Source organism: Devosia sp. Soil_C_22 (genome assembly GCF_057657195.1).
Genome location: NZ_JBDGIY010000001.1, coordinates 1,179,939 through 1,235,771, shown reverse-complemented (window position 1 = coordinate 1,235,771; position 55,833 = coordinate 1,179,939). Strand labels below are relative to the sequence as shown.

At 65.8% G+C, this 55,833-nt stretch carries 53 protein-coding genes (2 of these 53 running past the window's edge); 24 read left to right on the top strand and 29 right to left on the bottom strand.

Going from position 1 to position 55,833, the window contains the following annotated elements:
• Positions 1 to 141: the 5' end (the start) of a cysteine--tRNA ligase gene (gene cysS / locus AC3A6I_RS05785; RefSeq protein WP_487542480.1), read on the bottom strand. Its footprint begins 1,278 nt before the window's first position; only the first 141 of its 1,419 coding nucleotides appear in the window; the start codon lies at positions 139 to 141; its stop codon lies beyond the left edge, outside the window.
• A 313-nt stretch (positions 142 to 454) separates the two neighbouring features.
• Complete coding sequence (locus AC3A6I_RS05780) at positions 455 to 907, bottom strand: hypothetical protein (RefSeq protein WP_487542478.1); 453 nt, start codon at positions 905 to 907, stop codon at positions 455 to 457.
• Between the two features lie 260 nt (positions 908 to 1,167).
• Between AC3A6I_RS05780 and AC3A6I_RS05775 the strand changes: the two genes are divergently transcribed.
• Positions 1,168 to 2,334 (top strand): DUF2865 domain-containing protein, encoded by a 1,167-nt coding sequence (locus tag AC3A6I_RS05775; protein WP_487542476.1) that lies wholly within the window; start codon positions 1,168 to 1,170, stop codon positions 2,332 to 2,334.
• Here the strand turns inward: AC3A6I_RS05775 and gltX are convergent.
• From gltX to AC3A6I_RS05760, 3 genes are all read right to left on the bottom strand, one after another.
• A complete protein-coding gene (gene gltX, locus AC3A6I_RS05770; protein WP_487542474.1) occupies positions 2,279 to 3,604 on the bottom strand; it encodes a glutamate--tRNA ligase in 1,326 nt (441 codons plus the stop codon). The two genes, AC3A6I_RS05775 and gltX, sit on opposite strands and share 56 nt — an antisense overlap.
• 154 nt (positions 3,605 to 3,758) lie before the next feature.
• Positions 3,759 to 5,474, bottom strand: a complete 1,716-nt coding sequence (locus AC3A6I_RS05765; RefSeq protein WP_487542473.1) for an NAD+ synthase — start codon at positions 5,472 to 5,474, stop codon at positions 3,759 to 3,761.
• A gap of 160 nt (positions 5,475 to 5,634) precedes the next feature.
• Positions 5,635 to 6,744 carry a hypothetical protein gene (locus tag AC3A6I_RS05760; protein ID WP_487542471.1) on the bottom strand — a complete coding sequence of 370 codons (1,110 nt, stop codon included), beginning with the start codon at positions 6,742 to 6,744 and terminating at the stop codon, positions 5,635 to 5,637.
• A 234-nt stretch (positions 6,745 to 6,978) separates the two neighbouring features.
• On the opposite strand from AC3A6I_RS05760, the gene AC3A6I_RS05755 reads away from it, so the two are divergent.
• The gene (locus AC3A6I_RS05755; RefSeq protein ID WP_487542470.1) at positions 6,979 to 7,404 is read left to right on the top strand and encodes a response regulator; all 426 of its coding nucleotides are present in this window, start codon (positions 6,979 to 6,981) and stop codon (positions 7,402 to 7,404) included.
• Here the strand turns inward: AC3A6I_RS05755 and AC3A6I_RS05750 are convergent.
• The 6 genes from AC3A6I_RS05750 to rpiA all read right to left on the bottom strand — a co-directional run bounded on the left by AC3A6I_RS05750 (position 7,370) and on the right by rpiA (position 14,161).
• Positions 7,370 to 9,289, bottom strand: a complete 1,920-nt coding sequence (locus tag AC3A6I_RS05750; protein ID WP_487542468.1) for a PAS domain-containing sensor histidine kinase — start codon at positions 9,287 to 9,289, stop codon at positions 7,370 to 7,372. The genes AC3A6I_RS05755 and AC3A6I_RS05750 overlap by 35 nt on opposite strands.
• An 81-nt stretch (positions 9,290 to 9,370) precedes the next feature.
• Positions 9,371 to 10,759 (bottom strand): class II 3-deoxy-7-phosphoheptulonate synthase, encoded by a 1,389-nt coding sequence (locus tag AC3A6I_RS05745; protein ID WP_487542466.1) that lies wholly within the window; start codon positions 10,757 to 10,759, stop codon positions 9,371 to 9,373.
• Between the two features lie 153 nt (positions 10,760 to 10,912).
• The gene (locus tag AC3A6I_RS05740) at positions 10,913 to 11,356 is read right to left on the bottom strand and encodes a pseudoazurin (RefSeq protein WP_487542464.1); all 444 of its coding nucleotides are present in this window, start codon (positions 11,354 to 11,356) and stop codon (positions 10,913 to 10,915) included.
• An 80-nt stretch (positions 11,357 to 11,436) separates the two neighbouring features.
• Entirely contained in the window at positions 11,437 to 12,813 is a 1,377-nt protein-coding gene (gene gorA / locus AC3A6I_RS05735) for a glutathione-disulfide reductase (protein ID WP_487542462.1), read from the bottom strand.
• 66 nt (positions 12,814 to 12,879) lie between these two features.
• Positions 12,880 to 13,401, bottom strand: coding sequence for a DUF2059 domain-containing protein (locus AC3A6I_RS05730; protein ID WP_487542461.1), 522 nt, complete (start codon positions 13,399 to 13,401; stop codon positions 12,880 to 12,882).
• Positions 13,402 to 13,468: 67 nt separating this feature from the next.
• A complete protein-coding gene (gene rpiA, locus AC3A6I_RS05725; protein WP_487542459.1) occupies positions 13,469 to 14,161 on the bottom strand; it encodes a ribose-5-phosphate isomerase RpiA in 693 nt (230 codons plus the stop codon).
• Between the two features lie 237 nt (positions 14,162 to 14,398).
• Between rpiA and AC3A6I_RS05720 the strand changes: the two genes are divergently transcribed.
• Both AC3A6I_RS05720 and moaA read left to right on the top strand, forming a co-directional pair.
• A complete protein-coding gene (locus AC3A6I_RS05720) occupies positions 14,399 to 14,986 on the top strand; it encodes a L,D-transpeptidase (protein ID WP_487542457.1) in 588 nt (195 codons plus the stop codon).
• Positions 14,987 to 15,072: 86 nt separating this feature from the next.
• Positions 15,073 to 16,113 (top strand): GTP 3',8-cyclase MoaA, encoded by a 1,041-nt coding sequence (moaA, locus tag AC3A6I_RS05715; protein WP_487542455.1) that lies wholly within the window; start codon positions 15,073 to 15,075, stop codon positions 16,111 to 16,113.
• 4 nt (positions 16,114 to 16,117) lie between these two features.
• Here moaA and AC3A6I_RS05710 read toward each other — a convergent pair whose 3' ends face one another.
• The 3 genes from AC3A6I_RS05710 to AC3A6I_RS05700 form a co-directional block, all read right to left on the bottom strand.
• Entirely contained in the window at positions 16,118 to 17,002 is an 885-nt protein-coding gene (locus tag AC3A6I_RS05710; protein ID WP_487542453.1) for an alpha/beta hydrolase family protein, read from the bottom strand.
• A 1-nt stretch (position 17,003) separates the two neighbouring features.
• On the bottom strand, positions 17,004 to 17,483 hold the full coding sequence (locus tag AC3A6I_RS05705) for an Lrp/AsnC family transcriptional regulator (RefSeq protein ID WP_487542451.1): 480 nt from the start codon (positions 17,481 to 17,483) through the stop codon (positions 17,004 to 17,006).
• Between the two features lie 110 nt (positions 17,484 to 17,593).
• A complete protein-coding gene (locus AC3A6I_RS05700; protein ID WP_487542450.1) occupies positions 17,594 to 18,220 on the bottom strand; it encodes a thermonuclease family protein in 627 nt (208 codons plus the stop codon).
• Between the two features lie 162 nt (positions 18,221 to 18,382).
• Here AC3A6I_RS05700 and AC3A6I_RS05695 point away from each other — a divergent pair, with 162 nt between their 5' ends.
• Complete coding sequence (locus tag AC3A6I_RS05695; RefSeq protein ID WP_487542448.1) at positions 18,383 to 19,915, top strand: sensor histidine kinase; 1,533 nt, start codon at positions 18,383 to 18,385, stop codon at positions 19,913 to 19,915.
• A 252-nt stretch (positions 19,916 to 20,167) separates the two neighbouring features.
• Here AC3A6I_RS05695 and AC3A6I_RS05690 read toward each other — a convergent pair whose 3' ends face one another.
• Both AC3A6I_RS05690 and cobT read right to left on the bottom strand, forming a co-directional pair.
• Positions 20,168 to 20,641 (bottom strand): VOC family protein, encoded by a 474-nt coding sequence (locus AC3A6I_RS05690; RefSeq protein ID WP_487542446.1) that lies wholly within the window; start codon positions 20,639 to 20,641, stop codon positions 20,168 to 20,170.
• Positions 20,642 to 20,843: 202 nt separating this feature from the next.
• On the bottom strand, positions 20,844 to 21,854 hold the full coding sequence (cobT, locus tag AC3A6I_RS05685; protein ID WP_487542444.1) for a nicotinate-nucleotide--dimethylbenzimidazole phosphoribosyltransferase: 1,011 nt from the start codon (positions 21,852 to 21,854) through the stop codon (positions 20,844 to 20,846).
• Between the two features lie 85 nt (positions 21,855 to 21,939).
• On the opposite strand from cobT, the gene AC3A6I_RS05680 reads away from it, so the two are divergent.
• Together AC3A6I_RS05680 and AC3A6I_RS05675 are read left to right on the top strand one after the other, a co-directional pair.
• On the top strand, positions 21,940 to 22,767 hold the full coding sequence (locus AC3A6I_RS05680) for an adenosylcobinamide-GDP ribazoletransferase (RefSeq protein WP_487542442.1): 828 nt from the start codon (positions 21,940 to 21,942) through the stop codon (positions 22,765 to 22,767).
• A 60-nt stretch (positions 22,768 to 22,827) separates the two neighbouring features.
• A complete protein-coding gene (locus tag AC3A6I_RS05675) occupies positions 22,828 to 23,514 on the top strand; it encodes a retropepsin-like aspartic protease family protein (RefSeq protein WP_487542441.1) in 687 nt (228 codons plus the stop codon).
• Here AC3A6I_RS05675 and dusA read toward each other — a convergent pair.
• On the bottom strand, positions 23,511 to 24,509 hold the full coding sequence (dusA, locus tag AC3A6I_RS05670) for a tRNA dihydrouridine(20/20a) synthase DusA (RefSeq protein ID WP_487542439.1): 999 nt from the start codon (positions 24,507 to 24,509) through the stop codon (positions 23,511 to 23,513). The two genes, AC3A6I_RS05675 and dusA, sit on opposite strands and share 4 nt — an antisense overlap.
• Before the next feature lie 110 nt (positions 24,510 to 24,619).
• On the opposite strand from dusA, the gene AC3A6I_RS05665 reads away from it, so the two are divergent.
• From AC3A6I_RS05665 to AC3A6I_RS05645, 5 genes are all read left to right on the top strand, one after another.
• Positions 24,620 to 25,084, top strand: a complete 465-nt coding sequence (locus AC3A6I_RS05665) for a MarR family winged helix-turn-helix transcriptional regulator (RefSeq protein ID WP_487542437.1) — start codon at positions 24,620 to 24,622, stop codon at positions 25,082 to 25,084.
• Position 25,085: 1 nt separating this feature from the next.
• Positions 25,086 to 26,246, top strand: a complete 1,161-nt coding sequence (locus AC3A6I_RS05660; RefSeq protein WP_487542436.1) for an HlyD family secretion protein — start codon at positions 25,086 to 25,088, stop codon at positions 26,244 to 26,246.
• Position 26,247: 1 nt separating this feature from the next.
• Positions 26,248 to 27,801 (top strand): MDR family MFS transporter, encoded by a 1,554-nt coding sequence (locus AC3A6I_RS05655; RefSeq protein ID WP_487542434.1) that lies wholly within the window; start codon positions 26,248 to 26,250, stop codon positions 27,799 to 27,801.
• Positions 27,802 to 27,803: 2 nt separating this feature from the next.
• A complete protein-coding gene (locus AC3A6I_RS05650; protein WP_487542432.1) occupies positions 27,804 to 28,322 on the top strand; it encodes a TetR/AcrR family transcriptional regulator in 519 nt (172 codons plus the stop codon).
• Between the two features lie 104 nt (positions 28,323 to 28,426).
• Positions 28,427 to 29,704, top strand: coding sequence for an NAD(P)/FAD-dependent oxidoreductase (locus AC3A6I_RS05645; RefSeq protein WP_487542430.1), 1,278 nt, complete (start codon positions 28,427 to 28,429; stop codon positions 29,702 to 29,704).
• 55 nt (positions 29,705 to 29,759) lie between these two features.
• Here the strand turns inward: AC3A6I_RS05645 and AC3A6I_RS05640 are convergent, their stop codons facing one another.
• Both AC3A6I_RS05640 and AC3A6I_RS05635 read right to left on the bottom strand, forming a co-directional pair.
• Positions 29,760 to 29,969 (bottom strand): cold-shock protein, encoded by a 210-nt coding sequence (locus AC3A6I_RS05640; RefSeq protein ID WP_487542428.1) that lies wholly within the window; start codon positions 29,967 to 29,969, stop codon positions 29,760 to 29,762.
• A gap of 193 nt (positions 29,970 to 30,162) precedes the next feature.
• Positions 30,163 to 31,551: a M24 family metallopeptidase gene (locus AC3A6I_RS05635; RefSeq protein ID WP_487542426.1), complete on the bottom strand. Its 1,389-nt coding sequence runs from the start codon at positions 31,549 to 31,551 to the stop codon at positions 30,163 to 30,165.
• 141 nt (positions 31,552 to 31,692) lie between these two features.
• Here AC3A6I_RS05635 and AC3A6I_RS05630 point away from each other — a divergent pair, with 141 nt between their 5' ends.
• Genes AC3A6I_RS05630 through AC3A6I_RS05605 form a run of 6 tightly spaced genes read left to right on the top strand, consistent with a single transcriptional unit; the run spans position 31,693 to position 35,780 of the window.
• On the top strand, positions 31,693 to 32,589 hold the full coding sequence (locus AC3A6I_RS05630; protein ID WP_487542424.1) for a metal ABC transporter substrate-binding protein: 897 nt from the start codon (positions 31,693 to 31,695) through the stop codon (positions 32,587 to 32,589).
• 44 nt (positions 32,590 to 32,633) lie between these two features.
• On the top strand, positions 32,634 to 33,506 hold the full coding sequence (locus AC3A6I_RS05625; protein ID WP_487544987.1) for a manganese/iron ABC transporter ATP-binding protein: 873 nt from the start codon (positions 32,634 to 32,636) through the stop codon (positions 33,504 to 33,506).
• Positions 33,506 to 34,360 carry a metal ABC transporter permease gene (locus AC3A6I_RS05620; protein WP_487542422.1) on the top strand — a complete coding sequence of 285 codons (855 nt, stop codon included), beginning with the start codon at positions 33,506 to 33,508 and terminating at the stop codon, positions 34,358 to 34,360. The genes AC3A6I_RS05625 and AC3A6I_RS05620 overlap by 1 nt, the downstream gene beginning before the upstream one ends.
• Complete coding sequence (locus AC3A6I_RS05615; protein ID WP_487542420.1) at positions 34,360 to 35,202, top strand: metal ABC transporter permease; 843 nt, start codon at positions 34,360 to 34,362, stop codon at positions 35,200 to 35,202. The genes AC3A6I_RS05620 and AC3A6I_RS05615 overlap by 1 nt, the downstream gene beginning before the upstream one ends.
• Before the next feature lie 24 nt (positions 35,203 to 35,226).
• The gene (locus AC3A6I_RS05610; RefSeq protein ID WP_487542418.1) at positions 35,227 to 35,484 is read left to right on the top strand and encodes a type II toxin-antitoxin system CcdA family antitoxin; all 258 of its coding nucleotides are present in this window, start codon (positions 35,227 to 35,229) and stop codon (positions 35,482 to 35,484) included.
• The gene (locus AC3A6I_RS05605) at positions 35,484 to 35,780 is read left to right on the top strand and encodes a CcdB family protein (RefSeq protein WP_487542416.1); all 297 of its coding nucleotides are present in this window, start codon (positions 35,484 to 35,486) and stop codon (positions 35,778 to 35,780) included. Before AC3A6I_RS05610 ends, AC3A6I_RS05605 begins: the two co-directional genes overlap by 1 nt.
• Here AC3A6I_RS05605 and AC3A6I_RS05600 read toward each other — a convergent pair.
• From AC3A6I_RS05600 to AC3A6I_RS05585, 4 genes are all read right to left on the bottom strand, one after another.
• On the bottom strand, positions 35,777 to 36,697 hold the full coding sequence (locus AC3A6I_RS05600; protein ID WP_487542414.1) for a DMT family transporter: 921 nt from the start codon (positions 36,695 to 36,697) through the stop codon (positions 35,777 to 35,779). The genes AC3A6I_RS05605 and AC3A6I_RS05600 overlap by 4 nt on opposite strands.
• A gap of 2 nt (positions 36,698 to 36,699) precedes the next feature.
• A complete protein-coding gene (locus tag AC3A6I_RS05595; RefSeq protein WP_487542412.1) occupies positions 36,700 to 37,608 on the bottom strand; it encodes a DMT family transporter in 909 nt (302 codons plus the stop codon).
• A gap of 114 nt (positions 37,609 to 37,722) precedes the next feature.
• Entirely contained in the window at positions 37,723 to 38,235 is a 513-nt protein-coding gene (locus tag AC3A6I_RS05590; protein ID WP_487542410.1) for a DUF6580 family putative transport protein, read from the bottom strand.
• A 116-nt stretch (positions 38,236 to 38,351) separates the two neighbouring features.
• Positions 38,352 to 40,844: a beta-mannosidase gene (locus AC3A6I_RS05585; protein ID WP_487542409.1), complete on the bottom strand. Its 2,493-nt coding sequence runs from the start codon at positions 40,842 to 40,844 to the stop codon at positions 38,352 to 38,354.
• Between the two features lie 272 nt (positions 40,845 to 41,116).
• Here AC3A6I_RS05585 and AC3A6I_RS05580 point away from each other — a divergent pair, with 272 nt between their 5' ends.
• From AC3A6I_RS05580 to AC3A6I_RS05565, 4 genes are all read left to right on the top strand, one after another.
• A complete protein-coding gene (locus AC3A6I_RS05580) occupies positions 41,117 to 41,863 on the top strand; it encodes an ArsR/SmtB family transcription factor (protein ID WP_487542407.1) in 747 nt (248 codons plus the stop codon).
• Positions 41,864 to 41,968: 105 nt separating this feature from the next.
• Complete coding sequence (locus tag AC3A6I_RS05575; RefSeq protein ID WP_487542405.1) at positions 41,969 to 42,382, top strand: DUF4260 family protein; 414 nt, start codon at positions 41,969 to 41,971, stop codon at positions 42,380 to 42,382.
• On the top strand, positions 42,366 to 42,923 hold the full coding sequence (locus AC3A6I_RS05570) for a TetR/AcrR family transcriptional regulator (protein WP_487542403.1): 558 nt from the start codon (positions 42,366 to 42,368) through the stop codon (positions 42,921 to 42,923). Before AC3A6I_RS05575 ends, AC3A6I_RS05570 begins: the two co-directional genes overlap by 17 nt.
• A 5-nt stretch (positions 42,924 to 42,928) precedes the next feature.
• Positions 42,929 to 43,108, top strand: coding sequence for a hypothetical protein (locus AC3A6I_RS05565; protein ID WP_487542401.1), 180 nt, complete (start codon positions 42,929 to 42,931; stop codon positions 43,106 to 43,108).
• Positions 43,109 to 43,132: 24 nt separating this feature from the next.
• On the opposite strand, the gene AC3A6I_RS05560 is transcribed toward AC3A6I_RS05565, so the two are convergent.
• The 3 genes from AC3A6I_RS05560 to AC3A6I_RS05550 form a co-directional block, all read right to left on the bottom strand.
• Complete coding sequence (locus tag AC3A6I_RS05560; RefSeq protein WP_487542399.1) at positions 43,133 to 45,001, bottom strand: ABC transporter ATP-binding protein; 1,869 nt, start codon at positions 44,999 to 45,001, stop codon at positions 43,133 to 43,135.
• Between the two features lie 379 nt (positions 45,002 to 45,380).
• Positions 45,381 to 47,246, bottom strand: coding sequence for an ABC transporter ATP-binding protein (locus tag AC3A6I_RS05555; protein ID WP_487542397.1), 1,866 nt, complete (start codon positions 47,244 to 47,246; stop codon positions 45,381 to 45,383).
• Positions 47,247 to 47,566: 320 nt separating this feature from the next.
• Entirely contained in the window at positions 47,567 to 49,414 is a 1,848-nt protein-coding gene (locus tag AC3A6I_RS05550) for an ABC transporter ATP-binding protein (protein ID WP_487544986.1), read from the bottom strand.
• A gap of 323 nt (positions 49,415 to 49,737) precedes the next feature.
• On the opposite strand from AC3A6I_RS05550, the gene pepN reads away from it, so the two are divergent.
• Both pepN and AC3A6I_RS05540 read left to right on the top strand, forming a co-directional pair.
• A complete protein-coding gene (pepN, locus tag AC3A6I_RS05545; RefSeq protein WP_487542395.1) occupies positions 49,738 to 52,377 on the top strand; it encodes an aminopeptidase N in 2,640 nt (879 codons plus the stop codon).
• Between the two features lie 404 nt (positions 52,378 to 52,781).
• The gene (locus AC3A6I_RS05540; RefSeq protein ID WP_487542393.1) at positions 52,782 to 54,026 is read left to right on the top strand and encodes a sensor histidine kinase; all 1,245 of its coding nucleotides are present in this window, start codon (positions 52,782 to 52,784) and stop codon (positions 54,024 to 54,026) included.
• Here the strand turns inward: AC3A6I_RS05540 and AC3A6I_RS05535 are convergent.
• The 3 genes from AC3A6I_RS05535 to AC3A6I_RS05525 form a co-directional block, all read right to left on the bottom strand.
• Positions 54,023 to 54,412, bottom strand: a complete 390-nt coding sequence (locus AC3A6I_RS05535) for a type II toxin-antitoxin system VapC family toxin (RefSeq protein ID WP_487542391.1) — start codon at positions 54,410 to 54,412, stop codon at positions 54,023 to 54,025. The two genes, AC3A6I_RS05540 and AC3A6I_RS05535, sit on opposite strands and share 4 nt — an antisense overlap.
• On the bottom strand, positions 54,409 to 54,651 hold the full coding sequence (locus AC3A6I_RS05530) for a type II toxin-antitoxin system Phd/YefM family antitoxin (RefSeq protein WP_487542390.1): 243 nt from the start codon (positions 54,649 to 54,651) through the stop codon (positions 54,409 to 54,411). Before AC3A6I_RS05530 ends, AC3A6I_RS05535 begins: the two co-directional genes overlap by 4 nt.
• 330 nt (positions 54,652 to 54,981) lie before the next feature.
• Positions 54,982 to 55,833, bottom strand: partial view of a bifunctional [glutamine synthetase] adenylyltransferase/[glutamine synthetase]-adenylyl-L-tyrosine phosphorylase gene (locus AC3A6I_RS05525; protein ID WP_487542388.1) — the end only. The gene runs 1,917 nt beyond the window's last position; only the last 852 of its 2,769 coding nucleotides appear in the window; its start codon lies off the right edge, out of view — the gene reads right to left on this strand; it ends in the stop codon at positions 54,982 to 54,984.

The window sequence follows — 55,833 nt, the reverse complement described above, 5'->3', positions numbered from 1 at the left end:
CCGCGCGTTGCCGATATGGGCATAGTCGTAGACCGTGGGTCCGCAGACATACATGCGCACATTGGCCGGATCGAGGGGGACGAAGTCCTCCTTCTGCCGCGTCAGCGTGTTGTAGAGCCGCAATGTCGCCGTTTCGCCCAAAGCTTCTTCCTCGCAAGTGGTCTCACTCGCGGAACGGGCTCTTCAGGGGCCTGGAATTTTGGGTGAAGAAGACCGCGCCGCCAGCAAATGCCTAGCGGATAATAATGCAACCCGAAATGCAGATCGCGGTGCCGGTCTTCATGGCGCGCAAAATGGCGGGACGGCGCGGAAAAAGCAAGAGGGGCGGGGAACTGTACCGGCAGGAACGCGGGAGCTGTGCCCGGGGCCGCCCCCTCCACCGCCTGCGGCGGTCCCCCTCCCCCGCTGCGCAGGGGAGGATCAGGGGGCGCCGAAGCGCCCCTTTTTCAATGGCCTATTGCGGTGCGGCCGGTGCTTCGGTCGCCGGAGGTTCGGTGGACGCCGGATCGGCCGGCGCGGCCTCGCCCTCGGGCACGGCGGCCTGGACGGCGGCGACGACTTCGGGCGCCTCGAAGCAGGTCTGCAGCCCGGTGCGCGCCGTTTCGGAGAGGGCGGCATAGTTGCCGTGGGCGGTGTGCGCCTCTTCGGTGCCCTCGCCGCGCAGGTCGGCGGCGAGCATGTCGACGTCGTTCTGCGGCAGCGTGCCGAAGGTGGTGTTGAGGCAGGCGCAGAGCGGGGTGAGGATCGGCTCGGCCTCGGTGCCCTCGGGCATCTGGCCGAGCAGGAACTCAGCGCCGCCGGTGCAGGCGGTCGAGAACTGGGTCATGTCGGTGCCCGACTGGGCGAAGGCCATGGGCGCGGAAAGCAGGCAGGCCACCGACGCGGCCACGGCAATGAGGGTTTTCAAGCGGGTCACTCCAACAGTTCGAGTCGCGCCGTAGATGGCATGGATATCAGGCGAAAATGCAACGGGCGGCGCGAAAGCTGCGTCAGCCCGTGGCGATGAGGCCGCGATTCCACGGTTATTGGCCGCCCCATGCCACCAAAGCGCAACATGCGGGTTACCCGGGCCGACGATCCTGTTAATGCTTGCCGAATCCGGCCGCGTGCGTCTCCGTTTGGGCGCAATGGCGGCCTAGGGACGGCTCAACGACCCGGTTGAGGTATATGACGACGACGACCCGCGGCGACGCCGCCACTTTGCTGATCCGCCTCGCGCTGCTGATGCTGGCAGCCTGGGCCGCCTTGCTGCTCAACATCTCGGATGCGCACGCGCAGGCGGCGAGCTGCACGCAGCTCGACAACATGCTGCGCACGCTCGACCGCAACCAGGATTTCCAGAATTCGCGCGGCGGCGGCCTGCGCCAGTTGCAGCGGCAGGTGCAGCGGGCCGAGAGCGCCTATATCCGGGGCGGCTGCAACGACGACGCCAAGGCCGGCCGGCAGCTCAACTCGCAGTGCCGGGCCCTGGCGCGCGACGTGCTCGACCTGCGCGAGCAGGTCAACAACATGGCGCAGAGCGTCGATACGGGCGAGGCCGTAGCACAGCAGCGCGAGGCCATCCTGCAGGAAATGGCGCGCTTCGACTGCGACGGTCGCTCGCGCGTCAATGTCGACCGCGGCAGCCGCGGCAACCTGTTCGAGCGGCTGTTCGGCGGCTTCACCGAGGACGGGTTCGGCGCCGGCGGGGTTCGAGGCGACGAGTTCAATCCCTATGGCAACTACCACACGGTGCGGACGCTGTGCGTACGCAAGACCGACGGATTCTATTGGCCGATCAGCTATTCGACGCTGGTGGATTATGTGGCCAACGATGCCGAGCAGTGCCGGGCCATGTGTCCGGGGCTCGATGTCGATCTCTACTACTATGACAATCCCGGGCAGGAACCGGCGCAGATGATCAACCAGTGGGGCGAGCCCTACGCCTCGCTACCTACCGCCTTCCGCTTCCGCACCGAGTTCGACACGGCGAGCAAGTGCACCTCGACGCAGGACCAGGGCGCCATCGAGGTGGCGCAGAATTTCGACGGCAGCTCGCGCGCCATGGTGACGTTCCGCGGCGAGATGTTCCCGCTGCCGTTGCGTGACCAGCGCCGCGCGGCGCCCGTCGCAGCGACCGTGGTGGCAACGCCCGTGCAGGTGGCTGAGGCGAACTACGTGGATGTCCCGCTGCCGCGCCGCCGGCCGCCGGCGCCGGGCGAACCGACTGCGCCGGTGCAGGTCGTGGCGCCGACGCCGACGCAGGAAGAGCGGATCGTGATGTTCGGCGACAAGCGCGTCAGGGTAGTCGGGCCAGAGACGCCTTACGCCCAATTAGCGGTAACAGCGCCCTGAGTTCGGGCCCCTGCTCGCGGCCGGTCAGCGCCAGCCGCAGCGGGTGAAACAGCGCCCGGCCCTTGCGGCCGGTGGCGGCCTTCAGCGCATCGGTCCACTGCGACCAGGTGGTTTCGTCCCACGGATCGGGCGGCAGCAGGTCTTTCGCACTGGCGAGATAGTCGCGATCCTCGTCGGCGACCAACGGCGTGACGGGGCCGGTCACCAGCGTCGCGAGATCGGCGATGTCGGAGAAGACGGCGAGGTTGCCGCGCAGGGCGAGCCAGAGCGGTTCCGAGGCGATGCCGAGCGCTGCGAGGCGGGGCTGCGCCACATCATAGGGCATGGCGTGCAGGATGCGGGCGTTGAGGCTCGCGAGTTCGGCCGGATCGAAGCGAGCCGGGCCGTGCGAAACCTTGTCGAGGGTAAAGACCGTCGCCACGTCGGCGAGATCCGGGTGCGGCTCGAGCGGCAGGCTGGTGCCGGTCAGCACGGCCATGATGGCCACCGCCATCGGCTCGTAACCGGCCTCGCGCAACTCAGCCAGCGATAGCGAACCGAGGCGCTTGCTGAGACCCTCACCTTCGGCGCCGGTGAGGAGATTGTGGTGGGCGAAGGCCGGCACGTTGCCGCCCAGCGCCTCAAAGATCTCGATCTGCGTGCCGGTGTTGGAGACGTGGTCCTCGCCGCGGATCACGTGGGTGATGCCGAGGTCGATATCATCGACCACCGAGGGGAGCGTGTAGAGATAGCTGCCATCGGCGCGGATCAGCACCGGATCGGACATGGACGCGGTGTTGACGGTCTGCGGGCCCTTGATCAGGTCGTCGAACTGCACCGGGCGGCCATCGAGCCTGAAACGCCAGTGGGGCTTTCTGCCCTCGGCCTCGTATTTCGCCTTCTGCTCGGGCGTCAGGTTGAGCGCGGCGCGATCGTAGATCGGCGGACGGCCGAGCAGGCGGGCGCGGCTGCGCTTGATGTCGAGCTCTTCCTCGGTCTCGTAGGCGGGATAGAGCCGGCCGGAGGCGATCAGCTGGTCGCGGGCAGCATCGTAAAGCGCGGTGCGGTCGGACTGGCGGTACTTTACGTCGGGGGTGATGCCGAGCCAGTTGAGGTCGGTGACGATGCCGCGGGCGAATTCCTCGGTCGAGCGAGCGGTGTCGGTATCATCGAGGCGCAGGATATACTTGCCGCCGGTGCCCTTGGCGAAGAGCCAGTTGATCAGCGCGGGGCGGGCGTTGCCGAGGTGCAGGCGGCCGGTGGGGGATGGGGCGTAGCGGACGGTGGTCATGGGGCGACATGGAGCGTGTGGTCCCACCCCCTCCCAACCTCCCCCATCAAGGGGGAGGTGCCTGCCGGTTCACGTGGCACCATAGCGCCACAAACCCGCTTCACCTCCCCCCTTGTGGGGGAGGCCGGGAGGGGGGTGGCCACATGCACGTCGTTCATTCCAGCCCCTTGCTGTCCAGCCGATGCGTCTGCTCCACCACCTCGACCTCGTCGCGATAGCCGTTGGTGATCGGGTAGCGCCGGCCCAGGCCGAAGGCCTTGCGGGTGATTTTCACGCCCGGGGCCGACTGGCGGCGCTTGTATTCGGCGATGTAGAGCAGCTTTTCGATGCGCTTGACCAGGGTGCGGTCGAAGCGGCCCTCGCCGCGCTGCACCACTTCGGCGACCGACAGCTCGAGCTCGACGAGGCCGTGCAGGATTTCGTCGAGGATCGGATAGGGCGGGAGCGAGTCCTGGTCCTTCTGGTCGGGGCGGAGCTCGGCCGAGGGGGCCTTGTCGATGATGTTCTGGGTGATGACTTCGCCATCGGGGCCGAGGCAATCGGCGGGGCGGTGCTTGTTGCGCCAGTCGGCGAGCTCGTAGACACGCATTTTCAGCATGTCCTTGATCGGGTTGAAGCCGCCATTCATGTCGCCATAGATGGTGGCGTAGCCGACGGCCATCTCCGACTTGTTGCCGGTGGTGAGCAGCAGCCCGCCGAGCTTGTTCGAAACGGCCATGAGGTAGACGCCGCGCATGCGCGACTGGATGTTCTCCTCGGTGGTGTCGATCGGGCGATTGCCGAACACCGGCTGCAGCTCGGCAAGCGCGGCCTCGACCGGATCGCCGATTGAGACCACGTCGTATCTGACGCCGAGCCGGCGGGCGCAATCCTCGGCGTCGGCGAGGCTCTCCGCGCTGGTGTAGCGGTAGGGCAGCATGAGGCAGTGAACCCGGTCGGCCCCGATGGCATCGACGGCCATGGCGGCGACGACGGCGCTGTCGATGCCACCCGAGAGGCCGAGCACGACGGACTTGAAACCGTTCTTTTCGACATAGTCACGCAGGCCGAGCACGCAGGCGCGCCACGGCGCCTCATCGACGCTCGACAGCGGGGTCACGTGCGGATCCGTACAGCGCCAGCCATCGGGCGTGCGCTCCCAGTTCGACATCATGATCTCGGGCTCGAAGCTCTTGGCCTGCACGACGAGGCGGCCTCCGGGCTCGATGGCAAAGCTCGCGCCGTCATAGACGAGCTCATCCTGGCCGCCGACCTGGTTGAGATAGAGCAGCGGCACGTTGTCCTCGGCGACGCGGTCGGTGACCAGCTGGTAGCGGGTCGCCTGCTTGTTGCGCCAGTAGGGCGAGCCGTTGGGGCAGAGCAGGATGCGCGCGCCGTTATCGACGAGATGGGCGCAGACGTCGGGATGCCAGATATCCTCGCAGATCGGGATGCCGATGGAGACGCCCTTGATGGTCACCGGCTCCTGCAGGTCGGCGCGCTCGAAATAGCGCTTCTCATAGAACACATCGTCATTGGGCAGCTCGCGCTTGTAGCGGCGGGCGATGATGCGGCCCTGCTCGCAGACCAGCGCGGCATTGAAGAGGTGGCCGTTCTCCTGCCAGACGCAGGGCATGATGGCGGTGACATTGGTGCCGGCGGTCGCCTTGGCGAAGTCCTCGGCGGCGGCCATGGCGTCGGCGACGAAGCGCGGCTTGAACAGCAGGTCGTCGGGGAAATAACCGGTGAGGAACAGCTCGGGGAAAAGCAGGATGTCGGCCCCCTGCCCCGCCATGTCGGCCAGCGTCTTCTTGGCCAGCTCGAGATTGGCGCGAATAGCGCCCACGGTCGGATTGAGCTGCGCGAGGGCGATACGGAGGCGATCGGTCACGGGAAAAGTCCGCCGGCGGGGAATAGGGATAGCATACCGAATGGTCGCGCGATCGAACCGGAAAAGTCTGCAACTTTTCCTGATCACGCTCCAAATGCGCGGCAAGACTTATCCGCTCACCCGGAAACGGGCAAGCGGACAGCCGGTCGGTCAGGCCTGATCAGAACCGATAGGTCAGCTCGGCGAGGAGACCGTAGCGGAGCATGGAGAAGGGGTTCTCGGTCTCGGTGTAGTCGTCGAGCTCGAGGCTGGGCTCCCCATAAGGCGGATCGGCAGGCTCCGGCGGATCGCCCACGGGCGGCTGCTCCTGCGGCGGGGTGACCAGTGCGCCGGTATAGTTGGCGTCGTAGGTGCCCTGCACATACCAGGCACGACCGCCGAGGCGGAAGGTGATGTTCTCGGTGGGGTGGAAGCCGGCCATGACTTCGGCCATGCCGCCATACCCCCAGCCCTCGATCTCGGTGGCGGAGGCCTTGAAGAATTGTGGTGGGCAGAGGTCGTCCAGGCCGCACGGCAGGAACGGACCGAGGGTGTCCGTACCGGTCGGACCTTCGTCGCCGCCGAGCACGCCCGAGATGGTCGCAAAGGGAACGGCCGCGACCTCGCCGCTGATTTCGAAGAAATCGTTGATCTCGGCCTTGCCGCTGAGGCCGAGGCGCAGCATGTGCAGTTCGAGGCGGTCATCGACGCTGTCACCTGGCAGCGACCACAGGCCGGTATCCTCGCTGTATGCGATGTCGTCGGCGGAGGTGGCGGTGGTAAACGAGGCGCGGTTCGTGCGGGGCGAGTCGTTCCAGTAGTTGTAGCCGACGAAGCCCGCCAGCCCGTTGCCCTTGCCGTCGTCGATGGCGTTCCAGCCGAAGTCGGCGCCGCCATAGCCGATCTGCCCGTCGGTCACCTCCCCGCTCGAGAACGGATCGGAATAGTCGCCATTGATCGCGACGCTGTAGCCGGCCCAGCCCTTGGCATAGGTGGCGGTGGAGTCGTCCTCGACGCGCAGGTGAACCTCGATCGTGTGGGAGGTGTCCGTGCCCTCGAAAGTGGTGCCGCTCAAGTCGAAGTTCCGCGAGCCCATCGAGTACCAGTAGCGCAGGCCGGTCTCGAAATGCAGCCCGTCCGTCTGGTCGCCCATCTCGGACCATTCATAAGGCTCGATGGAATAGCCCTCGCGATAGATGGAAGCCGGATCGTCGCTCCAGTCGGCGGCGAGGACCGGGCTGCTGAACGCGGCAGCGGCGAGGGCGAACATGCTCGTAGCCAGGCGGAACATGGCGAACTCCGGGACAAGTATTGAGCCCGTTTATGCACCGTTAGGGTTAATGTTCCGCTAAATGAACGTGGCACAATGCAAACGATCGGGCGCCAAGACCTTCGAATCGAACGATCTGCTAACCGAAGGCGCGTTTCCCACAGCTTCATCGCAGCCATGCAGAGTTAGGCTGCAACCCTTCACGGGTTGGATGAGTTGGGCGGTGCGGAAAAGAATGGCCCAAGGCGCAGGCAGATGAGTTGCAAGGTACTGGTGGTCGAGGACGAGATTTTCGTCGCCACGGAATTGGAGAGCGTGCTGCAGGAGCTGGGCTACCAGCCGCTGGGCATTGCTGCCGACAGCCGGCGGGCGCTCGAGCTGGCGCGTGAGGCCGAACTGGCATTCGTCGACATCAACCTCGTCGACGGCCCGACCGGCATCGAGGTCGGCCGCCGCCTCGCCGCCGACGGCGTCACGGTCATCTACATGACGGCCAACCCGGGTCAGCTGGGCGACGGCGTCCCCGGAACCATCGGCGTGCTGCCCAAGCCGGTGGAGGGCGACGAATTGCGCGAGGCCATCGAATTCGCGGCCGCCACGCGCCGGCGCGAGCGGGCAGCCAAGCCGCCCCGCCACCTCAGGCTGTTCAGCCAGCTTCCCGGGGCTCCGGCTCCCGCCTGAGCTCCGCCTTGCGGCGCAGTGCCTGCCGCGGCAACGACAGCTCGACCTCCAGCCCGTCCTCGCCATAGCGCCGCTCGAGGCGACCGCGCAGCTGGCCTTCAACGCTCAGCGATATGAGCTTCGAGCCGAAGCCGGTCACCCCCGGTGCGGGTGGCGGCCCGCCGCGCTCGCGCCAGACCAGCCGGTAGTCGTCGCCATCAAGAGCGGTTTCGATCGAGATGTGGCCCTCCGGGCGCGTCAAGGCGCCATACTTGGCGGCGTTGGTCGCCAGCTCATGGAACAACAGGGCAAGCGGGGTCGCGGCGCCGTCGTCGATCTCGGCATCCGGACCACCGAAGCTGACGCGCTCGACCTCGCCGACGCGGTAAGGCTGCAGCAGTTCCATTACCAGCGCGCTTAGCGAGGACGGGCTGTGCAGCGGCATCGAGCTGCGCGAGTGGGGCCGCACGAAATCGTGGGCGCGACCGAGCGCGAGGATGCGGCCGCGCAGCTTGTCGGCAAACTCGCTCGCCTCGGGATGCGAGCGTGCCGCGAGGCCCACGATGCCGCCGATGACGGCGAAGATGTTCTTGATGCGGTGGCTCAGTTCCTGCGCGATCACCTCGCGCTCCTCCTGGGCCAGCTTGGTTTCGTGGATATCGGTACAGGTGCCGAACCAGCGCATGATGCGGCCGCTGGCGTCGCGCATGGGCAGCGCCCGGCCCAGCACCCAGCGATAGTCGCCGTCGTGGCGGCGCAGGCGATACTCGATGACGTAGGGGTCGCCGCTCTCGAGCGAATGCCGCCACAACTCCCAGGCCCGCGCCTGATCCTCGGGATGGAACATGCCGCTCCAGCCCTCGCCGTCGGTCGAGCCCGGCGGCATACCGGTATATTCGTACCAGCGCGCGTTATAGTAGTCATGGTAGCCGTCCGGCCGGGTCGACCACACCATTTGCGGCATGGTGTCGGCGAGCAGCCGGAAGCGTTCCTCGCTTTCAACCAACTGGGCCGCGATCTCGCGCTCGGTCGTGATGTCGACGACGGCACCGGGCAGACGTATGGCGCGGCCATCCCGGTCGGTGATAACCCGGCCGGAGGCTACAACCCAGCGGACATGGCCATCGGCATCGACGACGCGATACTCGAACCGTACCGGACCGGCGTCCTTCAACGCCGCTTCGATCTCGGCCCATACGCGGGTGCGATCGTCGGCGTGCATGGCCTTGAAGAATATCTCTATCGGCAGGCCGACGGCGGCCTCGCCGGGCGAGATGCCGAACAGCGCGGCAAAACGTTCGTCCGCGGTCACGCGGTTCTCGGCGATATCCCAGTCCCAGATTCCCACCATGCCCGAGGCGTTGAGGGCCAGGTCCAGCTTTTCGTGGTGCTCCGCCAGCACCTGATCCGACAGCACCTGGCTGGTCGTCTCCTGCACGATGGCGAGCACGGCAAGACCGGTGCCGTCGTCGTCGAGCACCGGGGAGTAGTCGAGGTTCAACCAGACGTCCTCGGGCTCGCCATTGCGGTAGAACACGAACTTCTGGCTGGCAAAAGCCAGCGACTCGCCGGCCAGCACGCGGTCGATGATGTCGCGGTTGAAATCGGCCACTTCGGGCCAAGCCTCGAGCACGGACATGCCCATGATGCCGGGGTGGCGCGCGCCGGCGATGGGAGCATAGGCGGAGTTGTAGAGCATGATGCCGTTCCTGCCGATCAGCAGGCACATCGGCGCGACGGAGGTCATGATCAGGCGGGCGGCCGCACTGAGCGCCACAGGCCAGGACGAAATGGGACCCAGTTCACTGGAGGACCAGTCGAAGCTGTTGGCCAGCTGTATGACAGGATCGCGGTCGAGACGTGCCTTGGTCTCTGCGTCGGCGCGCGGGAAGAAGGAGCGTGGCATCAATCACCGTGGCGCAGCACAAGCCTCGTGGCCGCGCCCCTGCGCAACCAGTTCCCCTCAACGCGGGAGGGGCACTTTGGTTCACTCGGCCGCGACGATCCGTTCACTGCGCGCCGGCCGCTGCGAGCGCAGTTCCTCGGCGACGAGGAAGGCCAGTTCGAGCGCCTGCGAGGCGTTGAGGCGCGGATCGCAGTAGGTGTGGTAGCGATCCTGCAGGCTGGCCTCGGTGATGGCCGCAACACCCCCGCCGGTGCACTCGGTGACGTCGTCGCCGGTCATCTCGATATGGATGCCGCCAGCATGGGTACCCATCGAGCGGTGGATGTCGAAGAAGCTCTTCACCTCGCTCAGCACCCGCTCGAACGGACGGGTCTTGTAGCCGGTCGAGGCCTTGACGGTGTTGCCGTGCATCGGGTCGGAGCACCAGACGACGACCTTGCCCTCGCGCTCGACCGCCTCGATCAGCCGCGGCAGGTGGTCGGCGATCTTGTCCGAGCCGAAGCGCGAGATCAGAGTGATGCGGCCGGCCTGGTTGTCGGGGTTCAGCCGGTCGATGATCCTGAGCAGGTCGTCGGCGACGAGGCTGGGGCCACACTTGACGCCGATCGGATTGCGGATGCCGGCGAAATACTCGACATGCGCGCCCTCGGGCTGGCGGGTGCGGTCGCCGATCCACAGCATGTGGCCGGAGGTGGCGTAGTACTCGCCGGTGATGGAGTCGCGACGGGTCAGCGCCTCCTCGTAACCGAGCAGCAGCGCCTCATGGCTGGTGTAGAACTTGGTCTCGCGCAGCGACGGGGTGTTATCCGAGTTGAGTCCGAGCGCGCGCATGAAGTCGATGGCGTCATCGATCTTGCGGGCGATCTCCTCGAAGCGCGGATAGGCGGTGGTGTCCTTCATGAAGCCCATCGTCCATTCGTGGACGCGGGTCAGGTCGGCGTAACCACCCGAGGCGAAGGCGCGCAGAAGGTTCAGCGTCGCCGCCGACTGCCGGTAGGCGAGCAGCAGCCGCTCCGGATCGGGGATACGGGCCTCGGGGGTGAAGGCGATGTCGTTGATGATGTCGCCGCGATAGCTCGGCAGCGTCACGCCATCGATGGTCTCGGTGTCGGCGGAACGGGGCTTGGCGAACTGGCCGGCGATGCGGCCGACCTTCACCACCGGCTTGCTGGCGCCGTGGGTCAGAACGATCGCCATCTGCAGGAAGACGCGGAAGAAGTCGCGGATGTGGTCGGCGCCGTGCTCGGCGAAGCTCTCGGCGCAATCGCCGCCCTGCAGCAGGAAGGCCTTGCCCTCGGCCACTTCGGCGAGCTGGTTTCTCAGTTCGCGCGCCTCGCCGGCAAAGACCAGCGGCGGGAACTTGCGGAGCTGCGCCTCGGCGGCTTCGAGCTTGTCGCCATCGGGATAGGCCGGCACCTGCAGGATGGGCTTGTCGCGCCAGCTTTGCGGTGTCCAGTTGCTCGTCGGCATAGTCGCTACCTCCCGGTCGGGCGCGTCCTATCAGGCGATTGGGACGGTGTGAAGCCTACTGTTGACGAGGAAACGGGCCACTCGCACACGAGCGGCCCGTTCCGATAGGCGCCATGCGCGGCGAGGATGCCGGCGCGCATGGTCGTGCAGCGCTTACTGGCCGGCTTCGGCGAACAGCGCCTCGAACTTGGCCTTGGCCTTGGGCGGGGTGTTGACCGACTTGGCGGCCTCGGCATTAGCCGCCGGCTCGTCGCCGACGACGACGAGCGCCACCATGCCCATGCCGAAATGCGGCAGGCACTTGATGCCATAGGCGCCCGGCACGGTGAAAGTCACGGTGACGTCCTTGCCCATGGAGCCCTTGAAGGACTCGGCGCCTTCCGGAAGCATGCCGGGAATGGTTTCGGCGTTGTGGCCCCGGTCGGTAGCGACGAAGGTCACCGTGTCGCCCACGGCGATCTTGGTGAGCTCCGGCTCGAACACCATGGTCGTGCCGTCAGCGCCCTTGTTGAGCATCTTCACCTGATAGTCGGCGGCAACAGCCGGACCGGCAAGCAGGGAGAGGGCGGCAAGCGCGACGAGCAGGGTCTTTTTCATATCGGATCTCCTAAATAGGAGGCGTATGCTCATGATACGGGGCGTAGCGTCAATGCGCTCAACGTCGCATCACCCTCCCGCTATTGCTTCACCCCGTCGCGATAGATGTAGCTCGGCTTCTTGAACGTCACGAGTTCCTCGGCCGCCGTCGGGTGCATGGCGATCGCGCGGTCGAAATCGGCCTTGTCGGCGGCCATGCCGATCGGAATCGCCGCCATCTGGATGATCTCGGCGGCGCCCGGCCCCATGACGTGGACACCGAGCACCCTGCCCCCGTCCTTGAGCGTGACCAGCTTCATCAGCATGCGCTCCGACTTGAGCGACAGCGTATTCATCATCGGCCGGAAACGGGTAACGTAGACGTCGATGTCGCCATGCGTCAGCGCATCGTGCTCGGCGAGGCCGACAGTCGCGACCTCGGGTTCGGCGAAGACAGCCGTGCCGTAGAGCGACAGGTCGACCTCGGTCGGCTTGCCGCCGAACACCGTGTCGGCGAAGGCATGGCCCTCGCGGATGGCGACCGGGGTCAGCTGCACGCGGTTGGTGACGTCGCCAACGGCGTAGATCGAAGGCACATTGGTGCGCGAATAGCTGTCAACCTTGACCGCGCCGAAGCCGTCGAGCTCGACGCCTGCCGTCTCGAGGCCGAGCCCCGTGGTGTTCGGGCGACGGCCGGTGGCGAAGAGCACGGCGCCGAACGGGGCGTCGACGCCATCCGAGAAGCTGACCCGGATATCGTCGCCGGCCTGGCTGAGCCCGGTCACGTTGGTCTGGTAGATGCGTTTGATGCCATGCGCCTCGAGACCGGCGTCCAGACCCTCGCGCAGATCCTGGTCGAAGCCGCGCAGCACGCAGTCGCCGCGATAGACGATGGTGGTGGGAACACCGAGGCCAGCAAAGACGGTGGCGAACTCCGTCGCGACGTAGCCGCCGCCCTCGATGAGAATCGAGTGCGGGAGCTTTTCGAGGTGAAACACCTCGTTGGAGGTGATGCCAAGCTCCCTGCCCGGGATATCCGGGATGAAGGGATGCGCGCCGGTGGCAACGAGGATGGTCCTGGCCTCGAGCTCGCGGCCCGAGGTGAGCAGCTTCACGCTGTTGGGGCCGGTGACGATCGCGCGCTCGCGGATGATCTCGGCGCCCGGCCGCTCCAGCCCGACGACATAGGCCGCCTCGAGCCGGGCGATTTCCTTGTCCTTGTTGGCGACGAGCGTCGGCCAGTCGAAGGTCGGCTCACCGACATCCCAGCCGAAGCTCGGAGCGATCTCGAACAGATCCTTGTAGCGCGCGGCATAGACGAAGAGCTTCTTGGGCACACAGCCGCGGATGACGCAGGTGCCGCCGACACGGTATTCCTCGATGATGGCGACCCTGGCGCCGTAGCCCGCCGAAATCCGCGCTGCCCGCACGCCGGCCGAGCCGGCGCCAATCACCACGAGATCGTAACTCTCGCTCATCGCATGCACTCCAAATGAAAAGGCCCCGCGCGCCGGCGGGGCCTCATCCACATAGGTGCTGATGGCTCAGCTGTCGATGCCCTGCGCCTTGAGCTCGGCACGCACCGCGGCGAAGAATTCCTTACCGAGGTTGCCCTCGTAGATCTGCAGAACCCGCTTGTTGGTCTCGTTGATCTCGATATTGGCCTTGCTCAACTTCTGGCCGACCGGGCTCTCGTAGAAGGCCACGATCTGGCCCAGTTCCTCGACGCTGAAGACCAAGGCGTAGTTGCGCGCGAACTGGTCGAACAGCTCGCCCTTGCGCTCGCGATAGGTCGAGATGACCTTGCCGATCGCGTCGCTCAGCGGCTTGGCGATCTCGGGGTTGGTCGGCAGCAGCGTGCGATAGGTGCGTACGCCCGCCGAGACGATGGTCGCCTCATACACGCCGCCCTGATCGGTGAGGTCGATATACTTGCGCGCCAGAGCCAGGTGCTCGGGCGAGATTTCCTGGACCTGCTGGGCGAGAGCCGGCGCGGCCGCGAAGGCGACAAACAGGGAGAAAAGCGCGGCGGCCAGCACGGGCAGGCGCTTGAGTCTTGAGATCATCGGCCAGGTGCTCACAGATGTTGGCTCATTGAAGGTTGCTTCCCACTAGCCTCTAGCCGAGCCCGGTTCAGGCGTCCAGAACGTCGACACCGTCGGGACCAGCCACATAGGCGCGGCGGCAGAGGTCGATGAACAGCCCGTGCTGCACCACGCCCGGTATCGCGAGCAGGCTGTTCCCGAGCGCTTCTGGCTGAGGAATGCGGCCAAAAAACGCGTCCAGGATGGCGTGTCCACCATCGGTAACGTAGGCGTCGCCATCAGGCCGCATCCGCCGGCGCAGCGGGCCTTCGGCGCCAAGCTGGCGCATCAGCTTTTCGATTGCGATCGAGGTGGCGCCGAGGCCGAAGTGGTTGACCTCGATGGGCAGCGGGAAACGGCCGAGCATATCGACGCGCTTGGACTGGTCGGCGATCACCACCATGCGCGCGGACACGGTGGCGACGATCTTCTCGCGCAGGAGCGCGCCGCCGGCACCCTTGATGAGGCTGAGGCCGGGGCCGATCTCGTCGGCGCCGTCAACGGTCAGGTCGAGCTCGGGGGTGGTTTCGAGATCGGTGAGCGGGATACCGAGGCTCGCGGCCTGCGCATGGGTGACCTCGGAGGTCGGCACGCAGAGCACATCGAGCCCCTGTGCCACCGCTTCGCCGACGAGGTCGACGAAATGCTTTGCGGTCGAGCCGGTGCCCAGCCCCAATCGCATGCCGGGGCGCACCTCCACCATCGCCGCCTTGGCGGCACGCCATTTCGGATCGTTATTCATGGATCGCCCTCCCCCGTCGCCGTCACTAGGCAGGGCGCTCAGGGCATGTCAACCCGCCCGCCTCACGCAGAGGTGAACGGAAATTGTCGCATGGCGGCAACACATTGTGTGCTTGGTGTTAAGAGTTTGTTCGAATCGTGGCATGGCCCGCTTGCGGGGTGCATTGAACAGTCTATCAACCTTCAGAACGGCGCCCGCACGGCGCCTGAAGATGTCATGAGGCGCGGTTTGAAGAATATGTCCAAGATCAGAATTGCGATCGCCGGTCTGCTGACCGTGATCCTCGGCCTGTCGCTCGTAGGCCCGGCCAACGCGGCACGTGTCTACAACACCGACACCAAGCGGTGGGAAGAGCCTACCGTCGCAACGAGCGGCCGTCGTGGCAGCCCGGTCGCCAAGTCGATCGTCAGCTACGAAAGCAAGTACAAGGTTGGCACGATCATCGTCGAAACCGGCGAGCGCCGGCTCTATCTCGTGCTCCCGGACGGCAAGGCCCTGAAATACGGGATCGGCGTCGGTCGCGAGGGCTTCACCTGGTCGGGCACCAACAAGGTGACCCGCATGGCCGAGTGGCCGGGCTGGACGCCGCCGCCGGCGATGCGCAAGCGCGTCCCCGACCTGCCGGCCTATATGCCGGGCGGGCCCCAGAACCCCCTCGGCGCCCGTGCGCTCTATATCGGCTCGACCCTCTATCGCATCCACGGCACCTCCGAGCCCTGGACCATCGGCCAGGCCGTCTCGTCGGGCTGCATCCGCCTCACCAATGAGGACGTGACCGATCTCTACGAGCGCGTGAAGGTCGGGGCGACCGTCATCGTCCGCTGACCCGGCGCTTTACCCGTGATTTCGGAAGGGCTGGTTCCACCGAACCAGCCCTTTTGTATTGCCGCGCGGGGCGATAGAACAGCACCATGTCCGTGACGCTTATCGCCCAGCCGAATATCGAACCGCGTTCGGTCGATCGACCGCTGATCGACCGCTATGGCCGGCGGATCACCTATCTGCGCGTGTCGGTCACCGACCGTTGCGACTTCCGCTGCGTCTACTGCATGAGCGAGCACATGACCTTCCTGCCGCGCAAGGAGGTGCTGAGCTTCGAGGAGATCGACCAGATCGTCACCGCCTTCGTTGCGCGCGGGGTGAAGAAGGTGCGGTTGACCGGTGGCGAGCCGCTGGTGCGGCGCGACATCATGGAACTGGTCGAAAAGATCGGCGGCCATCTCGGGCACGGGCTCGAGGAGGTGACGCTCACCACCAATGGCAGCCAGCTGCGACACTATTCCGAGCGCCTCGTGCAGGCCGGGGTGAAGCGGATCAACGTGTCGCTCGATACACTCGACGCGCAGCGCTTTGCTGACATCACCCGGCGCGGCCGGCTGGCAGACGTGCTCGACGGCATCGACGTCGCCGCCGAGGCTGGGCTCAAGGTCAAGATCAACATGGTCGCCATGCGCGGCGTCAACGACGACGAAATCGAGCCGATGCTGCATTGGGCGCATGGCCGCGGCTTCTCGCTGACGCTGATCGAGGGCATGCCGCTGGGCGAAGTCGGCATCGACCGGGTCGACAGCTACCTGCCGCTCAAGGAGATGCGCGGGCGGCTGATGGCGAAATACACGCTGGAGCCGACCGGACACCGCACCGGCGGGCCGGCGCGCTACGACTTCGTGGCCGAGACCGGCGGGCTGATCGGCTTCATCACGCCGATGAGCCACAATTTCTGCGAGAGCTGCAACCGCGTGCGGCTCACCGCCACCGGCCAGCTCTACATGTGCCTCGGCCAGGACGACATGGTCGACCTGCGCGCCGCCATCCGCGAGGGCGGACCCGGCGCGCTCGATGCCGAGCTCGATCGCGCCATGCTGCTCAAGCCCAAGGGGCATGACTTCATGCTCGACCGCGACCACACGGCGCCGGCACTGAGCCGCCACATGAGCGTCACGGGCGGCTGAGCCCCTACCCCAGGTGGGTCGCGAAGAAGGCCAGCGCGGCTTCGCGCATGCGCGGCGTTTCGGCATGACCGACGCCCGGCTCGGTCACCTTTTCGAGCACGCCACCCTCGCGCGCATAGGCGGCGCTCGTCTCCTCCCAGGCGCGCTCGACCGCCAGCGGCGGGGTGAGCTTGTCCGCCTCGCCGATGCAGACGAGTTGCGGGCGCGGGGCGATCAACGCGCCGATGGCGCCGGCGTCGGCCTCGTTCAGCAAGCCCGGGACGACGAGATAGATTCCGTGCCCGTCATGCGCGCCGAGCTCGATCATGGCGCGGAAGTCGGCGAAGCAGCAGAGATGCGCCACCGCCGCGATGCGCTCGTCCATGGCGGCGAGCCAGTAGCTCAGCATGCAGCCCATGGAGATGCCGAAAGCACCGATGCGCTCGGCATCGACGTCGTCGCGCGAGGCGAGATACGTCAGCGCCGCCGAGTGGTCGCAGAGCATCTTCGCGAACAGGCCCCTGCCGTACCAGAGCAGCGCCTTGCTCGCGAAACTCTCGCTCTCGGTGGCGCGCTTGCCGAAGGTCGGCATGTCGATGCAGAGCGTGACATAGCCGGCCCGGGCGAAGGCCGGACCGAGCGGATCGAGCAGGTATTCACGCCCGTCGAGCAGCTCGTCGGCGCCGATATCGTAGCGGCCGCCGTGCGAGTGGCCGTAAAGGATGGCCGGCGCGCGGCCGGCAATTTGCGTGGGCCGGGTGAGGATGCCGCGCACCGGCGTATCGCCGAGTTGCAGGGTCAGGTACTCGATGATGTAGTCGCCGCAATCCTCGGTGCGCACATCGCCGAGCGCGACCGAGGGCTCCACGAGCCCGACGAGCTCGCGCAGGCGTTCACGGGTGATGGCCATGCTACTTGTCGTCGTCGGAAACGATGGCGAATTCGAGCGGCAGCGCCGTGGTGTACTTGATCTGCCCCATGGCGAAGGACGAACTCACGTCGGTGAGCGCGATCTTGCTGATCAGCTTCTTGTAGAAGGTGTCGTAGGCGGCAATGTCGGGCACGACGACGCGCAGCAGGTAGTCGACCTCGCCGCTCATGCGGTAGAATTCCACCACCTCGGTGAAATCGTCGACCACGGCGGCGAACTTGCGCATCCAGGCCTCGTTGTGCTCGTTGGTGCGGATCGAGACGAACACCGTGACGCCGGCATTGATTTTGGCGGGATCGAGCACGGCGACGCGCCCCCGGATGATCCCGTCCTCTTCCATCTTCTGGATGCGGCGCCAGCAGGGGGTCGTCGACAGGCCCACCTTGCGGCCGATTTCGGCCACGGGAATCGTCGCATCCTTTTGCAGGAGCGCGAGAATCTTGCGGTCGATCTTATCCAAAGCTATGGCAGCCCCCTGCGAAATCAGATTGCGTGACTAAGCGAAATTACGCGTATCAGCGCAAAGATGGTCAGTGAAGGCCGGCATAAGACGAAAATTTCTTCCGGCTGTCAACTGGGGAACAGGGCCACCAGCCAGCTGATGAAGCGCTCGAAACGGCTAGGGTTTCCGGCCGTTCCGGCCTCGTCGCGGCCGATGCCGGCGCGCCAATCGGCGGGCGTGACGAACTGTCCACCCCACATACCGCGCCGGGCGCGGCGGGCTTCGCGCTCGGCGGCGCCATAGCTGTCGGTGGCCACGGCGAGGCCGTCGCGCACCAGCGCCTCGGCGATATCGGCCTTGCCGGCGCGGCAGGTGGCGAGCAGCCGCCGGTAACGATCATGCCCATGCGGAGTGCAGCTCAGCGTCTCGCCACGTACCAGTTGGCGCATGCGGTCGGCGGCGGCGCGGCCGCAGGTCCAGCGCGCGCCATCGGTGGCGGTGCAGGTCTGGTCCCACTCGGGCGCATCGAGCCCGGTGAGGCGAATGCGCTGGCCGGCGATCTCGATGGTATCGCCGTCGGCGACGCGCTCGACCGGGCCGACCAATGGCTGGCCGTCGAGGTCGAACGGCGCCTCCGGCAACCATGCGTAGAGCGCAAGTGCGCCGACGCCGGCGAACAGCAGCACCCAGAACGAACGGGAAATCCGGAAACCACGGCGCGGCGGGCGCTTCCGGCCGGTCGCCCAGGCCGGCATGGCCTTGTGGATTCGTGGCGGAACCGGCCGATTCCGACGGGTTTGCGCCACCTTGCCGCCCCTGGTTTTCACCCAAACTTAACCATGCGACGCATAGGGTTTTTGCTCAAGTCGGGCGAGTGCGTTTTCTGCTCGCGGTCATGTTGTTGAGTATTGCGTAAGATGGCGTTGAAGGCCGCGAAGCACGGAGAGAACGCGCGCGCCCGTGCGGGCCGTGAGCCGCGCCGCAGCCCGCAACGTGCGGTCGAGGATGCGCGGCAGCGTCTCACCTCCAGCTCGGGCACTCGGGCCTCCTACGATTTCGAATTGATCGACGAGTACGCGTCTTCGCGTATCAATGGCCTGCTGGCCGTACCGGCGCTGGTGCTGATCCTCGCGCTGTTCGCCAGCCTGTGGGTGACGCCGATCGCGGCCGCCGCGTGGGCCGCGCTGGTTGTCGTGGCGCATCTGGGCGTGGTGCTGCTCTGCCGGCGCTTCAAGGGCGAGGATCCGTCCAGGTTCAATGCCTCACGCTGGACGGCGAGCTTCGTGATCGCCGAAGCGGTCTACGGCATCTGCTGGTCCATGCTGGCGCTGTTCACGGTGGTGGCCGAGCCGAGCACGGCGCTGCTCGTCGCCATGTTCACGATGACTCTGATCGGCATTGCCGCCAATGCCGTCTCGACGCGCACGCTGCCGGCCGCGACGCTTACCGCCACCCTGCCCCCGGCCATGACGGTGTTCATCAACCTCGTGCTGGTGGGCGGCACGCTGAACCTCGCGCTGGCTGCGGTCGTGCTGGGCGGCGAGCTGTTCTTCGTCTTCCTCGCCAAGCAGCTGCATGCCTCCGAACTGGGCAATATCGAGCACCAGTCGGAAAAGGACGCGCTGATCAGCGAGCTCGAGGAAGCGCGTGAGATGAGCGACGAGGCCCGCCGCCACGCCGAGCAGGCCAACATCGCCAAGTCGCAGTTCCTTGCCACCATGAGCCATGAGCTGCGTACGCCGCTCAACGCCATCATCGGCTTTTCCGAGGTGCTCCAATCGGAGCTGCTCGGCCCGCACTCGGTGCCGCAGTACAAGGAATATGCCGGGGACATTCATTCGTCGGGCCAGCACCTGCTCAACCTCATCAACGAGCTGCTGGACCTCAGCCGCATCGAGGCCGGCAAATACGAACTCAACGAGGAAGCGGTGTCGCTGATCGGCATCGCCGAGGATTGCCGGCGCATGGTCGAGATCCGCGCCAAGGCCAAGAGCATCGACGTCACGGTGACCTACGCCAACCATCTGCCCAAGATCTGGGGCGACGAGCGCGCCATCCGGCAGGTGGTGCTGAACCTGCTGTCGAACGCCGTAAAGTTCACCCCGCAGGGCGGCAAGGTGCACCTGATGGTCGGGCGCTCGGGCGATGGCGGGCAGTTGATCAGCGTGCGCGACAACGGCCCCGGCATTCCCGAAAGCGAGATCGAAACTGTACTCTCCTCGTTCGGCCAGGGCTCGCTGGCGCACAAGAGCGCCGAGCAGGGCGCCGGGCTGGGCCTGCCGATCGTGCAGAAGATCATGGAACTGCACCAGGGCCGCTTCGATCTGTTCTCGAAGCTCCGCTTCGGCACGGAAGTGATCGCGACGTTCCCGCGGGCGCGGGTGATGGACGCGCTGGCGCCGATAGTGGAGCGCAAACCGCGGCTCAGGATTTACTCCGAGGCCGGTTGAGGGCGACCGGCGGGTCGGCGAGGTCGGGTCCATCCCGAAGTGCCTGCGTGAGGTGCGATCCTTCCTCTCCACCGGCTGTCACCCCTGCGAAAGCAGGGGCCCAACGCGAAGCCCGCGCTGGCGGAAAGATGGATCCCTGCTTGCGCAGAGATGACAGCCGGTTGATGGAACGCTCCCTCCGGTCACTGCGCCTGCTCAGGGGTTCCGGCCTTCGCCGCAATGACATCGAGTGGGTTGCGACCGCTTGGTCGCCTAGTTCCCCTGCGCCGCCGCCTCGAGCTTCTCGATGTCGAGCTTGCCCATCTTCAGCATCGCTTCAGCCACCCGCTTCGCTTTGGCGCGGTCGGGATCGTCCATCAGCTCCTGCAGGCGGCGCGGGGCGATCTGCCAGCTGAGGCCCCATTGGTCCTTGAGCCAGCCGCAGGGTTCGGTCGAGCCGCCGGCCGACAGCGCCTCCCACAGCGTGTCGATCTCGTCCTGCGTGTCGCACTCGACCATGATCGAGAAGCGATGGTTGAACTCCTCCATCGGCCCGGCCTCGATGGCCATGTAATCCTGGTCGCCGAGGTTGAACTGGGCAACGTAGACGCTGCCCGCCGGTCCGCTCGGGCTATCGGCCGGCAGCGGCGAGATGGATTTGAGGTGCGATCCGGGAATCAGCGAGACGTAGAAGCGGACCGCCGATTCCATGTCCTTTTCGAACCACAGGTGCTGGCTGACTTTCATGGCGTTCCTCCTTGCCGAAGCAGGAACGGCGCAGCGCCCGGATTCGATCCGCGGGAAACGCCCCGCCGGCCGGCCCGAATTGCCTGCGACAGGGGGGAGAGCGTGGTGCGCCACCGCTACCCCCTCTCTGCTGCGACTAACTCGCTACGCTCCTAAGTCTCGCCTCTCCCCCGCCAAGGGCGAGAGGGGGCAGTGGATGGTTTCAGCCCTTGTCGCTGACGCCGGCCGACGAGAACGTCGCCATGTTCTTGTGCAGGTGCAGCGCGGTCTTCACCATCACCGCGGCCATGGCAGCGCCGCTGCCTTCGCCCAGCCGCATGCCGAGATCGAGCAGCGGGCGCTGGCCCATGTGCTCGAGCGCCCTGGCATGGCCGCTCTCGGCCGAGACATGGCCGAACAGGCAATGGTCGATGGCGGCCGGGCTCACCGCCTGGGCGATGGCGGCGGCGGCAGTTGCAACATAACCATCGACGATCACCGGAATCTTCTGCTGGCGCGCCGCGATGAGAGCGCCGAGCATGGCCGCGATCTCGCGGCCGCCGAGCCGAGCGAGGATGGCAAGCGGATCGTCCAGCGCATCCTTGTGCAGGGCGAGCGCGCGATCGACCGCGTCGGCCTTGCGGGCAAGGCCTGCATCGTCGACGCCGGTACCGCGGCCAACCCAATCGGCGCCGGTGCCGCCGAACAGGGCGGCAAAGAGCGCTGCCGCGATGGTGGTGTTGCCAATCCCCATCTCGCCGATGGCGAGCAGGTCGGGCTTGCCGGCAATCGCCTCCATACCATAGGCGACGGTGGCGGCGGCCATGCGGTCGTCCATCGCCGCTTCCTGCGTGATGTCGCCGGTGGGCAGATCCAGTGCCAGTTCGAACACCCGCAGGTTGATCTCGTGCAGCGCGCAGATCTGGCTGATGGCGGCGCCGCCGGCGGTGAAGTTGGCGACCATCTGCGCCGTCACTTCGCTGGGAAAGGCCGAGACGCCCTGCGCGACGACGCCGTGATTGCCGGCAAAGATCGCGACCATCGGATTGTCGAGCGTGGGGCTGGCCTTGCCCTGCCAGCGGCCGAGCCATTCGACTAGCCGCTCGAGTTCCCCCAGGGAACCCGGCGGCTTGGTCAGCTGGCGGTCGCGCTCGCGGATGGCGGCGACGGCGGTTTCGTCGCCGGCGGGGACGATGTGCAGCAGGTCGATGATGTCGGCAAAGGGTGACGCCATCGGTGACGACTCCGGCGCTGGGATGGTAAGGAGGCACGCTTCTGGACCAATCGGCGGGCATTTGCAATTGAGCGAGGAGAGGCCCGTGCGGCCCCGGCAGGACAATATGCGGCCCGAGGACCGGGCGTTGCCCGAGCCGCCGCCGGAGCGCGGTTTCGGCGACGACCTGGTCATGGGCCTGCGCTTTTTCTCGCGCCTGCCGGCCGGCGACCGGCCGTTCGAAAAGCCCGACCTCAACCGCATCGCGCGCACCCTGCCCTTCGTCAGCGTGATCGTCGGCTTCGGCCCGGCGCTGCTGATGATGCTGCTCTGCTGGGCCGGCGTGCCGAGCTATTTCGCCGCCGCGCTCGCAGTCGGTGCGATGATCGCGGTGACCGGCGCGATGGCCGACGATGCGCTGGCCGACACGGCCGACGGGCTGGCAGGCGGATTGACCGTCGACCGCCGGCTCGAGATCATGAAGGACAGCCGGCACGGCACCTATGGCGTTGCCGCGCTCGGGCTCTACCTGCTGCTGCGGGTCACGGCGATCGGTGCGGTCGCGGCGTACAACCCGGTTGCGGCGGGCGGCATCTGGCTCGCGGCGAGCCTGATCGGCCGGTCGGGTTCGCTCTGGCTCAGCGTCGAGCTGCCCAATGCGCGCGAGGGCGGCGCTTCGGCCTCCGTAGGCCGCGTGTCGCGCAGCGCCTTCTGCATCGGCGCGGGCTTTGCCGCGCTGCTGGCGCTGGTGCTGGCGGCCCCCTTCACCAGCCTTGTGGCGCTGATCCTGTCGCTGATTGCCGCCGGACTGGTAGCGATGGCCTGGGTGTGGACGTGCCGGCGGCTGATCGGCGGGCAGACCGGCGACCTGATCGGGGCGCTCGGCGCGCTGATCGAAGTCGCGGTGCTGACCGTGCTGCTGATCTTCGCGTGAGCCGCTTGAATTGCCGCAATGGCTCACCATTATCCGCTTCTGGCTAACTGAAGGTCCCTGATGCTGTTCATCGGCTTTGCCATCGTCATCGTCATCGGCCTCACGCTCTTGATCAGCGCCGATGCCGGCAGCCTCGTGGGCCTCACACAGCAGCAGTTCGGCCAACTGATCCCGCTGGTCGTCCTCCTCATCGTCATCGCCGGCGGGCTGTTTTCGCGCCGCTACCGCTTTTCCGAACTGTTCGGCAACCTGGTGCTCTGGGTCGGCATCTTCGGCGTCGCCATCGTCGGCTATGCCTATCGCGACGACCTGCAACTCGTGACCTCACGCGTGTTCGGGGAACTGATGCCGGGCGCCGCCGTGGTCGACGAGGGACGCGGCAGCGCCACCTTCCGTGGCGGCAATGACGGGCATTTCCTGATCAACACCGTGATCAACGGGGCCGAGGTGCGCACCATCTTCGATACCGGCGCGAGCGCAATCGTCCTCACCCGGCACGACGCCGAGCATGCCGGCATTTCCACGGATGTACTCGACTACGACATCCCGGTCTCGACCGCCAACGGCACCGGCCGCGCCGCCGCGGTGCGGCTCGACCAGGTCGAGGTCGGCGGCATCACGCGCAACAATGTGCGGGCCTTCATCGCCGACGAGGGGGCACTCGAAACGAGCCTGCTCGGCATGAGCTTTCTCGGCACGCTCAGCCGCTACGCCGTCACCGGCAATTCGCTGGAGCTGGTGGACTAGACTGCCAGCGCCAGTTCCGGCTCGAGCGCGTCGAAGGCCTGCATGATCACTTCCGGCCCGGCGCCGCGCTTTGCCGCATCGACGCTCAGGATCTGGCGGAAGGTGCGAGCCCCCGGCCGCGCATTGGCAAGGCCGAGCATGTGGCGGGTGATGTTGTTGAGCCGCGCGCCGCGGGTCAGCTGCGCCTCGGCATAGTCCGCCATCGCCCGCATCACCGCCTCTAGTTCGATCGGCTTGCGGGTGTCGCCGAAAAAGCGCCCGTCGATCAGCGTCAGCAACATGGGCTCGTGATAGGCCGTACGCCCCATCATGACGCCCGACATGTGCGCCATCTGCGCCTCGGCATCCTTGATGGTCTTGATGCCGCCATTGATCATTACCGGCAGCGGCTTCAGGCGCTCGGCGAGACGATAGACGCGCGGATAGTCGAGCGGCGGGATTTCGCGGTTTTCCTTGGGGCTCAGGCCCTTCAGCCATGCCTTGCGCGCATGCACGTAAAGCGCCTCCACGCCGGCCGCGACCATCTGGTCGGCGAAGCGGTCGAGGCTCTCCTCGGTGTCCTGGTCGTCGATGCCAATGCGGCACTTGACCGTTACCGGCACGTCGGTGGTGTCGCGCATGGCGCGCACGCAATCGGCCACTAGCGCCGGCTCGGCCATCAGGCAGGCGCCGAAACGGCCCGACTGCACGCGATCGGAGGGACAGCCGACATTGAGGTTGATCTCAGCATAGCCGAACTCGGCGGCAATCCGCGTCGCCTCGGCCAGCTCCTTCGGATCGGAACCACCCAGTTGCACCGCCACCGGCTGCTCCACCGCATCGAACCCCAGGAGCCGTTCCCGCGGCCCATGCACGATCGCCGCGCTCGTCACCATCTCGGTGAAGAGCAGCGCGCGCGACGTCAGCTGCCGATGGAGAAACCGGCAGTGCCGGTCGGTCCAATCCATCATCGGCGCCACGGAAAAGCGGCGGGCGGTTGCGAGGTCGTGGGTCATCGTCCGGCACATAGGGCATGCAGTGGGAAAATGCCAGTCATGCGAAAATGGCTACCATCCTAACGATGTAGTCCGTTGACTTGATAAGTGCGCTTATTATATGTGCGCTTATGAATTTGAAGCAGGACTACAAATCGCAGGCCCCGCTGGGTTATCTCATCCACGAAGTGGCGCGGCTGATGAAGCGGCGCTTCGAGGACGAGGCGAGCAGTTACGGCATCACGCTGCCGCAATGGCGCGCCCTCGCGCATATTTCGAACAACGAGGCGATCAGCCAGAAGGCGCTCGCCGACGCGGTCGACGCGGACCCGATGACGATCTCGGGTGTGCTGGACCGGCTGGAGAAGCGCGGTCTGATCGAACGTTTTGTCGACCCCACTGACAGCCGGGCCAAGCTCGCCCGCATCCTGCCCGAAGGGGCCGAGGTGGTGCACACTGCCAGGAAGGTGGGGCTCGCCATGTATGAAACTGCCCTCGACGGCGTCAGCGCTGCCGACCGCGACACCGTGATCGCTGCGCTTGCGAAGATGCGCGCCAACCTGCTCGGCCAGCTGGCCGAAAAAGAGGACAACTGAGATGAATGCCCGTGCCACCCCTCCCGCCCCCGGTGAAGCCAAGCCTGCCGACGTGACGGTCGCCGATGCCGCGAAGCCGGCCGAAGCTGCAGCTCCTGCGGCTGCCGCTCCTGAGGCTCCAGCCAAGAAGAAGCGCTCGAGCCGGCGCCTCGCCATCATGCTTGCGGTGCCGGTGGTGCTGGCGGCCGGCGGCGGCTATTTCTGGCTGACCGGCGGACGCTATGTCGAAACCGACAACGCCTATGTACATCAGGCCAAGGTGTCGATCTCGTCCGATGTGGCCGGCAGGATCGTGTCGGTCGCCGTCAGGGACAACCAGGCGGTCACGGCCGGCGAAACGCTGTTCGCCATCGACCCGCAGCCCTACCAGATCGCGCTCGAGCAGGCCAACGCCGCCCTCGCCTCGGCGCGGGTGAATGTCGAGCAGCTTCGCGTCGGCTACACGACGGCTAAGGCCAAGCTCGATGCGGCGAACGCCACGCTCGAGATCCGGCAGAAGGAATGGGAGCGCGCCTCTAACCTGCAGCAGCAGGGCATTTCGGCGGAAGCGGCGCTCGATGACTCGCGTCTTGCCCTCCAGCAGGCGCAGTCCAACGTCGCGCTGGCCGAACAGGAAGTCGCCGGCGCCACCGCGGCGCTGGCCGGCAACCCGGACATTTCGGCTGACGACCATCCGGCGGTGCGTGCAGCCATGGCGGCGCGCGACAATGCCCAGCGCAGCCTCGACAAGACCACCGTGGTCGCCCCCGCCGACGGCATCGTCGCGCAGGTCGCGAGCCTGAACGTCGGCCAGTTCGTCAACCTCGGTACCACCATCGCCACGCTGGTCGAGACCAACGACATCTGGGTCGAAGCCAATTTCAAGGAAACGCAGCTGACCACGCTCGCCAACGGCATGCCGGCCGAGGTCACGGTCGATGCCTTCCCGGGCAAGAAGCTGCACGGCACGATCGACTCGATCGGTGCGGCGACCGGGGCTGAGTTCGCGCTGATCCCGGCGCAGAACGCCACCGGCAACTGGGTGAAGGTGACCCAGCGCGTGCCCGTGCGCATCAGCGTCTCGAGCACCGAAGGCGAGCCCCTGCGGGCCGGCATGAGCGCCACCGTCAGCATCGACACCAAGCCGGAAGGCGCGGTTGCCGGAGAATTGAAGGCAAACTGAGATGGCCGCCGCTGCCGCTCCCGCAATTTCCGCTCCGGCGGTCGTCGTCAAGAACAAGGCCATGCTCACCGTCGCCATCATGGTGGCGGTGGTCATGCAGGTGCTCGATACCACCATCGCCAATGTCGCCCTGCCGCATATGCGCGCCAGCCTTGGCGCCAGCCAGGACGAGATCAACTGGGTCCTGACCAGCTATATCGTCGCCGCGGCCATCGCGACGCCGCTGACCGGCTGGTTCTCGGACCGGTTCGGTCGGCGTAACCTGCTGCTCGGCGCGGTGGTCGGCTTCACGGCCGCTTCCCTGCTTTGTGGCATCGCCACCAATCTCGAGCAGATGGTGCTGTTCCGCGTGCTGCAGGGCATCTGTGGCGCCATGCTGGTGCCGCTCGCCCAGGCGACGATGATGGACATCAACCCGCGCGAGCAGCTCGGCCAGGCCATGGCGATCTTCGGTGCCGGCATCATGTTCGGTCCCATCATCGGACCGACGCTGGGCGGCTGGCTCACGGAGAGCTTCAACTGGCGCGCGGTGTTCCTCGTCAACCTGCCGGTCGGCGCGGTCGCCTTCTTCATGCTGCTCGCGCTGATGCCGAACACCGCCATCAAGATCCGCAAGTTCGACTTCTTCGGCTTCGGCATGCTGGCCCTTGCGGTCGCGGCGCTGCAGCTGCTGCTCGACCGCGGCCAGGGCGTGGGCTGGTTCGACAGCCCGGAAATCTGGCTCTACCTGCTGCTCGCCATTTCGGGCCTGTGGGTGTTCGCGGTGCACTGCCTCACCGCCGAGAACCCGTTCATGGACATGGGCATGTTCAAGGACCGGAACTTCGTGACCGGGCTCGTGCTGATCTTCATCACCGGCATCACGCTGTTCTCGGGCCTCGCCCTGCTGCCGCCGATGCTGCAGAACCTGATGGGTTTTCCGGTGATCGAGACAGGCCTGCTGATGGGCCCGCGCGGTATCGGCACCATGGTGTCGATGATCGTGGTCGGCCGGCTCGTCGCCCGCTACGACGCACGCCTGCTGATCGTCGCCGGCACGCTGCTGATGGGCTACTCGCTGTTCATGATGACGGAGTTCGACATCGTCATGAACTCGACCCCGATTATCGTCTCGGGCTTCATCCAGGGCATCGGCATGGGCTTTGTGTTCGTGCCGCTCAACTCGCTGGCCTTCGCGACGATCGCCGCGAAGTACCGGGTGGACGCGACGTCGATGTTCAGCCTCATCCGCAATGTCGGCCAGGGCGTCGGCATCTCGGTGGTGACCACGGTGCTGGCCCAGATGCAGGTGGTGAACTATGCCGAGCTGGGCGAGCGCCTGACGCTCGACGCGGGGCCGATCCGCGATTTCGCGGCGGCCTCCGGCGGGTTCCAGAATATCGTCGGCACGCTGCACGGCATGATCACGCAGCAGGCGGCGATGCTCGCCTTCCTCGACGACTTCAAGCTGATGATGATCCTGACCTTCGTGTCGCTGCCGATCGTCTTCCTGCTGCGCCGGCCCAAGCCGCGGGTGCTGACCGCCGAGGAACGCGCCCACGCCATGGCCGAGTAGCGATGGCGGAGGCGCCCACAAGCAGCCGGCGGATCCCGAACTTCCGCCGGCATCCCGAGCGGCGCGAGCTGATGATCGACGCCGCGCTCGAGGTGTTCTTCGACAAGGGCTATGAGGCTACCCGCATCGAGGACGTCGCGAGGCTCAGCGGCGTCGGCAAGTCCGCGGTGCTCTATCATTTCGGCACCAAGCTTGCGCTGGTCGCCAGCGTCGTGACCAAGCACTGCCTGCCGGTCCACCCGCTCGCCGCCGGCCCGTCGGAGCAGGTCGTCGTGGCCAGCCTCGCCGATCCTGCGGCAACGAAAGTGTTGCGGCTGGTGATGGCCGAACAGCGGCGGCTGCCCCGGCTCGGGCGGCTCTACCTCGCCGCGGTGTTGCGGCGCGTCACCAGCTGGGGTGTGTTCGATAGTGTCGAAGGGGCCCGCAACGGGGTCAGCCGCGCCTTCGGCCACGTCGCCGAACGCGTGCTGCTCGAAGGCTTTGGGACGGGTGCCGATGGCGAGGGCGGCCAGCGCGCCTGAGCAGGCCGACGCCCCCTGCGCATGCCTGTCCTGCACCGCTGCACATAGGCCAGATGCGGCATCGCGCCCATATGAAACCTGGGGCATGAACACGGGGTTCGGAAATGACCACCACCACGAACAGGCACCGGGTCGTCGTCATCGGCGGCGGCTTTGGCGGACTTGCCACCGTCCAGGCGCTGAAAGGCGCCGACGTCGCGATCACCATGATCGACCGGCGCAACCACCACCTGTTCCAGCCACTGCTCTACCAGGTCGCGACTACCGCGCTCAGCCCCTCGGAGATCGCCTGGCCGATCCGCATGCTGCTCAAGCATCGGCCCGAGGTCACGACGCTGCTCGGAAATGTCGTCGGCATCGACAAGGCGCGGCAGCTGGTCGAGCTCGAGGATGGCGGCACTGTTCCCTACGACACGCTGGTCATCGCCACCGGAGCGCGCCACGCCTATTTCGGCCATGACGACTGGGAGCCATATGCCCCTGGACTCAAGACGCTGGAGGACGCGACCGCGATGCGACGCCGCCTGCTCCTGGCCTTCGAGGCGGCCGAGCGCGAGACCGATCCGGCCAGGCGCCGGGCCCTGCTGACCTTCGCCATCATCGGCGCCGGCCCCACCGGGGTAGAACTCTCGGGCGCCATCATCGAGCTCGCCCGCACCACGCTGCGCAGCGAGTTCCGCTCGATCAAGCCCGAGGAGGCGCGCGTCGTCCTTATCGAGATGGGTCAGCGCGTGCTGGCCAATTTCCGCGAGGACCTCTCGGCTTATGCCAGGTCGGCGCTGGAAAAGCTCGGCGTCGAGGTGATGCTGGGCCGCGCCGTCACCAATGTCACCGCCGACGCGGTGCATCTGGGCGACGAGGTGCTCGAAGCCGGCACCATCATCTGGGCCGCGGGCGTGCTCGCCTCGCCGGCCGCCAGGTGGCTGGGCGTCGAGGCTGACCGCGCCGGCCGGATCAAGGTCGAGCCGGATCTCAGCGTGCCGGGCAGCCCCAACATCTTCGCCATCGGCGATACGGTGACCGTGCTCGCCCCCAACGGCAAGCCGGTGCCCGGCATCGGCGATGCGGCCAAGCAGGGTGGCAAGTATGTGGCCGGGGCAATCAAGGCCCGCCTCGCCGGCCGGGTGCCCGAGCCCTTCCGCTACCGGCACCTGGGCGATATCGCGACGGTGGGCAAGAGCGCGGCGCTGATCGATTTCGGCTGGCTGCAGCTCACCGGCTGGGTCGGGTGGTGGGCCTGGGGCCTCGCCCATATCTACTTCCTGATCGGCATCAAGAACCGCATCTCGGTGGCGATCAGCTGGCTGTGGATCTATCTCACCGGCCATCGCAGCGCCCGGCTCATCACCTGGGGCGAGGCCGGAAGCGGCAAGCCCAAATGAAAAAGACCGGGCACCTGACGGTACCCGGCCCTTTCCAATCCCAGTCGGTCGTCGATTACTCGACGGCGATCTCGGTGACGGCGACCTTGCCGGTGCGGCGGTCTTCGCCGGTCTCGAACGAGACCTTCTGACCTTCCGCGAGCCCCTGCAGGCCGGCGCGATTCAGAGCGGTAGCGTGGACAAACACGTCCTTACCGCCGTTATCGGGCTGGATGAAACCATAGCCCTTCTGATCGTTGTAGAATTTGACGGTGCCCTTTTCCATAGGGTGATCCCTCATTTGCAGTTTTCATTCTGGACAGAAGGACGTGGGTCACCCTGCCCGGTCAGTCGAATTTTGGAGTCCTATCGTGCGCCTGACCGAGAGCGGGGGCATACGGCCGGAGGTCAGCCAAATGTCGATGGTGAAACGGATAGATTGCGGCGGCGTGATTGGCAAGTGATGCCATGCTGCGGCATCACGCCTGCGAAACGATCCTGTCGGGGCTGAGCCAGAAGGGCGGCATGGCCCCCGCGAGGTTGGAAAGCGGCAGAACCTCGGGCTTGGGGTGGATGCCGAGCACATCGGCCATGAAGGCGAGCCGCGCCTCCACCCGCCCCCACACGTCTGGGAATTCGTCGCGCAGCTGGTCGCGACCCCACTCGTCGAGCAGCGCGATGCCGTCCTCGATATTGGCGCCGTGATAGGGCGGGCCGGCGGCCGGGATGATGTCGACCTGCACGCACTGGCCCGACGCGAATGTCTCGCGCGAGCCCGGATAGACCGGCGTATTCATCCACTCGTCGATGTGAATGAGGTGGCCCGGATTGAGCACCAGCTTGAAGAAAGGGTTGTCGAGGTGCTTGCGCACCAGCGCATCGAGCGCCCCGCCGGTGACGCCGATGCCGATGGTCTCGTACCACTCGGCGGCGGCGAGGAAATACGGACCCGCCATGCGCTCGACGTAGTCGCGCGCTGCTGCCGGCAGTCCTGTTTCGTCCTCGGCGAGCCAGCCCATGCGGCTCGACAACCCGCCCCAATAGCCGACCGCGGTGGTCATCGGGTCGCCCGCCTCGAGCTTCCGCCCCGTCGGGCTGTTCAGGCCGACGAGCCGGTCGCCCGACGAAAACATGGTGTGGCACGAGTGCGGCAGTACGCCGAGCTGCATCTGCCGGACCGCGTCGAAGCCGCTCATCCCCGGCCGGACGTTGCGGATCAGCCGCTTGATCGCCTCGGAGCAGGCGACGGCGCCGAACTCGAACTGGGCGATCTGGGCTATTTCGTTGGTGGCGCGCAGCCCGGTGACGGAATGCATCAGCAGCGCGTTGGCATTCACCACACGCCCGTCCCGCCCGACGATGTGGCGCAGTGTATCGACGATATAGGCCGGGGTCTCCAGCCAGACCTCGGGCTTGGCCGCCTCGTCGGGGCCGAAATATTTCCAGCCCAGCACGCCGACGCGGTGATGGCTGTCGATGCCGGCATTGCGCAGCACCTCGTCGAGTGCCGGCGTCTTGGTGCGATCCTGCCCCATCAGCCCGAAGGGCGGATAGAGCCGAGCCTCGACATCGATACTGCAATTCTCGGCGCGGCCGAGATTCTCCGGGCCGGCCAGCAAAGTCGGCGTGGCATCCGGCGAGATGATCAGCAGCGCTTCCTCGAAGCGCGGATCGAAACCGGTCACATAGGTCAGGTTCGCGGTGTGCTCGCGATCGGCATAGATCACCAGCGCGTCGAGGCCGGCGGCGCGGCGGGCGCGGTTGAGCGCGCTGAGCCGCGCGGCATACACGGAACGATCGAGCTCCGGCCGGGTTTCGGGAATGCCGAAATCCGGCAGCTTGGCATCGACCAGTCGAAAGGCGGGCATTCGGGTCCCCTACCCGGGCAGGAATGCGTGATCAGAAGCGGAAACGGCGCATGAAAGCAACCAGCCGGGCTTGCCGGGGTGTTGACAATGCACCATTTCTACTTGCTATTAAGAACCATTCGCAAAAACTCAGTTTGATCCATGCTCGATCGCCGTCAGTTTGCTGCCCTGGGCCTCGCTGCTCTCCTGGCCCTGTCGACAGGCCCTGCCCTGGCGCAGGACAAGTTCAAGGTGGTCACCACCTTCACCATCATCGCCGACATCGCCCGCAACGTCGCGGGTGACGCGGCGGTGGTGGACTCGATCACCCGGCCGGGTGCCGAGATCCACAATTTCCAGCCCGGTCCGCGCGACGTCGCCAAGGCGCAGGAAGCCGACCTGGTGCTATGGAACGGCATGAACCTCGAGCAGTGGTTCGAAAAATTCTTCGAGAACGTGAAGGACGTGCCGCAGGTGGTGCTCACCGACGGTATCGAGCCGATGGGCATCGCCGAGGGGCCCTATACCGGCAAGCCCAACCCGCATGCCTGGATGAGCCCCAGCAACGCGCTCGTCTATGTCGAGAATATCCGCAAGGCCCTGGTGGAGCATGACCCGGTCAATGCCGTGACCTACGACGCCAACGCCGCGGCCTATGCCGAGCAGATCAAGGCCATGGACGCCCCGCTCCGGGCTCGGCTCGACCAGATTCCGGCCGAGCAGCGCTGGCTCGTCTCCTCGGAAGGCGCCTTCAGCTACCTGACGCGCGACTACGGCATGAAGGAGCTCTACCTCTGGCCGATCAATGCCGACCAACAGGGCACGCCGCAGCAGGTGCGCAAGGTGATCGACGCCGTGCGCGCCAACCGGATCCCGGTCGTATTCTCGGAATCGACGATTTCGGACAAGCCGGCCAAGCAAGTGGCCAAGGAGACCGGCGCGGCCTATGGCGGCGTGCTCTATGTCGACTCGCTGAGCGAGGCCGACGGCCCGGTGCCGACCTATCTCAAGCTGCTCGAAGTCACCGTCGACACCATCGCCAAGGGGTTCGGCAAGTGAGCCTATCCGCCAACGTGCCGCACGAGGCCTGGAACCCGGAAGGCATGCCGAGCCTCAATGTCAGCGGCGTCACCGTCGCTTACCCTAACGGTAATGTCGCCCTGCGCGACGCCAGTTTTTCGCTCGGGGCCGGCACGATTGCCGGCCTCGTTGGCGTCAACGGGTCGGGCAAATCCACCCTGTTCAAGGCGATCATGGGCTTCGTGCACCCCGTCGCCGGCGAGGTCCGTATCGCCGGGCTGCCGGTGCGCGAGGCGCTGAAGCGCAACATCGTCGCCTACGTGCCGCAGGCCGAAGAGGTCGACTGGAATTTCCCGGTCCTCGTCGAGGACGTGGTGATGATGGGCCGGCAGGGCCATATGGGCTTTTTCCGCGTGCCCTCGCCGCGCGACCGCGAACTGGTCGACCAGTCGCTGGCGCGCGTCGGCATGGGCGACTACCGCAAACGCCAGATCGGCGAGCTTTCGGGCGGGCAGAAGAAGCGCGTCTTCCTCGCACGCGCGCTGGCGCAGGAGGGTCGCATCATCCTGCTCGACGAGCCCTTCACCGGTGTCGACGTGCAGACCGAAACCGCGATCATCGACCTGATGCGCGAGCTGCGCGACCAGGGCCACCTGATGCTGGTCTCGACCCATAACCTCGGCTCGGTGCCGGATTTCTGCGACCAGGTCGTGCTGGTCAACCGCACGGTGCTCGCCGCCGGCCCGACCCAGGACGTGTTCACACAGGCCAATCTCGAAAAGGCCTTTGGCGGCGTACTGCGCCACTTCCAACTCGCCGGCGCGGACCTGCACGACGATACCGACCGCCGCCGCGTTACCGTGCTCACCGACGACGAGCGCCCGGTGGTGTTTTATGGCGAGAACGGCGCCGGCGCCCCGGCCTCGCCCAGCAAGCCGAAAACCAAGGACGAGTGATGCTGGAAGAGCTCCTCGTCCCGTTCAGCTACGACTACATGGTCAAGGCCATCTGGGTCTCGGCCCTGGTCGGTGCGGTCTGCGCCTTTCTCTCGGCCTACCTCATGCTCAAGGGCTGGTCGTTGATTGGCGACGCGCTCGGCCATGCCGTGGTCCCCGGCGTCGCCGCCGCCTACCTCCTTGGCCTCCCCTACTCCGCCGGCGCATTCGTTGCGGGCGGGCTCGCCGCCGCCTCGATGGTGATCGTGCGGGCTCGGACGCGGCTACGCGAGGATGCGGTGATCGGCATCATCTTCACCTCGTTCTTCGCACTCGGCCTGCTCATCGTGTCGCTCAACCCGACGGCGGTGGACGTGCAGGCCATCGTCATGGGCAACATTCTCGGTATCTCGGATGCGGACGTGGTGCAGGTTGTGATCATCGCTCTGGTCTCACTCGCCATCCTGATCCTCAAGTGGAAGGACCTGATGCTGGTGTTCTTCGACGAGAACCATGCGCGCACCGTCGGGCTCAACCCGCGCGCGCTGCAGGTGCTGTTCTTCGCGTTGCTCGCGGCCTGTACCGTGGCCGCACTGCAGACGGTCGGCGCCATTCTCGTCATCGCCATGGTGGTGACACCCGGGGCCACGGCCTATCTCCTCACCGACCGCTTCCGCACGCTGCTGATCATCGCGGTGATCCTCGGCTCGGCGACGGCAGCCGTCGGCGCCTACATCTCGTTCTTTCTCGATGGGGCGACGGGCGGCGTCATCGTCTCGCTGCAGACGGCGCTGTTCCTCGTCGCCTTCTTCTTTGCCCCCAAGCATGGCCGCATCGCCGCGCGCCGTCGCGCCCTGCGCGAGGGAGGCGTGTGATGGACCTGATCAACACGTTCCTCATCGAACCGCTCAGCTACGATTTCATGCAGCGCGCGCTGCTGATCGCTATTCTCGTCGGCGCAGTTTCCGCGGTGCTGTCCTGCTTCCTCGTGCTCAAGGGCTGGTCGCTGATGGGCGACGCCATTTCGCACGCGGTACTGCCGGGCATCGTCATCGCCTATGTGATCGGCCTGCCCATCGCCATTGGCGCGTTCGTTGCTGGGCTATTCGCCGCGATCAGCACCGGCTATCTCAAGGACAACAGCCGCATCAAGGAAGACACCGCCATGGGCATCGTCTTCACCGGCATGTTCGCGGTCGGCCTCGTGATGTTCTCGCGCATCGAGACCGACCAGCACCTGAGCCACATCCTGTTCGGCGACATGCTGGGCGTCACCTGGGGCGACCTGATCGAGACTGCCGTCATCGCCATCGGCACGCTGGTGATTATCCTCGCCAAGCGCCGCGATTTCCTGCTCTACACCTTCGACCCGCAGCATGCCCGCGCCATCGGCCTGCGCGTGCCGCTGCTGCACTATGGCCTGCTGGCCATGCTGTCGATCACCATCGTCGCCTCGCTGCAGGCCGTCGGCATCATCCTCGTCGTCGCCATGCTGATTGCTCCCGGTGCCATCGGGTTCCTGCTCGCCAAGCGCTTCGAGGCAATGCTGATGATCGCCGTCGGCGTGTCGGTCGGCGCCGGCATCCTCGGCACCCTGATCAGCTACGCCATCAACGGCGCCACCGGCCCCTGCATCGTGCTGATCCAGGCCGCGGTGTTCCTGCTGGCGCTGTTCTTCGCGCCGGGCACCGGGTTGCTGCGGCGGCGGGTGGCTTGAGATTTTGCGCATTGTAGCGCTAACATGCGCATATTGATGCGCATGGAGTTCGGCATGGCCCCGGTTCGTAAATCAGCAAATCTGTCAATCGATGCCCGATTGCTGGAAGAGGCCCGTGCGCTGAGTATCAACCTGTCCGGCGCCGCGCAGGACGGCATCCGGAATGCTATCGCAGCTGAGAAAGCGCGAAAATGGCAGGCCGAAAACGCGGAAGCCATTCGCAGTTCCAATGAGTATGTCGAGAAGCATGGACTGCCTCTCGAGAAGTACCGAATGTTCTGATGGCTACGTTCGACATCCATCGTGCTGGCGATGGATACCTGCTCAACGTGCAGACCGATCTGCTCGATGGGCTCAATACCGTGCTCGTTGTGCCGCTGATGCCAATCGAACGCGCGCCACTTCCGATGGGACGCCTGAACCCGGTATTCGAACTCGCCGGTAAGCGCTACTCGATGGTCACGCAATACATGGCATCAACCCCGATCCGACAACTCGGGCCCCTCTCGGGCAATCTGAAATTCTCGCACTACGACAAGATCAAATCGGCGCTGGACATGATCTTTCTCGGCTTCTAGTCCCGCACGGCCATTTCCTCGCTCACCACGCTCTTGCTCAGCTGTCGCTCGCGCAACCAGATGTAGAGGCCGGAGCCGATGACGATGGGTGCGCCGATGAAGATCCAGACGTCGGGCGGCTGGTTGAACACAAACCAGCTCGACGCCGTCAGATAGACGATCAGCGAGTAGTTGAACGGGGCCAGCACCGAGGCAGGCGCGAAGCGGTGCGCCACCGTGATGAGCTGGTGGCCCACCAGCGCCGCGACGCCGATCAGGATGAACGGAATCCAGGTCTCGGGGCTCGACGGCCACACCCAGCCACCCAGCGCAAAGGGCAGGAGGAACAGCGTAGAGATGCCGGCCGCATAGAATTGCTGCGCCGTGGAGCTATCGACGCCGGCCAGGGCGCGCGTCGACAGCATGTACAAGGCCGAGCAGATCACCGCGCCGAACGACAGGAAGATCGCCGGATGGAAGGCCGATGTGCCCGGCCGGATGATGATCAGCACGCCGACAAAGCCGACGACGATCGCGAGCCAACGCCGCCAGCCCACCGCCTCGCCGAGCAGCGGGATCGACAGCGCACAGACGATCAGCGGCATGGTGAAGCCGATCGAACCGGTGATGGTCAGCGGGATGTAGGTGATGGCGAGGAAGTTGAAGATGGTCGAGCCGAGCAGCGCGATGGCGCGCCAGAACTGCAGCCACGGCCTGCGCGTCACCACCAGCGCCCGGCCCTCGCGCGGCAGAAACAGCGCCAGCACCAGCACGAACTGGCCGAGATAGCGGACGAACACCACTTCCATCGGCGGAATGCCGTGCAGCATCAGCCACTTGGCACAACTGTCGATGACGCAGAAGCAGAAATAACCGAACAGCACCATGCCGATACCGAGCACGCGCCGCTCCTCGATGGGCTTGACCACGCTCGCCACGTTCACGCCTCCACCGGCTCGGTGACAGGGCGCTTCAGCTGCCGCTCGCGGAACCAGATGTAGACCCCGGAGCCGATGATCACCGGTGCGCCCAGGTAGAACCAGATGTCGGGCGGATCAGAGAAGACCAGCCAGCTGGCAAAGGCGAGGAGCAGCAGCTCGGTGTAGCTGAACGGTGCCAGTTCCGAGGGCGCCGCATAGCGGTGGGCGATGGTGTTGAACTGGTGCGCGGTGAAGCCGGCGATGCCTGCAGCGAAGAAGGCGAACCAACCGCCGCCGCTCGACGGCCAGGTCCAGTCCTGGAAAGCGAAAGGCGCCACGCAGAGCAGCGCGATCAGGCCCGAGTAGGTCTGCTGTGTCGCGGCGGAATCGACGCCGGCAAGCTTGCGGGTGATGATGCTGTAGAGCGCGGCAAACAGCGCGCCGACGAGACAGATCAGCGAGGCCCAGTGAAATGCCTCCGACCCGGGCCGCACGATGATCAGGATGCCCACGAAGCCGACGCCCACCGCCACCCAACGCCGCCAGCCGACCTTCTCGCCCAGCAGCGGCCCGGACAAAGCCGTGACCATCAGCGGCATGGTGAAGAGCAGCGCGCCGGTTACGGTCAGTGGCAGGAAGCGCATGGCGAGGAAATTGGCCGCCGTTGTGCCGAGCAGGCACAAGCCGCGCAGCAGCTCCAATGTCCAATTGTTGGAGTGGAACAGGTCGCGCTGCACCGGCAGGAACAGGGCGACGCCGAGCGCCACATGCACCGCGTAGCGTACGAACACGATCTCGGCCAGCGGCAAACCCTCGGTGGCCATGAACTTGGCCGAGCTGTCGAGCACCGCGAAGAACACCTGCGCAATCAACAGGATGCCAATGCCGAGATTGCGGCGTTCCTCGATGGGAGCGATTTGGGAGGCCATGAAACAGTCCATGCCGCCGGTGGAATGCGGCTCAGTCGCACCTCAAGGCTGGCGGCGCGACACTGTCAATGCCGCCACCGTAACAATGCGTTCGGCTGGGACTAAAGTTGCGGACTAGCCACGCTGCGCCGCCGGCTCGCTCGTGGCGCGGCGACCGAGCACGAACAGCGCGAACAGGATCGCAGTCGAGCCGAGGTCGCCAATGAGGCTGTAGCCCCAGAACGGTATCGCGGCGACGTAGCAGGCGAGGAGCCCGTCGAGACCGGGGCCGTAATAGCCACCCAGCCAGACCCCGAAATTGGAGACGAGGAAGAACGCCAGGCTGCCCAGGAAAGCCGCGCCGCCCAACCGCAGCACGCTCAGCTTCCCGAGGAGGCCGCGAGCGATCAACGTCGCGGCCAGCATTCCCGCATAGGTGAACAGCGCCGAATTGTGCCAGCCGAGCACGATGTCGGCGATGGCCATGGTGGCGATCGGCACCAGCGCGGCCAGCCAGACATTGCGGATGGCATAGGCGGCGAGCAGGCTGACCCCTACCACAGCCGTCACATTGGGCGGATGCGGAATGAGCCGGCTCAATACGCCGATGACGATGAGCCCGAAGGCAAGCCGTTCACTGTTGGTCATCGCAGGTCTCCGCGGGGAATAATCAGCCTCGCGCGGTGGCTGGTCAACAGCCAGCGTTGCCAAATGCACGGTGTCACCCCGGCGGGTGGGGTAAGGCTGTGCCCAACGCGACGGCGTCAGTAGGTCTGGCGCAGATGGCTGAGCTTCAGCGACTTGGCCAGCGCGTCCTTGTCCACCGCAGCACCGTTGCGCGGCGTGAAGCTCAGCTTCACTTCCCGTCCGGGCAACAGCGTCAGGGCGTTGTCGGAGAAGTAGCCGGGCACACCGACCGTGGCGGTGACGAACATGGCCGGCTTGTCCGCCGTCAGCGTCAGCACCGGCGCCTTGTCGCCGCCCGACCACTTGGCCGTCACCTTGGCGTCGCCAATTTGATAGGCCTTGTAGGCCTTGGGGAAATAGTCGTTCTCGCCCAGCAGCTTGCCGTCCTCGGCGGTCCAGGAGAAGAACAGGAACTCGTTGGGCCTGAGGTCGGAGAGGCTGAGCCTGGTCGCCACCACCGCCTTGTCGGGATTGGTCTTGACCTTGGCGGTGGCGATCACGCGGGCCTTGCCGGCGGCGTCGACGGCCTGCACATCGAGCGCGATCTCGGCCTTGGCCGCCGTGTCGTTGATGGCCTTGAGCAGCACCGTATCGCCATCCGGCACCGCCACCACATTGATCGGGGCGAAGAAGCGCTTGGCCATATAGTGCAGCAGCTTCCACTGCCCGCCATAGTCGAGGCTGGACCAGCTCGCCACCGGGTAGATGTCGTTGATCTGCCAATAGAGCGTGCCCATGCAGCGCGGCTTGGTCGAGCGCCAATATTCGATGGCGGTCTTGATGGCGAGGCCCTGCTGGATCTGGCTCAGGAACACCATGTTCTCGAACCCGCTCTGGAAGCGGAAATAGCGCGTCATCGTCTCGAGGATGCGCGAATTGCCACCGGTATTGCGCTGGTGCGCCTCCATCACCGGCGAGGTCGGGTTGCGATCCTCGGGCGTGGTGAAGGTCTCGATGACGTTCATCGAGGTAAAGCTCTGGAAGCCGAACTCGGAGGCAAAGCGCGGGTTCACGTCGCGATAGGCGGCAAAATCCTTGGCCTCGTGCCACACGCTCCAATAGTGCGTGTCGCCGCGCGTATCCGAGTGCCAGCCGTCGGAAAAGTCCATGTAGCCCAGCGACGGGGAGCTCGGCCAGAAGCGGCGGCCCGGATCCTCGTCCTCGACAATATAGCCGAGCATCGAGTTCAGCCGGTCATAGTTGGCGACATAGCGCTCGGGCGCCGCCTTGGTCTCGGGATACCAGTGCAGCGAGCCGATCACCTCGTTGTCGCCGCACCAAAGCGCGATCGAGGCGTGGTGTTGCAGGCGGCGCACCTGCTGGGTGATCTCGGTGCGCACGCCGGCGAGGAAGGCGCGGTCGCTCGGGTAGCTCATGCAGGCGAACATGAAGTCGTGCCAGATGAGGATGCCGAGCTCGTCGCACAGCTCGTAGAAGTAATCTGGCTCATACTGTCCGCCGCCCCAGACGCGCAGCATGTTCATGTTCACCGCCTGCGCGCTTTCGAGCAGGTCGCGGATGACATTGGGGGTGATGCGCGAAGGAATGGCGTCGGCCGGAATCCAGTTGGCGCCGAACATCGAGATGTCGCGGCCGTTGATCCGCACCTTGAACGAGTGGTCGATCTCGTCCTTCTCGACCAGCCATTCGAGCTTGCGCAGCCCGAGCTTGCGCTTGGTCACCTCGCCATCGAGCGTGGTCCAGAGCTCGTAGAGCGGCTGCTCGCCCTGCCCGTTCGGCCACCACAGTTTCGGGTTCTTGATGGTGACGTTGTGGACGAACACGTTCTCGCCCGGACGGACCACCACCTTGTCGGCAAGCTTCTGCCCGTCGATCTCGTGGGTCAGTTCAACCGAACCTTCAGCGAAGGCGAAAACACGAGTCGTGATCGACAGTTCGACCGATTTCTTGCCATGCGCCTGTTCGACCGTGACGCTCTCCTGGCGCGCAAGTTTCGAGCGCCGGATGACCACGCGGCCATAGACGCCGGTCGGCATCAGGCAGATGCCCCAGTCCCAGCCGGCGTGGCAGGCGGCCTTGCGCACGAAGTTCATGTGCACGCCTTCGAGGCCGTTCGACAGGTAGTTGTTGGTGAACGGGATCGGGAACGGATGCGCATCGGAACGCGCCTTGGCGACATCGCGCGTCACCGCGAACTCGAACCGCAGCGTGTTGGTGCCGGCCTTCACCCTGCCGGTCACATCGATGTCGTAGCGGATGAACTGGTTCTGCGTATCGGCGATCTTTTCGCCATTGAGGAAGATCTCGGCGATGGTGTCGACGCTCTCGAGCGTCAGTGTCAGGTAGCCGTCGATCTCGGCCGGCGTGGCGGTGAACTTCCGCTCCATCGTCCAGGGCGTGCGGTTCACCCACATCACCTCGGTTTCGTTCTCGCCGAAATAGGGATCAGGGATTTTCCCGGCCGCGAGCAGCGCCGCATGCACGTCGCCCGGCAGAGTGATTGGCAGCTTCAGCTTGGTCTTGGGCGAAGTGAGCTGGAATTCTCCGGCCAGGTCGAGCTCGCCATAGCCGGTGGTAGCGGCAATGTCCGCTGTCCTGGTCTTCGCCATAGGGAATCCTCCGATCGGTCACCGGCGTCGCAATCGATCTCGCCACCGGTCGCGCGGGTTCTAGCCCCTGCCCTGTTGGCTGCCAATCCCTGGATGTTGCAGTCTTCGCCTCCCTCCCCCTTGAGGGGAGGGAATGAGGGTGGGGGTGGTGCAGTGGATCACCGATGGACCCCCACCCCCAACCCCTCCCCTCAAGGGGGAGGGGAGCGCAATCTCCACTCGCGCCACGCTACGCTTGACACGTGACCATTTGGTCACCTATCGTATCCACCGTGGATGCCGTCTTCAAAGCCCTGGCTGATCCGACCCGCCGTCAGCTGCTCGACAGCTTGCGGGACAAGGCCGGACAGACGTTGACCGAGCTCGAACAGGGGCTCGGCATGACGCGGTTCGGGGTGATGAAGCACCTCAAGGTGCTCGAAGAGGCAAAGCTGGTGACGAGCCGCAAGGAGGGGCGGTTCAAGTACCACTACCTCAACGCCTCCCCGATCCAGGAAGTCGCCGATCGCTGGATCGCGCCCTACCAGAAACCGTTCGCGCGCTATGCGCTGAATCTCAAGGCGATGCTGGAGAGCCGTCAGACCATGCCCGACAAGCCCGATTTCGTCCTCGAAACCTATATCCGCACCACGCCCAAGGCGCTGTGGGATGCCATCACCAACCCGGAGATGACCCGCCAGTACTACTATGGCGGCCGGGTGCAGCCCGAGCTGCGCGTGGGCGGCCGCTTCTACTACCTCGATCCCAATGGCGAGGTGAATCTCGACGGCGAAGTGGTCGAGATCGTCCCCGAAAAGCGCCTCGTCACCACCTTCAAGGCCAACTGGGCCGGTGAAGGCGCGGAGCTCACGCGCGTGCAATACGAGATCGAGCAGCTGGGCGAGAGCTGCAAGCTCACCCTCACCCATTTCAACGCCGAAGCCGCCAAGGCCGGCGTCGAAAGCGGCTGGCCGATGATTTTGGCCGGCCTCAAGACCCTGCTCGAGACCGGCACGCCGCTCATGCTGCCGGCCATGTAGCAGGCAAGAACCATACAGACAGGGAGTTACGACCACACGCACTTGACTCTCATGGCTACTATACATAGCTATCATAGCTACATACGTTAGCCATTGAGATCCGCCATGTCATCCCCCGCCCCAGGCATCCCGCCCAAATCCGTCACCGCCACCCTCCGCCTCGAAGGCCTCATCGCCCTCATCGCCGCCGCCATCGCCTACTGGTTCCTCGGCGGCAACTGGTGGCTGTTCGCCCTCCTGCTGCTCGCCCCGGACCTCAGCTTCCTCGGCTATTCGGCCGGAGCAAAGACCGGGGCGAAGATCTACAACCTCGCCCATACCTACACCCTGCCCGCCATTCTCGGCGCCATCGGCTGGTTCGGCGGCGTGCCGCTGCTGGTCGAGCTGGCGCTGATCTGGGTCGCCCATATCGGGATGGATCGTGCGCTCGGTTACGGACTCAAGTATCCCGGCTACGATCACCAGACCCATCTGGGCCCCATCGGGAAGGCGAAGAAGCACCTTGCCAACGCCGGCTAAGACATCGCGCGACGCACTCGCGACCATCGCCCGGGGGCTCGTCGAAGCCTCCGGGCCCGACGCGCTCACGCTCGGCGCGGTGGCGCAGGCGGCCGGCATCAAGCCGCCCTCGCTCTACAAGCATTTTGCCGATCGCGCCGCGCTGCTGAAGGTGGTCGAGATCGCGATCCTCCACGAGCTCGAGGCCCGTCTTCGGCGTGACACCGTCGGTCCGGACCCGAAATCGCGCCTGCAAGCGATGGCCCGCTCCTATCGCAGCTTCGGCAACGAGGCGCCGAACCGCTATCGCGTCATCTACTCCGGCGACGCCTTCATCGATCCCGAAATCCGCGCCGCCTGCCTGTTCTCGGCGCAACCGCTGTTCGAGGAACTCCGCGCCGCCGGCGTGCCGGAAGCCCGCGTGCTGCCACTCTCGCGCGTGCTCGTCCCCTTCCTCCATGGCTTCGTGCTGATGGAGATCGGCAATGCCTTCAACCTGGGCGGCGATGTCGACGAGGCGTTCGAGACCGGGCTCGAGACGATCCTTCGCGAGATTTCGTAGCAGCCGTGTCGATCTGCACCGCGATGGCGCTCAAGGCGGGAATGCTCCAGGAGTTGATGCTGCATCAGGTGCTGGGCGCGGGGACGCACCTGTTCGACAGCCTGGGGCCTGGGCTGCGCCGGCTCGAGCGCCTGCGCGTGCTCGAGGGCGAAGGCGTGACGCATCTGCACTATTGGGTGAGGTAGGCGCTCGCGCTCGACACGTGCCCCCTACTCCGCCGCCTCAGCATCGAGGAACCCGCCCGACTGACGTGCCCACAGCGAGGCGTACACCCCGCCATGCGTCAGCAGCTGGGCATGCGTGCCTTCCTCGATGATCTTGCCCTTGTCGAGCACGATCAGCCGATCCATCTCGGCGATGGTCGAGAGGCGGTGGGCGATGGCGAGCACGGTCTTGCCCTGCATCAGCGTGGTCAGCTGGCTCTGGATCGCCGCCTCGACCTCGCTGTCGAGCGCGGACGTCGCCTCGTCGAGAATGAGGATCGGCGCATCCTTGAGCAGCACGCGCGCAATGGCGACGCGCTGGCGCTGGCCGCCGCTCAGCTTGACGCCGCGCTCACCGACATAGGCGTCGTAACCGACCCGGCCGCGCTGGTCGACGAGCTGCTCGATGAACTCGTCGGCTTCGGCCATGGCCGCGGCCGTGGTCATCTCTTCGTCGGTCGCATCGGGCCGGCCATAGGTGAGGTTGGCGCGGATCGAGCGGTGCAGCAGCGCTGTGTCCTGGGTCACCACCCCGATCTGGGCGCGCAGCGATTCCTGGGTGACCCTGGAAATGTCCTGACCGTCGATGGTGATGCGGCCGCTGTTGAGGTCGTAGAAGCGCAGCAGCAGGTTGACGATGGTCGATTTGCCCGCGCCCGAGCGCCCGATCAGTCCGACGCGCTCGCCCGGCTTCAGCTCGAGCACCAGGTCATCGATGACCGGCAACGCCTTGTCGTACTTGAAGCCGACATGGTCGAAGCGGATGGCAGCCTCGGTGACCACCAGCGGCTTGGCATCGGGCGCATCCACCAGCCCGAGGGGCTTGGAAATAATCTCGGCCGAGTTCTGCGCCGTGCCGAAATTGCGCATCATGCCGTTGAGCTGGTTCATCAGCCGGCCCAGCATGGCATAGAGCCTGAGGATCACGCCGGTGGTCAGCGCCACGCCGCCGACGGTGAGCACGCCCTCTGCCCACAGATGCACCGACAGCGCGGTGATGCCGGTGATGGCGACGCCGGACAGCATGGCCATCGACGAGCGGACGCCCACCAGCGTGCGCGCCAGCCGCTGCTGCGCGCTCAGATAGTCGTCGAAACCGCGGCGCACGAAGCGGTCGGCGCCTTCGCTGGTGCCGAACAGCTTCAGCATCTGGATGTTGGCAAAGCTGTCGACGATCTTGCCGGTCAGCGCCGAGCCCTGCTCCGCCGTCGCCGCCGCCGCCTTGCGCATGCGCGGGACAAAGTAGCGGGCGAGCACCGCGAACACCGCGACCCACACGATCATCGCCGCCGCAAGGCGCCAGTCGAGCTGCCCGAGGATCACCGTGGTCGCGATCACGAAGATCACGATGTTCCACACCACCTGCAGCAGGCTGACCATGAAGTCGCCCACCGCCGCGCCGGCCTGCCAGACCTTTGAGGCGATCGAGCCGGCAAAATCGTTCTGGAAGAAGCTCAGGTTCTGCCGGATCACGTGCGCATAGGATTGCCAGCGCACCATGTTGTAGAAGCCGAGCGACACGGTCTGCTCTTCCACCGTCGCCGACAGCCAGGCGATGAGGAAGCGGAAGCCGAGCGTCACCACCAGCATGCCCGCCAGTTCCGGCCCGTTGGCCGCCACCAGCGCGTCCCAGCCCTGCCCGGCCGGCAGGGCGGTCAGCATGTCGATCAGACGGCCGACGTAATAAAACAGCGCCGCCTCGACCAGCGCCACCAGCCCGCCCAGCACCATCAACGCAAGGAAGGCGAGCCTGGCCTGGGAGACATAGAACCAGAAGAACCGGATCGTCTGCAGCGGCGGCCGCAGGTCGTCGTTCCGTCCGAAGGGGCGGACCCAGGTCTCGAAAAAGCGGTGAATCGGCTCGATGAGCTGCATGGTGTTCTCGCGGGAACACTCAATAGCTTGAATTCAAACGAAGGGAAGATGAATTCGCGGAACGGGGATGCTCGACCTTGGGAGCAAAGGTGGTGTTACCCAGCGACCCCACCCACAGCTTGTCATCCCTGCGAAAGCAGGGATCCATCTATCCGCCATCGCGGGCTGCGAGCTGTCATCCCTGCTTTCGCAGGGATGACAGCCGGAGTTCGTGGCCGCCCCCTCCACCAGCTTCGCTGGTCCCCCTCCCCCGCTGCGCAGGGGAGGAACACGGCGAGATCGTGCCGCAGCAATCCTCCACCGTAAAACGGGGGAGGGGGACCGCCGCAGGCGGTGGAGGGGGCGGCCGCACACACCTAAGCGTGCCCGCCCCCCACTCTCACTCAGCCGCCTGCTCGGCCTTCATATCCAGGAACCCGCCCGACTGCCGCTCCCATAGCTGGGCGTAGTGCCCGCCGCGGGCCAGCAGTTCGGCATGCGTGCCTTCCTCGACGATCTGGCCCTTCTCGAGCACCACCAGCCGGTCCATCGCCGCAATGGTCGAGAGCCGGTGGGCAATGGCGATCACCGTCTTGCCCTGCATCAGGTCGGTCAGCTGCTCCTGGATGGCCGCCTCGACTTCCGAATCCAGCGCCGAGGTGGCCTCGTCGAGGATCAGGATCGGGGCGTTCTTCAGCAGCACCCGGGCAATGGCGACGCGCTGGCGCTGCCCGCCCGACAGCTTCACGCCCCGCTCGCCCACATGGGCGTCGTAGCCGCGGCGCTGCTTGGGGTCGACCAGCCCGGCAATCACGTCGGCCACCTTCGCCTGCTCGGCCGCTTCGATCATCTGCGCATCGGTCGCGGTCTGGCGGCCGTACTTGATGTTCTCGCGCACCGAGCGGTGCAGCAGCGAGGTGTCCTGGCTGACCAGGCCAATCGCCGCCCGCAGGCTCTCCTGCGTGACGTCGCGGACCTCCTGCCCGTCGATGGTGATGCGCCCGCTCTCGACGTCGAACAGACGCAGCAGCAGGTTCACCAGCGTCGACTTGCCGGCGCCCGAACGGCCAACGAGGCCCACCTTCTCGCCCGGCTTAATGGCGAGGTTGAACCCCTCGATCACCGTGCCTTCCTTGCCGCGCCAGTAGTTGAAGCTGACGTCGTCGAAGACGATGCCACCCTCTCTCACCTCCAGCCTCGGCGCCTCGGGCTTGTCGAGCATGGAGATCGGCTGGGCAATGGTCTCGGCCGAGTCCTGCGTGGTGCCGATCTGGCGGAAGATCTGCGAGCCCGCATCGAGAATCCAGCCGCTCATGTTCATGATCTGCAGCGCAAACGGGATTGCCGTGGCGACGGCCGCGGCACTCAGCGTTCCAGCGTTCCAGGCGCCGAGCGCGATCCAGGCGATCGAGATCACGAGGCCCGCATTCAGCAGGAACAGGGTCGACCACATATAGGTGAAGACCCGCATGAGCTTGCTGAACTCGACGGCATGCACCCGCACCGACTCCGCCACGTACTCATCCTCGTGCCCGTCGGTCGAGAAGGTCTTGAGCGTGTGGATGTTGGTGTAGCTGTCGACGATGCGACCGGTGACCACGGACTTGGCTTCCGAGAGATCCTCGGAATGCTTGGCGATGAGCGGCATCACGATGGTGAACAGGATGCCGTAGAGGATCAGCCAGACCAGGATCGGCACGAGCAGCACCCAGTCGAGCCCCGCCATCACCACGATGGCGACGACGACGAACACCGCCGCGTACCAGACGGCGTCGATCGTCATGTTCACCGACATCTCGACGCTTTCGCCCGCCTGCATGATCTTGTTGGCGATGCGCCCGGCGAAATCGTTCTGGAAGAAGGTCCAGCTCTGGCGGATCACGTGCCAGTGGCTCTGCCAGCGGACGATGTTGACGAGGTTGGGCACGATGGAGTGGTTACGCACCAGCGTGTCGAGCAGGAAGGTCAGCGGCCGCACCACGGCGATGACCAGGATCATCCACAGGAAGGTCTGCCAGTTGAGCTCGAACATCTGGCCTGGTGGCGTGGTGGCGAGCAGCCCCACGACCACGCCGACAAAGATCGGCATCATCGCATCGGCGACAGAACCGATGGTTACCAGCACCATGCGCAGCGCGAAGGCGCCGCTGAACTGCTTGGCGAAATACAGAGTATAGGCGGTCACCCCCTGCGGGGGCTGGGTGTCCTTGGCCAGCGCTACGGGTTTGTAGCGGGCATCGAACCAGGCAATGACTCGGTTGAGCATTTCTCACTCATTTCCGAGCCCGACGCTTGTGACTTCTTGAGTCAGGTCAGGGCTCTAACAGATTGTTTTCGTTTCATCTTCGAGCGAAGCGCTGCGGGTTCCATGCGATGTCCGATGACGGTGTTGGGCGTATCCATCTGTCCCTCCTTGGGATGGTTGAAGTGGTTGCTAAAAAGTGGCCGGGCTAGCGCCCCATCCACCGGCTGTCATCCCAGCGAAAGCTGGGATCCATCGCGCAGCCAGCGCGGGCCGAGAGTTGGACCTCTGCTTTCGCATGGGTGACACGGGGTGGAAGGTGAACGATATCGCTTGCGAGAAAATCACTCCGCCGCCTCCTCCACCGCGTCCTGCAGGAATCCGCCAGACTGGCGGTTCCACAGCCTGGCGTAGGTGCCGCCGAGCCCGATCAGTTCGGCATGCGTGCCCTGCTCGATGATCCGGCCCTGCTCGAGCACGACCAGCCGGTCCATCGCCGCGATGGTCGAGAGCCGGTGCGCGATGGCGATCACGGTCTTGCCGTGCATCAGCCGCGTGAGCTGGCTCTGGATCGCCGCCTCGACCTCGCTGTCGAGCGCCGAGGTGGCCTCGTCGAGCACCAGGATCGGGGCGTTCTTGAGCAGCACCCGGGCGATGGCGATGCGCTGGCGCTGGCCGCCCGACAGCTTCACGCCGCGCTCGCCGACATGGGCGTCGTAACCGGTACGACCCTTGGGGTCGACCAGCGCGTGCACGAAGTCGTCGGCCTCGGCCAGCCGGGCGGCGGCGAGCATCTCCTCCTCGGTCGCATCGGGGCGGCCATAGAGGATGTTCTCGCGCACCGAGCGGTGCAGGAGCGAGGTATCCTGCGTCACGACGCCGATCTGCTCGCGGAGCGAATCCTGCTGCACGCCGGCGATGTCCTTGCCGTCGATCGAGATCACCCCGCTCTCGCGGTCATAGAAACGCAGCAGCAGGTTGACGATGGTCGACTTGCCGGCACCCGAACGGCCGACGAGACCGATCTTTTCGCCCGGCTTGATGGCGAGGTTCAGGTGGTCGATCACGCCCGATTTCTTGCCATAGTGGAAGCTGACATCGTTGAAGCGGATGTCGCCTTTCACCGCCCCGATCGGGGTAGCGCCGGGCTGGTCGGCGACGACGCGCGGCAGCGAGATCGAGCTGATGCCGTCACGCACGACACCGATATTCTCGAACAGCGCCGACATCTCCCACATCACCCACTGGCTCATGCCCTGGAAGCGCAGCACCAGCGCCGCGGCCACCGCGATCGCGCCCGCCGTCATCGCATCGTTCAGCCACTGGCCGATACCGACCGCCACCACGGCGGCGAGCAGCAGGCAGTTCATCGTGGTGATTATCACCTGCAGCTGCGTCACCATGCGCATCTGCTGGTGCACGGTGCCCATGAACTCATCCATGGCCTCGTGCGCATAGCTTTCCTCGCGATGCGAGTGCGAGAACAGTTTTACCGTCGCGATGTTGGTGTAGCTGTCGACGATGCGGCCGGTCATCAGCGAGCGCGCGTCGGCCTGCCGCTCGGACACCTTGCCGAGCTTGGGGATGAAGTAGCGCAGCAGCGCCACATAGGCGACGAGCCAGACCAGGAACGGCACGGCGAGCCAGATGTCGCTCATTGCCGCCAGCACCACGGCGCCGGCGAAATAGACGACCACGAAGATCGTGACGTCGAGCAGCTTCATCACCACTTCGCGTACGGCCAGCGCGGTCTGCATCAGCTTGGCGCCAATGCGGCCGGCGAACTCGTCCTGGAAATAGCTCATCGACTGGCGCAGCAGGTAGCGATGCGCCATCCAGCGGATGCGCTGCGGGAAATTGCCCAGCAGCGTCTGGTGGATGATGTGGGTGTCGATCAGTTGCAGCAGCGGCAGGCCGATGAGCAGGAAGCCGCCCATCAGCCACAGCTTCCAGCCCTCGGTCTGAAGGAACGTCGCCTTGTCGGCGGTGCCGAGCCAGTCGACGATCGAGCCCATGAAGCCGAACAGCGCAATCTCGCCCACGGCAATGGCAGCGCCGAGCACGGCCATGGCGAGCAGCCAGCGCTTGGCACCCTTGGAATAGTGCAGGCAGAAGGCCAGCAGCGTCTTGGGCGGCTGCTCGGGTTCACCCAGCGGGTACGGGTTCAGCCGCGCTTCGAACCACTTGAACACAGCATCGATCACAGCCGTTCTCCCTCAACGTCGTCTCAGTCACCGGCGGCACGGCTACGGCCTCAACATAGGTTGAGGTCAAGCGGCCCTTGCCAATTGAGGGGCAACCCTCATTATCGCTTCTTGGATGACGCACACGGCGGGTAACAGCCCGTCCGGAGGTGCGTACTGGCGCCAGCCCTTGCCCGATCCCATTACCGCCCAAGTTGGCAAGGATCGTGGCTGAAATGACTGGTGGTCAGCCACATAGAATACACTATGGCTTGGATTCGGCTGTTGCGGGCCCGCCACAGTCGGTTAGCGAGAAGGTTGCGGAGCAGTTGATGCGCGGCGAGAACGAAGAAACCATTTTCCTCAAGGACTACGCGGAGACCCCCTACGCCATCGAAAAGGTCGAGTTGGATGTCCGCATCGCGCCCGACACCTCAGTCATCCGCGCGCTCCTGACGCTGGTGCCGCGCCCCGCCACCGCGCCCGGCACGCCGCTGGTGCTGGATGGCGAGCAGATGACGCTGCGCTCGATCGCCATTGACGGGCTGCCGCTGGCGCTCACCGCCTACGCCGTCGACGAGGCCAGCCTCACCGTGCACCAGCCGCCGACCAAGCGCTTCGTGCTGGAGACCGAAGTCGCGGTCGAGCCGGAAAAGAACATCCGGCTGATGGGCCTCTACCGCTCGAGCGGCACGTGGTGCACGCAGTGCGAGCCCGAAGGCTTCCGCCGCATCACCTATTATCTCGACCGGCCGGACATCCTCGCCCCGTTCAAGGTCCGCATGCAGGCCGACCGCACGCTGGCGCCGGTGCTGCTGTCGAACGGCAACCTCGTGGAGCAGGGCACGGTCGGCAGCGACCAGCACTATGCGGTGTGGGAGGACCCATTCCCCAAGCCCGCCTATCTCTTCGCCATGGTCGCCGGCGATCTCGGCTCGATTCACGACGAGTTCACCACCGCCTCCGGCCGCAAGGTGGCGCTCGGCATCTACTGCACGCATGGCAAGGAGAGCGAGTGCCTCTACGCCATGGATTCGCTGAAGCGCTCCATGGCCTGGGACGAGCGCCGCTTCGGCCGCGAGTACGATCTCGACATCTTCAACATCGTCGCCGTATCCGATTTCAACTTCGGCGCGATGGAGAACAAGGGCCTCAACATCTTCAACGACAAGCTGGTGTTCGCCAAGCCCGAGACCGCCACCGATGCCGACTACATCAGCATCGAGAGCGTCATCGCGCACGAGTATTTCCACAACTGGACCGGCGACCGCATCACCTGCCGCGACTGGTTCCAGCTCTGCCTCAAGGAAGGCCTGACCGTTTATCGCGACCAGGAATTCTCGATGGACGAGCGCTCGCGCCCGGTGAACCGCATCGAGGACGTGAAGCAGCTGCGCCAGACCCAGTTCCCCGAGGATGGCGGCCCGCTCTCGCACCCACCGCGGCCGGACAAGTACAAGGAAATCAACAACTTCTACACGGCAACCGTCTACGAGAAGGGCGCCGAGGTGGTTCGCATGCTGGCAACGCTGCTCGGCGAAGACGGTTTCCGCCGCGGTATGGACCTCTATTTCGAGCGCCACGACGGCGACGCCACCACCATCGAAGCCTTCATCAAGGTGTTCGAGGATTCTTCGGGCCGGGACCTGCAGCAGTTCCAGAACTGGTACCTGCAGGCCGGCACGCCGGAGCTTGCCGTCACCGACAGCTACGACGCGGCCAGCCAGACCTACACGCTCGAGCTGACTCAGACCAACCCGCCCACCCCCGGCCAGCCGGAAAAGCAGCCGCTGGTGCTGCCGATCAAGTTCGGCCTCATCGGCCCCAATGGCAGCCCGATGAGCTGGGCTGGCGTCTCCGGCGCCGATGTGCGCGACGACCTGATCGTCTTCAACGACGCCAGGGCCACGGTCACCTTCACGGGCGTCCCGAACAAGCCGGTGCCATCGCTGCTGCGCGGCTTCTCGGCGCCGGTGAAGCTCACCACCAATGCCACCGAGGCCGACCAGCTCTTCCTCGCCCGGCACGACAGCGATCCGTTCAACCGCTGGCAGTCGCTGCAGGACGTGTCGCTGAAGCTGGTGCTCGACGCGGTCGCCGGCATGCCGTGGAAAGACGCGCAGGTCGGCGCGCTGGCCGAGGCGCTCGAGGAGACGCTCAATTCCAAGGAGCTCGATCCGGCCTTCAAGGCGCTGGCGCTCGGCCTCCCCAACGAGCAGACCATCGCCCGCGCCATCGGCCACGATGTCGATCCCGACCGTATCCACACGGTGCGCGGCGAGCTGATCAAGGCGCTCGTCGCCCGCATCGCGCCGGTGCTGGAGAAGGTCTACCTGACCAATGACAGCCGCCTCGCCTACTCGCCCGATTTCCAGCAGACCGGCCGGCGGGCGATGAAGAACACCGCGCTCGCGCTGCTGGTCAACGGCGGGGCCACCGGAGCCGACAAGCTCGCCCGCGAGCAGTACGAGCGGGCCCTCAACATGACCGACCGCCTCTCGGCGCTCTCGACCGTGGTGCAGGCCTGGACCGCCGACGCGCAGGCGCTGCTCGGCGATTTCCGCACCATGTACACGGCTGATCCGCTGGTCCTCGACAAGTGGCTCGCCCTCAACGCCGCCGCCCCCGACGCGGGCGTCGTCGACCGCCTGCGCGCCATCCTCGCAGCGCCCGACTTCCCGCAGAACAATCCCAACCGCCTGCGCGCACTGATGGCGACGTTCGGCATGAACAACACCACCCAGTTCGCCCGTCCCGACGGCGCCGGCTTCCGCTTCCTCGCCGAGTTCGTCGGCGACGTCGACAAGCGCAACCCGCAGGTCGCGGCGCGCGTTCTCACCGCCTTCCGCATCTGGCGCAGCTACGAGGCGGGCAGGCGAGCCGAAGCCGAGAAGGCGTTGATGGCGCTGAGGGATTCCGGCACGCTCAGTCGCAACACGGGCGATATTCTGGAGCGCACGCTGGCGGGGTGAGGTCAGCACGCCGCACCCTCTGCTCCCCTCCCCCTTGCGGGGAGGGGCCGGGGGTGGGGGTCCATCGGCGATCCCCGCACCACCCCACCCTCAATCCCTCCCCGCAAGGGGGGGAGGGAGGCGATGAGGGCACGATCTCGCCGTGATCCTCCCCTGGGCAGGGGAGGGGGACCGCCGAAGGCGGTGGAGGGGGCGGCCACAGGCACGGACCTGCGCCCATAGTTAACAACCTCTTACCGCTAGAAGAATTTTTCTTCGCCGCTAAGTGATTCAACCGACTCACGAATTCGCCGCCGCCTCGCCTCGCGCCCAAAACCCCCTCTGGACAGTGACGGCGAAGCGGATTCAAAGTCACCGCACGGGGCAAATCACTGGGTCGCCCAATCACATAGGCGGAGGACTTGATGCGGCCGACGGAGCAATCCGGCGACGAGACGATGCGATTCCGTGCGCAATTCAGCCTGGTTGGCTGGCTAAGGCGCACGGCCATCACCGTGCTGGAGCACCTGCTCGACCGGCTCTCCGCCTCGTCACCCCCCGACAGCTCGGCCGCACTTATCGAAACCATGCCGTTCGGCGTCGCCTGCTGGGGCGCCGATGCGCGGCTGGTGGCCAGCAACTCCCGCTTTGCCGAACGCCTGCGCGTCGACCAGCTCGCCTGCGGCGCCGCCTACCACGAGGTGGTGAAGTCGCTGGCGCAGGGTGGCTACATGCAGTCCATCCGCGAGGACAGCGACAACCGCCTGCTCGAGCTGCACCGCGAGGACGGCTCCACCCTGCTCATCGAGGAGCGGCCCCTGCCCCGCTCCGGCTTCGTCACCCTGGTGATGGATGTCACCGAGAGCCGCCGCACCAACCAGTTGCTCACCTCGATCCGCGAGGAGCAGCGCCTGCTCGCGCGCCGCTATCACGAGGAAAAGCTGCGCGCGGAGGCGGCCAGCCGCTCCAAGACCACCTTCCTCGCGCATCTGAGTCATGACATCCGCACGCCGCTCAACCACATCATCGGCTTTGCCGACATGATGCGGCAGCAGCCGTTCGGCCCGCTCGGCGACGCCAAGTATCTGAGCTATGTCGAGGCGGTGAAAAGCTCGGGCGAGCGCCTGCTCGGCTTTTTCGGCTCCATCCTCGAGCTCGCCGAGCTCGAAGGCGGCCGCCGCGCCCTCAAGCGCGACCTGTTCACCGCCGACGACCTGCTGCTCGGCGTGTTCCGCCGCTTCACCGGCCTCGCCCAGCAGGCCGGTGTCACCCTCGGCCTCGGCGGCCCGTGCAATGCGCTGCTCACCGCCGACCGCTTCGCGCTCGAGCGGATGACCGCCAATCTCGTCGAGAACGCCATCCGCTTCACCCCGCGCGGCGGCAAGATCACGCTGGCCGCCTATGCCGCGGCCGATGGCGTCGTACTCGAGATCACCGATACCGGCATCGGCATGAGCCAGGAGCGGCTCGAAACCCTGTCGCAGCCCTTCGTCTTCGGCGATGCCGCCCTCACCCGCGACCGCCAGGGCGCCGGCCTCGGCATCGCCATCGCCCGCGCCATCGCCGAACTGAGCGGCGGCCACCTCGCCATCGACAGCCGCCAGGGCCTCGGCACCACCGTCGCCGTATCGCTGCCGCTGCTGATCGAGGAAGAAGCGAAGGCGGCCTAGAACAGGCGGATCGGGCCAGGATAGCGGGCGAGAGTTGCGTCCAAGGTTAGCAGTTCGATGCCTTCGACGATGGCTTGCGCCACCAGCAGTCGGTCGAATGGGTCCTGATGAACCCAAGGTAGCGCGGTGACCGCTACCGCGTGCTCACCCTGCACGGGCAGTTCGGCGTAACCGGCGTTCAGCAATGCACCGCGCAGGATTCCGGGATGCGCCCTGAAGTCGGCCCGCTGCTGCGAGTGCTTGATAGCGACCTCCCAGATACTTGCCGTACTGAATGCCGGCTCAATCTGAGGAGAAAGCAGAAATTCGGACAGAGCCTGCGGAAGCCTGTTCGGAGCCTGCTGGGACCAGAGCAGCAAATGAGTGTCGAGTAGAACTCGACTCATTTTCCGTAGAACATCTCTTCGATCTCGTCCTTCATGAAGCCCTTGAAGTCGTCCGGGATCGTCAACTGCCCCTGCAGTCCACCCAGACGCCGCGACGTATCCACCTTCGGCTGCTCGAGCGGCACCAGCTTGGCGACCGGCTTTCCAGCCTTGGCGATGACGACGGTCTCGCCACTGGCAGCCCGCTCGACAAGGCGCGACAGATGCGTCTTGGCGTCGTGGATGTTGACGGTGGTCATGAGCAACCTCGGGTGAACTTAGTCCACTAAACTTAGTCGATCTGGCGACCTTTCTCAAGGCGCCGAGGCACCCGGTCAGGCCACCAACAGTCATCGGCGCACATCATCGCGACACATTGCCATTGCGGACGATCATGTATGTAATTCCGTCTCTTCTCCTTGACATCGCGCCGACCACATAGAAAATCACGTCATTGTTTCGGGGAGAATACTGTAATGGATAAGCGCGCGATGGTCGTGATCGGCATTGTTGGCGTACTTGTGCTGGGAATGATCGCGATCACCGTGTTCTAGTCACGCCAGCCTGGTCCGGTTGATCGGGTGCGTTGACTAGATTTCTCGCGCCCGGGCGTACCAACTCTCCGCCGCTGCACTGACCTCCGCCTCCATCCCCCGGACCTCCTCGGCCAGCCGGTCGAAGGTCGGGGTGTTGGTGCGCTGCGCGAGCAGTTCGCGGAAGGCCGGGGTCCAGCCTTCGTCCTTGAACGGATCGGCGAGCGCCGCACTCATCACCTGCAGCACGGTGGAATAGAGTTCGAGGATCTCGGCCAGCCGCAGCCCCTCGGGCACCAGCCCGGTCTCGGCCAGCCGCCGCAGCACCACGCCGGTCGTGGCCTGCGGCGCAGCCACGGTCGCGCCCGCGACGAGCTGAGCCGATTGCGCAATGAACTCGAGGTCCACCAGCCCACCCTTGGCGAGCTTCAGATCAAACGCGTGCCGCCGCGGCCGCTCCTTGGCCATCAGCGCACGCATCGCCACCACGTCGTCGACGGTCTTTTGCACATCGCGCGGCCGGGCCAGCGTCTCGGCGATGGCGGCCTCGACGTCGGCGCTCAGGTCGCCGTCGGCATAGACCATGCGGGCCCGGCTCAACGCCAGGTGCTCCCAGGTCCAGGCGCTCTCGTGGTGATACTGCACGAACCCCTTGAGGCTGGTCGCCAGCGGCCCGGCATTGCCCGAGGGCCGCAGTCGCATGTCGGCCTCGTAGAGCACGCCTTCGGAGGTCGGGGCGCTCACCGCGGCGAGCAGCCGCTGGGTAAGCCGGGCGAAGTACTGGCTAGCCGGCAATGGCTTTTCGCCATCCGACTCGTCGGCGCCGTTGAGGTCGTAGAGCATGATGAAATCGAGGTCGGAGCGCGCCGTCATCTCGCGGCTCGCCATCTTGCCGAAAGCCAACAGTCC

Bases quoted from the DNA above. Each gene is read 5' to 3' on its own strand.
- AC3A6I_RS05755 (WP_487542470.1), top strand. From the start codon at position 6,979: ATGAGTTGCAAGGTACTGGTGGTCGAGGACGAGATTTTCGTCGCCACG.
- AC3A6I_RS05590 (WP_487542410.1), bottom strand. From the start codon at position 38,235: ATGACCAACAGTGAACGGCTTGCCTTCGGGCTCATCGTCATCGGCGTA.
- AC3A6I_RS05700 (WP_487542450.1), bottom strand. From the start codon at position 18,220: ATGCCGGCCTGGGCGACCGGCCGGAAGCGCCCGCCGCGCCGTGGTTTC.
- AC3A6I_RS05540 (WP_487542393.1), top strand. From the start codon at position 52,782: ATGCGGCCGACGGAGCAATCCGGCGACGAGACGATGCGATTCCGTGCG.
- AC3A6I_RS05560 (WP_487542399.1), bottom strand. From the start codon at position 45,001: ATGCAGCTCATCGAGCCGATTCACCGCTTTTTCGAGACCTGGGTCCGC.
- AC3A6I_RS05740 (WP_487542464.1), bottom strand. From the start codon at position 11,356: ATGAAAAAGACCCTGCTCGTCGCGCTTGCCGCCCTCTCCCTGCTTGCC.
- AC3A6I_RS05635 (WP_487542426.1), bottom strand. From the start codon at position 31,551: ATGCCCGCCTTTCGACTGGTCGATGCCAAGCTGCCGGATTTCGGCATT.
- gorA (WP_487542462.1), bottom strand. From the start codon at position 12,813: ATGAGCGAGAGTTACGATCTCGTGGTGATTGGCGCCGGCTCGGCCGGC.
- moaA (WP_487542455.1), top strand. From the start codon at position 15,073: ATGTCCGTGACGCTTATCGCCCAGCCGAATATCGAACCGCGTTCGGTC.
- AC3A6I_RS05630 (WP_487542424.1), top strand. From the start codon at position 31,693: ATGCTCGATCGCCGTCAGTTTGCTGCCCTGGGCCTCGCTGCTCTCCTG.
- AC3A6I_RS05660 (WP_487542436.1), top strand. From the start codon at position 25,086: ATGAATGCCCGTGCCACCCCTCCCGCCCCCGGTGAAGCCAAGCCTGCC.
- AC3A6I_RS05675 (WP_487542441.1), top strand. From the start codon at position 22,828: ATGCTGTTCATCGGCTTTGCCATCGTCATCGTCATCGGCCTCACGCTC.
- pepN (WP_487542395.1), top strand. From the start codon at position 49,738: ATGCGCGGCGAGAACGAAGAAACCATTTTCCTCAAGGACTACGCGGAG.
- AC3A6I_RS05695 (WP_487542448.1), top strand. From the start codon at position 18,383: ATGGCGTTGAAGGCCGCGAAGCACGGAGAGAACGCGCGCGCCCGTGCG.
- gltX (WP_487542474.1), bottom strand. From the start codon at position 3,604: ATGACCACCGTCCGCTACGCCCCATCCCCCACCGGCCGCCTGCACCTC.
- AC3A6I_RS05610 (WP_487542418.1), top strand. From the start codon at position 35,227: ATGCGCATATTGATGCGCATGGAGTTCGGCATGGCCCCGGTTCGTAAA.
- AC3A6I_RS05620 (WP_487542422.1), top strand. From the start codon at position 33,506: ATGCTGGAAGAGCTCCTCGTCCCGTTCAGCTACGACTACATGGTCAAG.
- AC3A6I_RS05720 (WP_487542457.1), top strand. From the start codon at position 14,399: ATGTCCAAGATCAGAATTGCGATCGCCGGTCTGCTGACCGTGATCCTC.
- AC3A6I_RS05710 (WP_487542453.1), bottom strand. From the start codon at position 17,002: ATGGCCATCACCCGTGAACGCCTGCGCGAGCTCGTCGGGCTCGTGGAG.
- AC3A6I_RS05530 (WP_487542390.1), bottom strand. From the start codon at position 54,651: ATGACCACCGTCAACATCCACGACGCCAAGACGCATCTGTCGCGCCTT.
- AC3A6I_RS05775 (WP_487542476.1), top strand. From the start codon at position 1,168: ATGACGACGACGACCCGCGGCGACGCCGCCACTTTGCTGATCCGCCTC.
- AC3A6I_RS05585 (WP_487542409.1), bottom strand. From the start codon at position 40,844: ATGGCGAAGACCAGGACAGCGGACATTGCCGCTACCACCGGCTATGGC.
- AC3A6I_RS05730 (WP_487542461.1), bottom strand. From the start codon at position 13,401: ATGATCTCAAGACTCAAGCGCCTGCCCGTGCTGGCCGCCGCGCTTTTC.
- AC3A6I_RS05555 (WP_487542397.1), bottom strand. From the start codon at position 47,246: ATGCTCAACCGAGTCATTGCCTGGTTCGATGCCCGCTACAAACCCGTA.
- dusA (WP_487542439.1), bottom strand. From the start codon at position 24,509: ATGACCCACGACCTCGCAACCGCCCGCCGCTTTTCCGTGGCGCCGATG.
- AC3A6I_RS05625 (WP_487544987.1), top strand. From the start codon at position 32,634: ATGCCGAGCCTCAATGTCAGCGGCGTCACCGTCGCTTACCCTAACGGT.
- AC3A6I_RS05750 (WP_487542468.1), bottom strand. From the start codon at position 9,289: ATGCCACGCTCCTTCTTCCCGCGCGCCGACGCAGAGACCAAGGCACGT.
- AC3A6I_RS05645 (WP_487542430.1), top strand. From the start codon at position 28,427: ATGACCACCACCACGAACAGGCACCGGGTCGTCGTCATCGGCGGCGGC.
- AC3A6I_RS05535 (WP_487542391.1), bottom strand. From the start codon at position 54,412: ATGAGTCGAGTTCTACTCGACACTCATTTGCTGCTCTGGTCCCAGCAG.
- AC3A6I_RS05760 (WP_487542471.1), bottom strand. From the start codon at position 6,744: ATGTTCCGCCTGGCTACGAGCATGTTCGCCCTCGCCGCTGCCGCGTTC.
- AC3A6I_RS05595 (WP_487542412.1), bottom strand. From the start codon at position 37,608: ATGGCCTCCCAAATCGCTCCCATCGAGGAACGCCGCAATCTCGGCATT.
- AC3A6I_RS05665 (WP_487542437.1), top strand. From the start codon at position 24,620: ATGAATTTGAAGCAGGACTACAAATCGCAGGCCCCGCTGGGTTATCTC.
- AC3A6I_RS05605 (WP_487542416.1), top strand. From the start codon at position 35,484: ATGGCTACGTTCGACATCCATCGTGCTGGCGATGGATACCTGCTCAAC.
- AC3A6I_RS05655 (WP_487542434.1), top strand. From the start codon at position 26,248: ATGGCCGCCGCTGCCGCTCCCGCAATTTCCGCTCCGGCGGTCGTCGTC.
- AC3A6I_RS05690 (WP_487542446.1), bottom strand. From the start codon at position 20,641: ATGAAAGTCAGCCAGCACCTGTGGTTCGAAAAGGACATGGAATCGGCG.
- AC3A6I_RS05640 (WP_487542428.1), bottom strand. From the start codon at position 29,969: ATGGAAAAGGGCACCGTCAAATTCTACAACGATCAGAAGGGCTATGGT.
- AC3A6I_RS05615 (WP_487542420.1), top strand. From the start codon at position 34,360: ATGGACCTGATCAACACGTTCCTCATCGAACCGCTCAGCTACGATTTC.
- AC3A6I_RS05575 (WP_487542405.1), top strand. From the start codon at position 41,969: ATGTCATCCCCCGCCCCAGGCATCCCGCCCAAATCCGTCACCGCCACC.
- AC3A6I_RS05745 (WP_487542466.1), bottom strand. From the start codon at position 10,759: ATGCCGACGAGCAACTGGACACCGCAAAGCTGGCGCGACAAGCCCATC.
- cobT (WP_487542444.1), bottom strand. From the start codon at position 21,854: ATGGCGTCACCCTTTGCCGACATCATCGACCTGCTGCACATCGTCCCC.
- AC3A6I_RS05650 (WP_487542432.1), top strand. From the start codon at position 27,804: ATGGCGGAGGCGCCCACAAGCAGCCGGCGGATCCCGAACTTCCGCCGG.
- rpiA (WP_487542459.1), bottom strand. From the start codon at position 14,161: ATGAATAACGATCCGAAATGGCGTGCCGCCAAGGCGGCGATGGTGGAG.